Source organism: Microbacterium bandirmense, assembly GCF_037204185.1.
Taxonomy (GTDB): domain Bacteria; phylum Actinomycetota; class Actinomycetes; order Actinomycetales; family Microbacteriaceae; genus Microbacterium; species Microbacterium bandirmense.
In genome coordinates this window covers 338,020-388,964 of the sequence record NZ_JBBDGM010000001.1, presented here as the reverse complement: position 1 = coordinate 388,964, position 50,945 = coordinate 338,020, and the positions used below count along the sequence as shown (strand labels likewise).

Here is a 50,945-nt window from a genome sequence, read left to right as displayed (position 1 = left end):
TTGCCGAGCGGTGCGAGGCCTATCGGCACACGGACAGGATGCCGGCCGCGAGCGCTCAGCCGGCGAGGGGTCCGTCGCAGAGGAGAGCGACGTCGGTGTCGGGCAGAGCCGTGAGGCCAGCGCATCGCGCGACCACCAGAACCGAACAGCCCCTGACCTGCGTTTCCGCAGGTCAGGGGCGGTTCGCCGGAGCCGCCTGTCGGAATCGAACCGACGACCTCATCATGTCGGCTTTGCGTCTATCGCTTGATGCGCCCACTGGGCGAACGAGCCGCTGACCTGCGCAAACGCCGAGCGTGGGGGACGCCGCCATCCGGTGGTGACCGACGACGACCGACCAGTACCGGCCGCGGCAGCGGCCAGTTCCATGTTCAGCATCGTTCTTCCCCGGATTTCCGGGGGACAGAGTCTCTCTCAAGTACCACCAGTTGTCAGGCTCTCAAGCACGAGCTGTACTACGGCGTCTGATCGCCCCCTCCGGCGCCCTGTGCGTACTCAGCAGAGCACGCGCAGGGCGCCCGGCTGTACGCGCACATCCAGGCGCGACACCTCACCGGCTTCCTCGCCGTCGATCTCGAACGCGACGGCTGTCGGGAGCGAGACGCGGATGGTCGCGCCGGTCAGGTTCATGGCGGCATCCGTGCTCACCGTGTCGTCGGTGCCGCCGAGCAGACGTCGGATGCCGTTGTCCCAGACGATCGTACGCAGCGTCTGCGCCCACTGGCCGACGTTCTCGGCGCTCACCAGCAGCAGGTCCAGCCGGCCGTCATCGGGCACGGCGTCGGGCAGCAGGGTCACACCGCCCTGGATCGCGCCGCAGTTGCCGATCAGCAGGGTGTGCCCGGGGAGCACCTGCTGCTCGCCGTCGTCGAGCGTGATCGTGAACTCGACGGTCTCGGCCGCGGAGACCGCCCGGCCCATCGCCTCGACGTAGGCCAGCCATCCGGCCTTGTCCTTCAGGTCGTCGTCGGTCTCGGCGAGCATGTGCGCATCGAGACCGAACCCCACCATGACAAGGAATCCGGTCTCGTCCTGCTCGTCGTCGGCCCGGCTCCAGCCCATGTCGATGCGTCGCACTCGCCCGGTCGCGATGACGTCGAGCGCTTTCGGGATGCTGCCGAGCGGCACCCCCAGGTTGCGGGCCAGCAGGTTGCCGGTGCCCTGCGGCACGATGCCGAGAGCGGGGGCGTCCTCCCCTGCCTGGGCGAGGATCTCTGCGACCGTGCGGACGGTGCCGTCGCCGCCGACAGCGATGACGACGTCGCTGCCCGCGTCGACCGCCTCGGATGCCATCGCACGCCCCGGATCGTCGGCGCTGGTCTCCCACCACAGCGCCTCCGCATCCGCCGGCAGCGCGGCCGCCACTGCGGCGCGCAGCGCGTCTTCGTCAACCTTGGTCGGATTCCAGACGATGCCCCAACGCTGTGCCATGTACTCCCCCTGCGATCGGTGCTCAGCCGTAGAACTGCTTCTCGAAGACGCGCCTCGCCCTCCGCGTGACCCTGAGGTAGTCCTCATCCAGCAGGGTCGCGGCGCGATCAGGATATCCCAGCAGCCGGCCGACCCCGTCGAGCTCGCGCATCTCGCTGGGCAGCACGTCCCTGGTCTGACCGGTGAGCAGTGTCATCGCGGAGCGAAGCCGGCTGGCCAGCACCCAAGCCTCCCGCAGCCGCTCGGCGTCGGATGCGGGGAACAGATCGGCCAGCACAGCCGCATCGAGCGCCTGCATGGTCGAGGTGGTGCGCAGATCGGGTACCCGGTGCCCGTGCTGCAGCTGCAGCAGCTGCACCATCCACTCCACGTCGCTGAGCGTGCCCGGGCCGAGCTTGAGATGCCGTCGGGGGTCGGCGCCCTGCGGCAGCCGCTCCCCCTCGACCCGTGCCTTGATCCGCTTGATCTCGCGGATGCCCTGCTCGGAGACGGTCTCGGGGTATCGGATGCTGTCGGCGAGCTCGGTGAATTTCGCGATGAGCTTCAGACTGCCGGCGATCCCCCGCGCACGCAGCAGGGCCTGGGCCTCCCACGACAGCGACCAGCGGCGGTAGTACTGCGTGTAGGCGTCGATCGTCCGCACGATCGGACCGTTGCGGCCCTCCGGCCGCAGATCAGCGTCGAGGTCGAGCGGCAGCCGATGATCGGTGAGGTGCTCGCGCAGTCCGGCGACGATCTTCGCCGCATGCTGCTGTGCCCGCTGCGGTTCGACGCCGTTCGGGTCGTAGATGAACAGCACGTCGGCATCCGATCCGAAGCCGAGCTCGGCGCCCCCGAAGCGACCCATCGCGATGATCGAGAAGTCCATCGCGTCGTCCTCGGGCGGGACGATCTCGCGGCGCACGGCGCGCAGCGCCGCCTGGATCGTCGCCTCGGTGATCTCGGTGAGCGCCTTCGCCATCTCGTCGACGCCGAGATGGTCGAGCACGGCGCCGATCGCGGTGCGCAGCATTTCGCGGCGTCGCAGCGCCCGCACCGACGTCATCGCCGACTGGATCGTGCTGTGCCGGGTCTGGATCGCCCGCGCCTCTTCGTCGAGCGCCGTCCAGCCGCGAGGGCGCAGACTCGCGGGACTGTCGAGCCATGCGACCGACTCGGGGATCCACTCCATCAGCTCACCGACGTAGCGCGATTGCGAGAGCACCGCGGTGAGTCGCTGCGCGGCGCCCGAGGAGTCGCGCAGCATGCGCAGGAACCAGTGGGTGTCACCGAGCCGCTCACTGATCCGCCGGAAGGCGAGCAGGCCGTAGTCCGGGTCCGTGCCATCGGCGAACCAGCGGAGCATGACCGGCATCAGGTGCTTCTGGATGGCGGCCTTGCGGCTCAGCCCCGACGTCAGGGCGGCGATGTGCCTCAGCGCGCCCGCAGGGTCGCGGAATCCGATGGCGGCCAGGCGCGAACCGGCCTGCTCGGGCGACAGCATCCGCTCCTCGGCCGGCAGCGCCGCCACCGCCGCGAGCAGCGGACGGTAGAACAGGCGCGTGTGCTGCTCGCGCACATCCCGCCGCAGGTCGTCCCAGACACGCCGCAGCCCCGAGGCGCTGTCGGCGAGCCCCGTGGCACGGGCGAGTCGGCGCATGCCCTCGTCATCCTCGGGCAGCAGATGGGTGCGGGTGAGCTCCCGCAGCTGCAGGCGGTGCTCGAGCAGGCGCAGCACCCGGTACTGCTCACCGAACGAGCCGGCCTCGGCGCGACCGATGTAGCCGCCCTCGACCAGGGCATCCAGCGACTCGAGGGTGCCGCGAGTGCGCAGGCTCTCATCACTGAGCCCGTGCACCAGCTGCAGCAGCTGCACGGTGAACTCGATGTCGCGCAACCCGCCCGGCCCGAGCTTCAGCTGGTAGGGCAGCTCTTCGGCCGGGATGTGCTCGGTGACCCGCTCGCGCATGTTCTGCACGCTCTCGACGAAGTCGGCCCGTTCCGCGCTCGCCCACACCTTCGGCTGCACGCCGTCGATGTACGCGGCACCCAGTTCGGCGTCGCCGGCGATCGCCCTGGCCTTCAGCAGCGCCTGGAACTCCCAGCTCTTCGCCCACCGGTCGTAATAGGCCATGTGCGAGCCGAGCGAGCGCACCAGGGCGCCCTGCTTGCCCTCCGGGCGCAGCGCGGCATCGACCTCCCACAGTGGCGGCTCGACGCCGTACGCCGACAGCGCGCGCATGGCCTCCTGGGCGAGCCGGGTGGCGATGTCGACGGCACGGGCCTCGGAGACGACCGACTCATCGGCTGTCCCACCGACGAAGATCACGTCGACGTCGCTGAGGTAGTTCAGCTCGAGCGCGCCGGCCTTGCCCATCCCGATGATCGCGAGCCGCGTCGCCGCGATCTCTTCGGCAGTGCCGGTGCGACCGGACTCCCGCAGGGCCGTGCGCGCGATCGCGAGTGCGGCCTCCAGCGCTGCGCCCGCCGCATCGGCGAGAGCGGTGGAGACATCTGCGATCACCTCGAGAGGGGCATCGGATGCCACGTCGGCCGCAGCGATCTCGGCGAGGCACCGCCGATACTCGATCCGCAGTGCCGAGGTCGGGTCGACGGCGCGTGCGAAACCATCCGCGGCGTCGACGGCGGACAGCATGCGCTGGGTCAGCTCTGTGACATCGGGAAGCTCGGTGCGCAGCAGGATCGCCGCGGCGAAGTGCTCGGGATGGCGTTCGAAGAAGCCCGCCAGCCCCGAGGACGCTCCGAACAGCCGCCACGCGGCCGCCCGGGAATCCGGTGCTGACAGCACGTCGCGCACGCGACCGGCGTCCCGGCGCGCCACGCACACCAAGCCGTGGACGGCGCCGTCCGGATCAGCCGCCGACATCCCGTCGGCGAGCTCGGTGCGCTCCAGCCCCGTCAGCTCGGCGAGCTCCGTGAGATCGGCCGAGGCGCCGGTGAGCTGCACGAAGCCGAGCCTCGCCAGCGCCGACAGCGAGACGGACGCATCGGGGCGCGTCATGACCGCATTCAGAGCAGCCCGAGGTTGCTCTTGAGCTCGAACGGCGTGACCTGACCGCGGTACGCCTCCCATTCCTTGCGCTTGTTGAGCAGCACGTAGTTGAACACCTGCTCCCCCAGGGTCTCGGCGACGAGCTCGGAGTCCTGCATCAGCTCGAGCGCGTGGTCGAGGCTCGCCGGCAGCGGGGTGTACCCGAGGGCCCGCCGCTCGGCGTCGCTCAGCGACCACACGTTGTCCTCGGCCTCGGGCGGGAGCTCGTACTCCTCTTCGATGCCCTTGAGCCCGGCCGCGAGGATGAGAGCGTAGGCCAGGTAGGGGTTGGCGGCGGAGTCCAATCCGCGGTACTCGACGCGCGTGGACTGCGCCTTGTTGGGCTTGTACATCGGCACCCGCACGAGCGCCGAGCGGTTGGCGTGGCCCCAGGTCACGAAGCTCGGCGCCTCGTCACCGCCCCACAGACGCTTGTACGAGTTGACGAACTGGTTCGTGACGGCGGCGATCTCATTCGCGTGACGCAGCAGGCCGGCGATGAACCGGCGCCCGGTGAGCGAGAGCTGATACTCGGCACCGGGCTCATAGAACGCGTTCGCGTCGCCCTCGAACAGCGACAGGTGGGTGTGCATGCCGCTGCCGGGGTGGTCGTTCAGCGGCTTCGGCATGAAGGTCGCGTAGACGCCCTGCTCGATCGCCACCTCCTTGACGACGGTGCGGAAGGTCATGATGTTGTCGGCCGTGGTGAGCGCGTCGGCGTAGCGCAGGTCGATCTCGTTCTGCCCCGGGCCGCCCTCGTGGTGGCTGTACTCCACCGAGATCCCGAGGTCTTCGAGCATCCGCACCGCACTGCGGCGGAAGTCGTGCGCCGTGCCCCCCGGCACGTTGTCGAAGTAGCCGGCGCTGTCGACCGGCACCGGCCCGTCCGGTCCCAGCTGCGAGGACTTGAGCAGATAGAACTCGATCTCGGGGTGGGTGTAGAACGTGAAGCCGGCGTCGGCTGCCTTCGCGAGTGCGCGGCGCAGCACATGACGCGGGTCGGAGACGGCGGGACGCCCGTCGGGGGTCGTCAGATCGCAGAACATCCGGGCCGTGGGATCCACGTCACCGCGCCAGGGCAGGGTCTGGAAGGTCGACGGATCCGGCTGCGCGAGCAGGTCGGACTCGAAGGTGCGCGTGAGTCCTTCGATGGCCGACCCGTCGAAGCCGATGCCCTCGGCGAATGCGCCCTCGACCTCAGCCGGGGCGATCGCCACCGACTTTAGGGTGCCGATGACGTCGGTGAACCACAGGCGCACGAATTTGACGCCCCGCTCCTCGATGGTGCGCAGCACGAAGTCCCGCTGCTTGTCCACCGTCACTCCTTCTCTGCGGAGCCGGCCGAGCCCCATCCTTCTTCGGCGGCCTCGTCCTCGGCCCAGGCCCGGGAGCGCTCCTTCATCAGCTCCGGTGCCTGCGCGGCCTCGCCCTCGGTGTCGAAGGGCCCGACGCGATCGACGGAGGCGGACTGCATTCCGAACTCGACCTCGCCGGTCCTCAGGTTGTACCAGTACTTCTCGTCGCCGTCGGACATGTCAGCTCCTTCGTCGGGATCCCGTCACGATCCTAATCGCTGAGCGACGGATGGATAGGCTATTCGACATGGCACAGGCAATCGGCGTAGACATCGGCGGCACAGGGATCAAGGCGGGAATCGTCAACCTCGACACCGGCACATTGGACTCGGACCGCGTACGCGTCCCCACCCCCGACGGCGCGCACCCCGCAGACGTCGTCGACACCGTGCGCGAAGTGCTCACCACGCTCGGCGTGGCGGAATCGACGCTGCCCCTCGGTGTCGCCTTCCCGGCGATCGTGAAGCACGGCAGAACGCTGTCGGCGGCGAACATCTCGAAGGAGTGGGTCGACTTCGAGGCGGAGAAGTTCTTCGAGGACGGCCTCGGCCGCGACATCACCTTCGTCAACGACGCCGACGCCGCCGGTGTCGCCGAGGCGCGCCACGGTGCCGCCCGCGATGCCAGGGGCCTGACCATCATGACCACCCTCGGCACAGGTATCGGGTCGGCGTTCCTGTACGACGGCATGCTTATCCCGAACACCGAGCTCGGCCACCTCGACCGCAAGGGCGAGTCCATCGAGCGCTGGACGGCGTACTCGGCGATGGAGCGCGAGAGCCTCTCGTGGGAGGACTGGTCCGCACGTCTGCAGGAGTTCTACCGCCACGTCGAGTTCCTGTTCAGCCCCGACCTGTTCGTCGTCGGCGGCGGCGTCTCGAAGCACCCGGAGAAGTTCCTGCCGCTGCTGGATCTTCGCACGCCGATCGTCGCCGCCGTGCACCGCAACGCATCGGGGATCATCGGCGCGGCTGCACTCGCCGGCTGAATCCCGTCACATGAAAGGCCCGGTCAGGTGACCGGGCCTTTCGAACGTGTGGGGCGAGCGGGCCGGCCTGTACGCCGGGTTCTGTTCAGGAGTTCTTCGCTCCCTTGACGGCCATCTCTCTCGACGACACGTTGCCGTGCCGTTCCAGCGACCTACCCGAGGACTCGGCGGGCCGCGTCGACGTCCTCTGTCTGGTCTTGCTCCGGGCGAGGTTTACCTGGCAGGACATGTCACCATGTCCCCCGGTGGTCTCTTACACCACCCTTTCACCCTTACCGCCTCCCCGAGGGGCGACGGCGGTCTTCTCTCTGTGGCACTGTCTCGCGGATCTCTCCGGGTGGGTGTTACCCACCGCCCTGCCCTGCGGAGCCCGGACGTTCCTCGGTGCGCTCTCGCGCCACGCGACCGTCCGGCCGACCCGCTCGCCCGCCCAGTCTACGCGCCCTCGCCCGCGTCCTCACTGACATGCAGATCGAGCGGCACGTCGATCGCGAAGCCGGGGAACAGCCGCTGAGTGGCCGCTGCGGCGGCGCCGCGCAGGGCGTCGGCGACAGCATCCGCCTGCTCGGATGGCGCGTGCACAATCACCTCGTCGTGCAGGAAGAAGGCGAGGTGCGCGCGCGAGGCGAAGACGGGACCCGACGCGACGGCGGGAGCGGATGCCGTCGGCAGCGCCATCAGACGATGACGGATCTCGGCCAGCCACAGCAGCGCCCACTCGGCGGCCGTTCCCTGCACCACGAAGTTCCTTGTGAACCGTCCCCGCTCACGGGCGCTGCCGCGCGCTCTGGCCTCGGCCGCGCTGCCCGCATCGGGATTCCCCGCCTGCGACTGCACCAACCGCCAGTCGTCGCCCGGTCTCGGCGAGCCGCGCCCGAGCAGCGTGCTGACGACTCCGCCCTGCTCACCGGTGCGAGCCGCGGCGTCGACCAGGCCCATCGCGCGGGGGAACACGGTGCGCAGACGCGGCACGAGCCTGCCGCTCTCGCCCGAGGTCGCACCGTACATCGCCCCGAGCACGGCGTACTTCGCCTCTTCGCGCGAGCCGACCGCGCCCGAGCGCACCACACCCTCGTACAGGTCGCGACCGCGCGCGGCGTCGGCCATCGCATGATCCTGCGCCATCGCGGCGAGCACGCGCGGCTCCAGCTGCGCGACATCGGCGCTCACGAGGGTCCACCCGGGATCGGCGCGCACGGCGCGACGGAGCTGCCGCGGGATCTGCAGCGCTCCCCCACCGGACGAAGCCCATCGGCCGGTGACCACCCCGCCGGTGACATAGACCGGTCGGAAGCGTCCATCGCGCACCCACTCGTCGAGCCAGGTCCAGCCGTTGGCGGTGAACAGCCGCGCCAGACGCTTGTACTCCAGCAGAGGTTCGACGACGGGGTGGTCGATCTCGGAGAGCTGCCACTTCGACGTCGACTCGACGAACACGCCGGCGCGGTGCAGTGCTCTCAGCAGCCGCGGAGGGCTGTCGGGGTTCAGGGTCGTGTCATCGAGCAGTTCGCCGATGCGCGCGGCGAGCTGTGCCATGAGCCGTGGTCGCCCGATGCCCTGCGGTCGCGGGCCGAGTTGCTCGCGCAGGATGCCCTCGTGCACGTCGACGCTCCACGGCAGACCGGCGGCGGTCATCTCCTCGGCGATCAGTGCACCGGCGGACTCCGCGGCGCACAGCAGTGTCAGTCGACCGTCGCGCGCGCGATCCAGGACAGCTATCTGCGCCTGCCACTGCGCGAGCACCTCGTCGAAGCCGTCACCGCGCTCCGGTCCCCCGTCGATGTCGAACAGGCCCGGCTGCGGCTCGGCCACGACATCGAGGCGCGTCCACCGCTCAGAGGATGCCAGCGGAGGGTCGAGCGCGATCGTGTCGCGCAGGATGGCATGGCACAGCAGCAGGTCGTGCGCGCGGCGCACTCGGATGCCCTCCGCCAGCATCCGCGGTGCGAAGCCGCGCAGACTGCGCACGGTCCACCGGGGCGCGCAGTCCTCTTCGATCGCCCGCACCCTCGCAGCCAGTTCGACGTCGGAGACGTGCTCGACTTCCAGCGGCCGCGCCGGTCCGCTGCACAGCGCGATCAGCCAGCCGCCATCGGGGCCCCGCCCCACGATCGCATGCAGGGGCGCCGCCGTCGCGCTCACGGCGTCTCGGCCGCCCGCGGGCTCATGCCCGCAGGGCGGCGCTCGCGTCGCGTCGCCGGGTCACAGCCCCGACTCGTCAGTGCGCACGAGGATAGCGCCGCACTCGGGGCACGAGACGACGTCGTCGGAGGCGGCACGGCGCACCTCGTTGAGATCGGTGCCGGCCAGCACCATCTGGCAGCCTTCACAGATGCCGCGACGCAGCAGCCCGACGCCGACGCCGCGGGCGGCCCGCCGCTCGTAGTCGGCGAGCAGATCGGCGGCGATGGATGCGGCCAGGGCAGAACGGTCGCGGCCGAGGTGCTCGCCCTCTGTGGCCGCTGCAGCCATGCCGGCCTTGGCCTCGGCGGTCAGCCTCCCGCCCTCGGCCTGCGTCTGATCGATGAGAGCCTGCTGCGCGTCCACCGCGGACTGCGCCTCTTCGACGCGCCCCATGACGTCGAGCTGCTCGTCCTCGAGCATGCTGATACGTCGCCCGAGGCTCTCGATCTCATTCTCGAGGGCCTGCGCCTGCTTGGGATCCGTCGCAGCCGCGAGCCGCTCGGCGTCGCGATCGCGACGCTGGGTCGCCAGCGACACGTCCGACTCCAGCCTGCTCAGCTCGGCCCTGGCGTCATCGAGGACCCCGGTGAGTGAGGTCAGCTCGCCGAGCTGCTGCTGGCGGACCGCGGCGAGCTCGTTGATGCGCGCGCCCTGAGCGGGCGTGGTGCGCGCCCGCTCGGCCTGAGCGATCCGACGGTCGAGGTCGGCGATGTCGAGCAGGGTGCGCTGGTTCTCGGGGGTGGCCTTCACAGTTCAAACCTAGTCGGTGCCGACGACGCCGTCGACGTAGAACCAGACACGGTCGTCGCGCACGAACCGGCTGCGCTCGCGCAGCGATCCGCGTCCGTCGGCGTGCCGGTAGAACGCCTCGAACTCGACGACCCCGTCGTCGTCGAACGGGCCGCCGCGCAGCTGATCGAGGATGTCGAGTCTCAGCCACCGCATCCCGTCATCGAGGTCCAGACGCGCCGGGCGGGTGGTCGGATGCCACGTGCGCAGCAGATGACCGGCGTCTCCGAGGGCGAACGCCGTGAAACGCGACCGCATGAGCCGCACAGCACCGGGTGCGCGCCCGGAGTCGATGACGGGACCGCAGCAGGATGCGTAGAGGTCACCACTCGTGCATGGGCACCGGTGGCCCTTCGGATGCGGTTCGGATGTCGCCATGCGTCCATCGTCGCACCGCCCGACGGGGGTGTCCGCGTAGGCTGGCCGGACATCACCCCGAGGAGCAGCCATGACCGAGACGCCGTCGTTCACCGCCCACAACGGATTCCGCCTGCCCGCGATCGGGCTCGGCACCTATCGCATGGACGGCGAGGCGGGCGCCGCAGCGGTCACGGCGGGAATCGACCTCGGCTACCGGCTGATCGACTCCGCGTTCAACTACGGGAACGAGGGTGCCGTCGGGGCCGGCGTCGCGGCATCCCCTGTCGATCGCGACGACCTCATCGTCACCACCAAGCTCCCCGGCCGCCATCATGCGGCGGCGAAGGCGCGCACGAGCATCGAGGAGAGCCGGTTCCGACTCGGGCTGGACGCGACCGACCTGCATCTCATCCACTGGCCGAACCCGCGCGTCGATCTGTACGCCGAAGCCTGGCAGGCGCTCGTCGAGGCCCAGTCCCGGGGCACGGTGCGGCAGATCGGCGTATCGAACTTCCTGCCGGCGCACCTCGACCGCATCGAGAGCGAGACGGGTGTGCGCCCGGTCGTGAACCAGATCGAAGTGCATCCGTACTTCCCGCAGACGGACGCGCTGCAGCTGCACGCCGAGCAAGGCATCCTCACGGTCGCATGGAGCCCGCTCGGCCGTGCCCGCGAGCTGCTGCAGGAGCCCGTGATCATCGAGGTCGCCGAAGCGCACGGCATCAGCCCGGCGCAGACGGTGCTCGCCTGGCACGTCGCGCGCGGCACCGTGTCGATCCCGAAGGCGTCATCACCCGAGCACCAGCGTGCGAACCTGGCGGCCGGGTCCGTGCAGCTCTCCCCTGCCGAGGTCGATGCGATCACCGGTCTCGGGCGTCCAGACGGTCGGCTCTTCGAGGGCGACCCGGCGACGCACGAGGAGATGTGACGGCGGCAGTCAGTCCCAGACCTGCAGCGCCTTGATCAGTTGGAGCACGCCCACGAGCAGCAGGATCCCCGCGCTGAGGTAGCCGTTGTGCTTCAGCATCCATCGCCGCAGCCCGCGCAGCATCGGCTCAGCGCGCTCCCGTCGCACGAGCACGATCAGCACCGGGATGGCGACGGGCAGCGCGGCGGCGCAGACGAATCCGATGCTCAGCAGCGTGCGCGTCACCGGTGCGAACGCCCCGTGCGTGATCGCCAGCCCCGCGGCGGCGACGAGCGAGACGTTCATGGGATTGAGGAAGATGCCCATGCCGAGGATGAAGGAGCGACCCGGGATGTAGTCCGCTGGCCTCGATCAGAGCGCCGCGGATGCGGCATCCGACCTGCTCGACCCGGCCACGCTGCTGAGCATCGCCGGCGGTGTCTGGTCGACTCTGCTCGGCATCGCGACCGCCCTGTTCTTCGTGTGCGCCTACGTCATCATGATGGCCGTCGACGCGGCACGCTACCGCGACGCCCCGAGGCTGTTCGGTGCGGTCAAGCGCGACACGATGCGCCGCATCTCGAACCTCACCTCGGGCATCCGCCGCTACTACGTCGTCAACGCGGCTTTCGGCGCCATCGTCGCGATCATCGACGGGCTGGCGCTGTGGTGGCTGGGAGTGCCCGCGCCCGTGGTGTGGGCCGTGCTCGCCTTCGTGACGAACCTCATCCCGAACATCGGCTTCGTGATCGGGTTGATCCCGCCGGCGATCCTTGCGTTCCTGGTGGGCGGCTGGCCGCTGCTGCTGGGCGTGGTGGCGATCTACTGCGTCGTCAACGTCACCCTGCAGGTGCTGATCCAGCCGAAGTTCGTCAGCGACGCGGTGGGCCTGAGCCTGACGATCACCTTCTTCTCGGTGGTGTTCTGGACCTTCATCATCGGTCCGCTCGGGGCGATCCTGTCGATCCCGCTCACGCTGTTCACGCGAATGCTGCTGTTCGAGGCCGACCCCGGTTCGACCTGGCTGCGATGGCTTTCCGGCGACCGCGACGCGGTACCGCCGCGGAGCGACGGGGGCGATGATCCTGATGTGGGCCCTGCCGGGATCGAACCGACGACATCCACGGTGAAGTCACGGCACTTCGAGCGCCCGATCGTGTCATTGGCCGACGAACGCCGGCGGCGGCTCAAGCAGACGGCGGTGACCGCATGAACCGCGGTAAGCAGTGCCCCGCTCGCGCGGTGATCTTCATCGACGACGAGAAGGCCAATGCCCGCTGCATCCACTTCGTCGAGTACCACCACGACCAGGCGATCGAGGATGAGGTCGTGTACCTGTCGCACCGCGTGCGGTTCGCGGACGGCACGAGCGTGACGTGGCAGCGGGACGGGGAGATCATCCACGCCAGCTCCTGGCCGGCGGTCATGCACGAATAGTCCCAGACAGTGCGCTCTGTTCTGTCGTGCTAGATCGTCGCGACCGATCTACCCGCGTCAATAGCCTCGGCAGTAGAACCACTTCTTCACCCAGGGGGACCCATGCTCTCACTCGATCTCGACGCACTCGCGATGTTCGACGACTACCAGCGCGCCCAGCGGCTCGCGGCCACGACGATCCGCAATCGGCGCAGCATCCTCACCGCACTCGCACGGCGCTCCGGTCGCCTGGTCGAGCTCGACGTGTTCACGCTGCGCCGGCACTTCGCACGAGACGACGTGAAAGCATCGACCATGCGCACCGAACGCGGCGCGATCCTCGCCTTCTTCACCTTCCTGCAGTCCGAAGGGCTGCGCGAGGACAACCCCGCCCTGCGTCTACCCAAGGTCGAGGTGCCGAAGGGTGAGCCGCGGCCGTTCACCGCCGAGCAGGTCGACGCGATGCTCACCAGCGGCGCCTACCAGCGCACCAGGGCGATGATCCTCGTCGGCTACTACCAGGGCTTCCGGGTCTCGTCGATCGCGCGAGTGCACGGACAGGACATCGACCTGCTGTCGAACACGATCCGGACCGTGGGCAAGGGCGGGAAGGAACGCCGGCTGCCGCTGCATCCCGTCATCGCCGAGCTCGCCGAGCGGATGCCGAAGGACGGCTACTGGTTCCCGGCACGCAAGGACCCGAGCCGGCCGATGCGTTCGTCGTCGGTTACCGATCTGATCACGAAGGCCAAGCTGCGCGCCGGCATCCTCGATCCCTTGCTCACGCCCCACTCACTGCGGCACGCATTCGGCACTGACCTCGTCGAGGCCGAAGTCGACATCCGCATCGTGCAGGAGCTGATGATGCACGAGTCGCTCTCGACCACGCAGATCTACACGCGAGTGAGCGAGCGCCTGAAGCAGGCCAGCATCGTGCAACTCGAGCCGCGGCCGATCCCCGCCCGGTCGGGTCGACCGGCGGCCGGACGGCACGCGGTGGCGGCGTAGTAAGCTCGCGAGTGGCCGGTTGGCGCAGCGGTAGCGCAGCTCCTTTACACGGAGAAGGTCACCGGTTCGATCCCGGTACCGGCCACAGGAAAGAAAAGCGCCCCATCTAGTACCCCCACGGCACCGAGGGGGTTTCTTCTGCTGCCGAAGCCAACAACACGTCGGCGCGACGCAGAAGCGCCCCCCGTTGGGCTACTGGTAACTCTGATACGGCACGAGGTCTGCGAAGGTGTTGACGTACACAGCGAAGTAGACGGCCGTACCTACCAGTACCCCGGACCGGAGGATCGTTCCATGCTTATGTGCGAGCAACGAGTTAGGCAACGCCAGGAGCACGAATAGTCCGAAGTAGTTGAATGCGCGAAGTGCAACTGGGGACTGCGTCGAGACGATCAGCAACGCGATCCCGATGAGGATCATAGCCAGCCAATCTGGACGCTCGTTCTCGCGAGATGTCGCGATCAGAATCGCCAGCAGAAGAAACAGGGCCATCATGATGTAGACCGTGATTCCGCTCTCCTGCGCGGAGTCGATGTACTCGAGATAGCGTTCATTCAGACTCTCAAGCAATGCCCGCACCGGCGGCACCGTCCATATCGCTCCTGCTACAGCCCCCATGCCCGCGAAGAGAACAACGGTGCTCCACAACCGCGGTTTCCAGAGGCGCCCGAGGAACATGATCGCCGCGACAATAATCGCGGTGGAGTGGAGAGAAGCAGCGATGAGCGCGATCACGATGAACGCGGTCTTGCTCCGCTTGATGAACGAGTACCCCCAGAACACCAACCCGAACGCCATCCCCTGACGGATGATGTTGAACGGAGCGACGTAGAAGCACAGCAAAAGGTAGAGCAGGACGGCGAACGGCAGGTCTTTCGATTGTTTCCTCAGCGTCGCATAGACCGGGACGATGGCTATGGCTGACGTCACCCAGAAGATCGCGTGAGGACTATCGGTCATCGCCCGTGTAGCTAGCGCCAGCAACGTGTACCCGAGATCCTGCTGGTACATCTGCGCTTGCGCCCACCAGTCCTGAGCCGGGTCGAGCCTGTCATACGCGACCTGATAGGCAAGATAGTCGGTGCCAACTTCGAACCTCATGGCTGAAAAACTGACAAGGAGCGCCACGCACGCCACGTCCGCAAGGTTCCACCGGGGTGCTGCAAACCGAGCCGACCACAGCTTGGATACGAAGGCCAGCACAAAAGCACCGGCGGCCAGCAGCACGTATGGCAGCAAGTTGAGTTCCCTCCAAAACGGGCTCCAGGCATTCCTCTTAGAATCAGTTGCGTGAAGCCCCTACGAATCCTAGCGAGCTTGTGTGCTTTGTTCGTGCTCCTCGCAGGATGCTCGTCCCCCGAACGAGGGCTTGCATTGCAGGCTTGCGTCGACAGCCTGGTGTCGTCCGGCGATCTTCCACCCGCCGACGACGTAACTCTCGACCTCACTGTCGAAGCGACTGCGGACGGGTTCCGTGTCTCAGGAATCGCTCACGTTCGCCCCCTGAACCGCGACCTCACGGCATACGAACTGACGTGCGAGGTCTATGCCGACGGGTCGGTTACCAACGCGGCGGCGAATCGTTCTGAACAGTGATCTCGAGGAATCGACGAAACGCCCCCCGCTCTCCAAGAAGGAGAGCGGGGGGCGTTTCGTCTCACGCGAGCATCTCGGTGATCGCAGTCTGGATGTCTGCTTCGTTCAGCGGTTCAGCGTAGATCCGAAGCTCAGCGACGTCAATCGCCGCATACCTGCCTGCGCCGCCAGAGAAGGCATAGCCGACTCGGAGGCTGTTCAGGCCAAGCTCGCCCACCGTCCCCGACACCGCTGCGTTCGTGCCGACGCTGACACGTGACGCCGTGTTGTTGAACCGCACCGCGACCACAGTATCGGTGGCGTTGACCAACTGCCCTGCTGGGGTCGCCAGGTTCGTCCCTCCATTCGCTGTGACGACGCCATTCGAGTCAGCAAGCACGGTGAATCCCGCGCCATCCGGTGCGATCAGTCCGACAGTCTGTGACTGATGGTCACGCAACCGCACTCGCATCAGGATTGTGGCCGGCTGCGTCAGCCCGATCCCCGTCGCCTGCAGAAAGTCGTTGATTCCATCGAACCGGACCCACTTCTTTCCACCGTCGGTGATGACCGACGGTCTCGCCGTGCTGCTTGACTGGGCAAGCGCGGTTCCTCCGGTGGCATTCGCCCAAGATGTGAGCGGGCCGTCCGCGAGTCCGTCCGCGATCCACTGGTGAGCGAGCGCGTTCGGCTCCGGGACAACCGGGGGGCTTGGCACGGGTGCGGGCTGGAGCAATGCCTGTCCCGCGAACACGGGTCGCTTGATCCTTTGCGAGCCGAACCATACGTAGTCCCCGTCCAGGACGCTGTCTCCTGCCGAAGCGAACAGGTTGGAGGTTGCAGGGATCGCCTCCGCGACCACGGCTTTTGAGAAATGCGGCCCCTTGGCGATCATGATGCAATCGAAGTCGCCGATGTCGCCAACCTCGCCGGTCTGCAACCAGATGAGGTTCCCTTCCGGGGTGAGCGTGAGATGCCGCATCGATCCGAAGTACGGCGGTGGAACCTGGCAGACAGGCACGAGGGGTCGCACGCCTACCAGTCCCTGCGTTGAGAACAGTAGAGGACCGACGAGGTGCCGAGAGTCGGATTCCGCGACGATCATCGGGGCTCCCCCGACTTCCATCGGGATGAAGTTGATCGGGTATAGGTCGTTGCCTGCCCACCCCGCGTTCGTCTCCGGAGATAGCGAACGCTTCGTCCATGCTGCGCCAGTGCGAGTGTGCGCGGAATGCAGGCCGCGATCGGTCCACCCGTTGCCTGCGTCGCCGAGGCTCACCCATGGCACGTCGCTGATCACCGCAACAGCATGGATGTGCCGCGCGGTGAACGTCTTCGCTTTCGCCCAGGTGCGCCCGTTGTTGCGCGAGTGATAGATCGACGGCCCTGGCGAGACGTTTCCGGCCGGGCTGTACTCCACGACATAGACGTCGGCTCCGTCGACTGCAAGGCAGTCCGATCTCAGCGTGGAGTTCCCACCGGTCACCAAACCTTCCGGTGGCGTAGCCAGGTCGAAAACCTTGCTCCACACGATCCCGTCGCCATTGGCATCGGGATACGGCGAACGCCACACCTGCCCTGACGGGGTGGCGCCGGCAGGCACCTGCAGCAGGTACAGGTATCCGTTGCCGAAGCGGATCGACGAGGCGCCCGCCTGATACCCCGCCGGCGGCGCACTCTTCGGCACGAACGTCGCACCATGGTCATCGGTGTATCCGATCATGCGGGTCGTCCCCGTGAGGTGCTGGCCCCAGATGCGACCGGCGACGGTCGGGTCGCGCATCAGCATGCGGATGCCACCTGATGCGTCGACGGGCGCTGGCCGGGTCCGTTCGTAGCCCGAAAGTGCAGCCTGGGAGGTGATCGGTTCAGCCTGAGCCCCGCCAATCACCGGCAGGAGTTGCTGGTGAGTCGCGGACGTCGGCGTCGCCACGTAGGCGGCGACCGCTGCATCGTTCTCGATGGCATTGCCGCCGGGAAGGCCAGGTTCGCCGCGTGGTACTCGAAAGTGCGCCCCGCGGTTGGACTCGGGACCGACCATCTCAGCAGTTGCCTGCTGATCGAATGGGATGCTTTCGGCTGTCGCATATGCGATCGTGCCGGTGTTGCCCTTGTCGCCCTGGAACGTGCCCAGCTTTGCGACGCCTACGGGAAGGACCATGGTCAGTTCTCCTCTGCGTTCACGTGACGATGCCGTACTCGTTCGGTGGCATCTGATCGATATACAGACCCGGGGAAAGGATGGTCGGCCACGGCGGACCGATCCACACGGCCAGCAGCGACGCACCGTTCATCTCACCGATGTTCCCGCCACCAGCTGCAGCGGTGAACCGCCACGAGTCCGTACCCGTCCAAGTGGTCGTGTTGTCGTCGCCGAGCTCGAACCGCCCGACGCTGATGATGTAATCCACCCCCGGTGACCCGCCCCCGGTTGGGGTGAGTTCACCAGACGGGATCAGCTGCACGCTGAACGCGCCCGCCGCGTCGATCGTGATCGGCACCGGCACCGCGGACACCAGCCCGTCCGGCCCGTACGCCTCGACGACAGGACGGATCGCCATCTGCGGCAACCATCCGCCGATCGGCACCTTCGCGACATCGGTCAACAGACCGGTGTACGTGTACACGCTCATGCCCGCTCCCTCTCAGCTCAGCGGGTAACGCCGCTGCGCAGACAGATCCGCGACCTGCTCGACGTCGACCGCGCCGGGAATGCCGCTGCGCGATCGGGGCACGTTCACGACGACGGTGGTCGGTGCCGGCGCGGTCGGGTCAGCAGGCAGGGTCGCGAGCACCAGACGCAGCAGCGAGATGAACGCTGCGAGCGCGGCCGCCTGCAGCACGAGCAGCCAGTCGATCTCGTGCAGGAACGTCGCGCCGGCCAGACCGCCGGCGAGCGACTGCCCGAACGTCTTCGCCGTGCGCTCGAGCGCGGCCAGCCACCACGGCAGCTTCACACCTTCGGACTCGGGCAGGCCGAACAGTGACGTCGCCAGCGATGTGATCGCTCCGACCGCGGCCGCGGAGGCAGCCATCAGCCAGGGGACGTCGGCGAAGCGGACGGCGCCGATGTACGGGATGCCGATCGCGATCGCGGTGTAGAGGGCGCGCAGCAGCGCGGCCTTCCACCAGGTGCGGGAGGTGAGTTTGCTCATGGTTCCTTCTTTCACGGGATGAGGGTCGTGACGACCAGGGAGACGATGGTGTAGAGCACGCCGGCGCCTGCCACGGAGAGGCCGATCGCCCACCGGGTGGTGACCCGGAAGCCGTCGAGCTCGGTGCGCAGCTCGGCCCGCACTGCCTGGTCGTCGGCGCGGGCCTGCGTGGCCCGGGTGGCTGCCTCGGTGTCGTGCGCGGAGAAGTCGCGACGGAGGGTCTCGTGCTGGGCGTCGAGGCGGGCGACCGTCGCGGTGAACTCGCCCTTGGTGACCATGTTGTCGATGCGTTCGTTGACGCCCTTGAACCCGTCGCGGACGTCGGTCTTGATGTCGCTGAGCGCTTCGCGAATGTCGGGCTCCATCAGATCACCGCACCGAACAGCATGGTCAGCTCCCAGATGAGAGCGCCGATGAGCGCGACAAGCACGAGGACGGGCCAGACCACGCTGTGCGGGAGGCGCCGCGCCCGCCCGTGCTGGATGTTCCGCCGGCGGGTCACGTCACCGGCTCCGTCCATGCGGCTGCCCAGGTGGACGCGCCGATGAGGCCGTCGACGCGGAGGCGCTTCTCCTTCTGGAACGCGACCGCGATGCTCCGGGTTTGCGGGCCGTAGAGGCCGTCCGGATTGATGTCCCAACCCCTGTCCTTCATCCGCTGCTGCCAGCGCCGCAGGTCGCTGCGGTGGCTGTAGTAGCCGGACACGGACTGCTTGGGGCCGGACTTCGGGCCGAAGTACCAGTCGTCGTTCGGCAGCGGGAACGCGGGCGCCTTGAGGCCGGTCGGCTTCGCAGTGCCCGGCTTGGCACTCAGGCGACCCCACGTGTCCGGGCCGACGATGCCGTCCACGTCGATCCCCTGGTCGTCCTGGAACGAACGGATAGCGCTGATCGTGTCGGTGCCCATGTCGTTGTCGATGCCGTGCGGGCCGACGTTGTAACCGTGCGCGACGAGGCGCTCCTGCACCTGCTTGACGCTGACGCCGACTGTGATGTCGCCGGGGCGGAACCGCGGCCCGCCCGTCGAGCCGCCGCCTGCCGGTACGGTGCCGCCCGAGAGCCCACCAGCGTGCACCCATGCGGCGATGTCGTCGCCGGGGCATCCGGTGCGGTTCACGTCACGGTGCGCGAGCTGCCGCAGCTGACGGCCGGTGTGCTTGCACGCGAGCGCATACGCATCCCGCAGGCCCTGCTGGCCCTTCTCCGTGAGGTTGCCCGGCCCGCCGATCAGGATCACGCCGATGTTCGGGGTGTTCGCGCCGCCGGCGTGCGCCCCCACGACATCCAGGCCGCGGCCCTCGTAGATGTTGCCGGTGATCGGGCCGACGGCGAGGTTGTAGTCGAACCCGCCGGTCTTGGTCGTGTGGAGGTGGTAGCGGTGGTAGGCGAGCAACAGACGGATCTCGTCGGCCGCGTCGTCTGGGTTGGGGCCGCCGTCCCAGTGCACGACAAAGCCCGTGCGGCGCGACGGATCGACCCGGCGGTTCGGCCAGGTGGCGGGCAGGCCCCATTCGGAGCGCGGGATGAAGGCCATGGTCGGTCCTTTCCTGAAGGGGGCTTGAATGTGTTTACGTTTGTATGTACGCTTCTGGCATGGTCAAGAAGCCGATGGTCGCCAGGCAGATCCGAGTCCCCGCCAAGCTCTGGGACGAGGCGAAGGGCGCGGCGGCCGCGAACGACGAGACCATCAGCGACGTCATCCGGCGAGCGCTCGTGGAGTACGTGAAGGAGAACCAGTCGTGAAGACCCGCATCGCCGCCATCGCGGCCGCCGCTGTTCTCGTCGTCGGCGGAGGCACCGCCTACGCGCTCAGCACGACCGGGCAGGAGCCGGCTCCCGTCGAGACGACCGCCGCCAGCACGCCGACGCCGGCCGCGTCAGAGCCGGCGGATGCTGCACCCGCAGCGCCCTCGGCCGACACGACGCCTACGCCGGAGCCGACGGCCGACTACATCACCACGAACGACGACGCCGGATACCTCGCCGAGGTCGAGAAGCGGACGCCTCCGCAGACGGTTCTCGATCAGTTCACGGATGCTGAGCTCATCGCGCTCGGGCACGAGGGATGCAAGCAGATCGACGCCGGCGTGAAGTTCGAGGACCTCCGCCTCGTCGAGGGTGAGACGCCGAGTGCCGGCGGCTACTACCTCGACACCTCGGCCGTCTTCAACAGTGCGTTGCTGAACTACTGCCAGCAGCTGATGACCATCCCGCCGGCTAAGTAACCCTGTAGAAGTAGCCCAGCGCGTTGCACCAGACCGTGCCCGGGACGGCACCGCCGGCGGATGCTGAGTCGATGGTCGGAAGGTAGGCGATGCGGACGCCGGCCGAGCTGCTGATAATCGACGGGCCGCTGCCGGGGTAGATGCCGACGCCACCGTCGCCGCCGCGGATCTCGGAGCCGCCCATCAGGATGTGCGCGGTGCCGCCGGACTGCTCGAGGACGATCGGGTTACCGCCCTCGACGACGATCCGCCCGCCCGCCTTGACCAGCAGGTCGGACAGCAGGCTCAGGATGCCCTCGAGGTCGACATTCCCGGTGATGCTGCCCGCGCCGACCAGGGTCCACGGCCCATTCACCGTCATCTGCCCGGTGAACGTCGTCGGGCCGGTGACGTTCTGGTCGCCCTGCAGGTTCATCCCGCCCGTCCATGAGAACGTGCCCGACCCTGACAGCGTGCCGTCGACCCGCGCTGAGCCGACGACGATCAGCCCCTCTGCGGAACGGATCTCCAATGCACCTTCGGAGATCGACGAGTAGCCGAGTGGGGAGGCTGACTCGAGCACCCGGATGCGGCGCTTCAGCTCCCGGATCTCCTGCCCGAGATCGCCGTGGAAGTCGACCATCACTGCACCTCCGGTTTCAAGGTCCGCGACATGTCACCGCTGATCCCGACGAGCCGTAGCGGGTGCACGCCGTCGGTGATGTACTCATCGCCGCTGGACAGCATCCGCATCGTCGCGCCGGGGATCAACGCCGCGACGTCCAGCTGCTCGACTCCGTCCTCGTCGACCTCGGCGACGAGGGAGAAGTCCCACTGCTCCGACGGATGCCGACGCTGGGTGAGCTCAGCGGTCGCCATCTCGTTCAGACGGCTCACGTTGGCGACGTCCTTCATCGAGACGACCGCGTCACGCACGGGGATGACCGGGCCGTCCATGAATCCGGCTCCACCCTTGAGCATCTTGTCCTCTGACCCCTTGCCCAGGGTGAACACACCAGAGAGCTGCTTCGAACCATCTCGGCTCACGCTCAACTCGGTCACGGGGGTGCGTTCCGCAGTCACCGCGAACTCGAGCAGGCCGGCGGTGATCTTCGACGCTACGACCGTCTGATAGCGGAGCGCCCCCGCCGCAGTGAGATACGGGCGGAAGTCGATCTCATACCCGAGGTCCTCGATCTGTCCGAGCAGGTCGTCGATCATGTGGAAGTCCCACCGGCGCCAGGTGAAGCTGATCGGCCCGGCACCGTCCGCAGGAAGGTCGATGGGCAGATCCCACGTGCCTCCCCAGTACCCGCCGGCACCACGGTGCAAGATGGCCCGCACAGCCCCGGATGCCGACCGGCCCGAGACGACCAGGTCACCGCCCGCGTACCCAGCGCCGATACCCGACTCCGCACCGACTCCGAACGTCGACCGGTTCCGCAGAATCTCCCGCAGCCCCTCGTTGTGCCGAACTGTCAGCGCACCGGTGGACCGCTTGTAGTCCGCCTTGATGATCGCCCCCGCGTAGAGCACCACGTCTCCCCAGCACACCACCAGGCTCGCTTGGTTCGGCTCAGACAGCTGGCGGGCGGTCGCCGGAGAGATCTCCTCACCGACGGCGCGCAGCTGCAACGTGTGCTGACCTGATCCACCTCCGCCCAGCGCCCGCCGCCACGAGCCCGCCGACGGCTGCACGTCCAGCAGCTTCGTCCCCGAGATCGTGGTGTGAATCGAGAACGACCACATCGCGAGGCCCCCTCTCAGACGAACGTGTCCGTCACCACTGTCACTAGCGATCCGGCGCTGATCGTGTGCGTCACGCCCGGCAAGCCCGTCGGGATCGTCCAGAGATCCGCACTGGTGACGATGCCGAGCTGCAGCACGCCGTTGCGGTACACCCGGCCGTTGGCCATGTCGATCCGATCGGTCCCCGATCCGGGCCCAGACGAAACAGCGAAGGTACGCCCGGTCGGGCCGCTGATCGTGTACGCGGCACTGGTGCCCGTCACTTCGTGCACCGGTGTCGCGTCGAAGTTGCCGCGGTGGAATGCCACCTCGCCGCCGGTGAAGCGGTGAACCTCGCCGTATCGGCGAGGATCGACCGCCCAGAGCTGGACCATGTACGTCGCGAGCAGCCCCCAACGGTCGCGGGTGATCGTCGGGGCACCGTTGCGCTGCACCGTCGCCCACGTCGAAAGCCCGCCCGACTCGATGACCAGTGCGCCCATGCGACCGGCCGCGAGGATCCCGCTCAGCGCGAGCACCGCATGATCCTGCTCCTGCGGCGAGTGCGTGTAGATCTCGCCTTCGATGGTGATGGGTCTGCCGGTGAGGTAGCCGGGTAGTCCGAGCTGGCCGTGGGCGGCGGGTCGGTCGATTGCTTCGCGGCGGGTGCCGACGCCGTCGTCCCAGCCGGTGATCTTGGTGATCGTGTAGGGGCTGCTGGTGCTGTCGGTGCCGTCGAGGGTGAGGCCTTGGATGTGTGCCTTCATCAGCTGCTCCTGAGCGCTGTGGCGAGGCGGGCGGCTGCGGTGTCGGCGAGCTGCTCTTCGTCCATGCCTGGCAGGGCGTTGACCTCCTGGTGGATGGTGATCCCCTCCCCCGTTCCTGCGCCGCGCAGTTCGAGCACCGCGGCGCGGACCGCTGAGCGGATGTCGGCCTGCCGGTCGGCGCGGAGTGAAGCGAGGGGCTGGACGACCTCACGGCCGCCGGGGTTGTCGCCGATCATCGCGACCATCGGCCCGCTGGTCACGCCACCTGTCGCCAGTCGTGGCAGGGATACGTGGCCGATGTGCTCGATGCTCACGCCGAAGGCGCCGCCGACCAGGTTGACCCCGTCGATCATCCCGTTGATCAGGTCGATCGCACCGTTGATGCCGGACTCGATCCAGCCGATGATGCCGTTCCAGATGTCCTTGACGATCTGCTCGATGCCGGCCCAGAAGTCCGACCAGGCCTGCGAGATGCCCGCCCAGGTGTCGTTCCACCAGGCGACGAACCCGTCGATGACCTCACCGATCCAGGCCATGAATCCGCCCCAGATCTCGGTGATCCAGGCGACGACCGTGTCCCAGTTCGCGACGAGCCAGATGATCGCCGCGACCAGGGCGACGATCCCGACGATGATCCACGTGATCGGCGACGCGAACATGGCCGCGTTGGCGGCCAGCTGTGCCACCGTCCACGCGCCGGTCGCGAACTGCCACGTCGTGTACGCGGCCGCGATCGCGAGCACACCGCCCGCCACGACCCCGTACACCCACTGGTTCTCCGCCAGCCAGCCGATCACCGCCGACAGGGCCGGCAGCACCGAGCTGAGCAGGAACCCCTGCAGCGCCGTCCACGCCGGCAGCAGCTGCTGCCCCAGCTCAGCCTGCTGCTCCTCGAGCGTGGCCGTCATGATCTTCTGCTGGTTCGCGGCCGAGTCCGACGTGCGAGCGAAGTCGCCCATCGCCGCCGCGCCATCCTTGTTGATGATCGCCAGCGTCGCCGCCGCCTTCTCCTGCGCCGTGAGCTCCTTCGCGCTCTCCTTGCCGGTCGCGGCGAGCGCCTCCTGCTCGACGCGGGCGGCGTTGATGTTGGGGATCAGTGCCTGCAGGGAGTCGTACTCGCCGCGCATGGCTCCGGAGATCTTGTCGAGGACGTCGCCGGTTTCGAGGTTGCGGAAGGAGCCGAGGTCGGCGGCCATCTGCAGCACGTCCTGGGACATGCCTGCTGCCTGGTCGCCGGCGAAGCCGAGCTGGGTGAACATGTCGCCGAACCCGGTTGCGGCGTCGAGGGCTGCGCCCTGGGAGAGGCCGAGGTTCTGCGCGGCGTTCTGGGACCACTTGTCCATCGCTGCGGTCTGCTCGCCGAAGATCGCCTCGGCGGCCGAGAGCGTCTCGTTGAGGTCGGAGGCCTTGTCGATCGATCCGCTGATGAAGTCGCCGGCGGCGGCCGCGGCATCCTGGAAGAGGTCGGCGGCGAGGTTGCCGGCGAAGGAGTCGAAGAAGCCCTTGAGCTTGCCCTCGCCCTCCTCGAGCTTCTTGTTGAACTGGTCGACGGCCTTGTTCGCGTTGTCGCTGTCGCCGAGGATGCGGATCAGGAAGTCGCGCGAGTTGCTCGCCATGCCTCTCCCCTCTCTGCTTTCAGCGGCGCCGGCTGTGGCGGCGCTGCGCCTTGCGCTTGGCCTGCTGCTTCTTCTGCTCCGCGACGTGGTCGTCGACGGCGGTGGCGAGCGCGAGCCAGTCGCCGTAGGTGATGTCCCAGATGCCGGGGGCGGTGTGGCCGGGGAAGAGGGTCAGGAAGTTCGCGAGCCTCTTGCGGACTTGGCCGGTGATCCACGGTTCGGTTTCTTCGAGCGGGTGGCCTCCGGCTGGGGCTCTTCGGGCTCGGCGTCCGGACTCGAAGCCGGGGATGCTGGGTCCGAGGCATCCCCCTCCCCTGCGTCGGCGAGGGCCTGCTCGGCGGCGGCGCGGTCGCCGGGTTCCTCGATGAACTCGAGGTCGTCGGTGGAGAGGTTGGCTGCCTGGTCCCAGGTGATGGTGGTGAAGCCGGCGTTGTGGAGGGTGAGCCAGGCGGCCATGGCGATGCTGTACATCGTGGCCTGTGCCTCGCGGAACGTCTTCAGGTCCCATCCGGTCTCCATCTGCAGCTCGGCGAGGAGACGGATCGGGGCGTTCTTCTGGTTCATCGCGCGGAGCGGTTCGCGGGTGACGCCGCCGGTGAGGTGGTCGGGGAACTTGATCTTCACGGATCAGCCTTTCGAGAGGGTCGCGACGGCGTTGTCGAGGATCTTCTGCACCTTGCGCTGCATGTCCTCGACGCCGTCATAAGCGGGGCCCCAGAAGTAGGGCATGCCCTGCTGGTCCATCCAGCCGAGGTGCCCGAAGATGGGGTGTCGGAAGCGGCGGGCCTGCCACACCTTCGCCATGTTGTAGCCGTCATTGCGGGGGCCGGTCGTCTTGATCTGGACCGACGAGCGGGTCTTGCCGGAGGTGACGGAGGTCTTGAGGCCGGCGCGGATCTTCGAGCGCAGGTCATCGACGCCGCCGTCGGATCCTTCGCCGGTCTCATAGACGTTGCGGATCGCGAGATAGGGTTTGCGGCCCTTGGGGTACACCATCCGGAGCTCGGAGCCGGTCTTGCGGATCGGGCCGGGCAGCCGGCCGGTGAGAATGGCGCGCTGCTTCGCGATGATGTCGTCACCGGAGCGGCGCAGATCCCGGCGTACGTCGGTCGCGAGCTTCGGCTGGAACGCCTTCAGGTCGGCGAACAGGCTGCGCAGATCCGGCAGGACGAACTCGAACTCCGGATCCGTCTTCCCTGCCATCAGAGCACCAGGTCAGCCGACCTGTAGACAAGGTAGATCGGCTCCTGACCGGCGACGAGCGGGTCGAGGCCGACGAAGTCCGACGAGTGGGTGATCACGTCGCCGCCGTTCGACTTCGGCAGGTCGCCCTCAAGCTTGATCTCGGGCACCACGATCTGCACGACGGGGCGCAGCCCCGAGATGCCGATCTCGGTCGGGCCCTCGAAGGTGAGCACGAGCGCCAGGCCCTGCTGCTCGAGCACGGCCTCGGTGATCAGCGTCGTGTCGTACTCGACGGTGAGGCTGCCGGTGATCTCTGCCAGGCCCACCGCGCCGGGACGGGAGCGGGCGCCGCCGCCGCCCATGTTGCGGCCGTTGTCGTCGAGGGCCTGGTCGACCGACAGCGAGCACTCCCGGATGTTGCCGGCCACCGTGCCGCCCGTCGACAGCGACGTCGACGTCGGCATCGTGATCGTGCCGCCGAGCACCAGGCTCGCGTCGACGAAGCTGAACAGCTCGCACCCCTCGGGGTACTTCCCCGCCGACGGGACGTACGGGGTGAGGGTGTCGACGGCGCGGCCGCCGATCCACGAGGTCGTCATGGTGAGCACACCCTCGGACGACATCTCGAACTCGATCGACGAGACCTGGCATCCGGCGAACGTGAACGCATCCACCCCGCCGGGGGTCGTCGCGGTCGGCAGCCGCGGCACACCCTTCTGGATCGTCGCGGAGGGCAGAAAGTCGTCCTTCGCGAGGGTGAAGACGCTCTGGAAGACGCCGGCGTCGACGGCGATCTCCGTCCACGCCGAGGCGACACCGAACGCGAGCTCGAACAGGGCGCCGAAGCCCTTGGTCTGCACCTCCTGCGTGATGTCGCCGGCGGCGCCCTCACGGGTCAGGATGCGCTTCTGCGAGCGCGCGACCCTGGTGCCGGGGCGCATGTTCTCGCCCTGGTGGTATGCGCGGTCGAGGTCGAGGGTCTCCGAGGTGAACTCGAGGAACCGGTCCACCGCGACGGCGGTGCCGTAGGCGGCTTCCTTCTTGAACGCGATCGAGCAGTCGGCCTGAGTGACCATGGTGTTGCCCTCCTGAGGGGGTGAAGAGTGTGTGCGGGTCCCGGTCAGGCCGGGCGGGTGATCATGGCGCGGGAGACGAACGTGACGGACAGGGCGCAGATGCGACCCCAGCCCGCGTCGGATTCGTCGGTGATGCCGTCGGATGCGACCTCGTCGGAGTAGCACCAGAGGACGGCGCCGCCGAGGGTCGGGTCGGTGCGGATCGCGGCGTCGATGACGTCGAGCAGGTGGTAGGCGCGGTCGTGTACTTCTTCCTCGCTGCCGGTCTCGCGTTGCACGGTGATCGCGACGTCCTGGCGGATGTCGACGTGCTGGCGGCGCTGCATGCCGATCGTGCCGTCCGTCGGCGACTCACGCACCGCGCCGACCGACACGGAGTCCTGCCACTTGGGCGGCCATACGAACCCCATGCCGATATCGACCTCGGACTCGCCCGCCGCGGTGAGCGCGGCCGCCGCGGTGTCGAGGATCGTCCTCTTCACCGTGGCGACGGCCGCGCCGGCCGAGGGGTAGAAGCTGCTCATGCGAAGCTCCCCGGGGGTACGTAGTCGGCGATGAGCTCGGACACGGCGCGCGGCAGCGCGAAGCCCTGCTGCACATCGAGGTCCTTGTCTGGGCCGCCGGCGAATCCCGGTTGGCGTGGGCCGACGAGCTCCTGCTTCGCCAGGTGTGCGCCGAGCTTGCGGGCTGCGAGCGCCACGTCAGGTGGGCAGGACGCGGTCGACCTAGCCGTCGCGGAGACGACGTAGCTGCCCGGCGGGAAGGTGCCGTAGACGACGCCGGCGCCGATGTCGACCATGTCGTACTCTGCGGAGGCCCCGTCGCGGGTGATCGCGGTGACGAGAGCAACCGGCCAGGGCAGCACGAGCCGGGTCAGGTCACGACGGGTCGTGATGGCGTGGGCGAGGTCCTGGCCGTGCCAGGGGCCGACCTTCTCCTCGATCTTCGACACCGCGACGGCGGCGTAGTCCTCCAGCTCGGCAGCGCGATCCGCGGCCCACCGGAGCGACGTCGCGATGGCCGCGCCTGTCGTGGGCCACGGGATCGCCATGCGTCAGTCCTTCGCCGCTGCGGCGGCCTTCGCACGGCCGCGGCTCTTCGGCTCGGGCGTCGACTCGGCGTCTGCGTCGGTGCTCTCGCCACCGGTGGACTCACCGTTGGTGGACTCACCGCCGGTGGACTCACCGTCGGTGGACTCGTCGCCGGTGGACTCACCGCCGGACTCGACGGGGATGCCGGCGATGCGGGACCAGTGGGCGATCTCGTCGTCGACGGCTTCGATCCCCTTCTCGTCGCCGCGCTGCACGTAGCCGCGACGCTCCACCTCGAGGGCGGAGAGGCGGTCGGCCGCGTCGGCCTTCTGTGCGGCCGCGGCGCGTGCAGCGGCGGCGGCCTGCTTGGTGATGCTCATGATGATCTGCTCTCCCTGCTGTTCGTGTCTGCTGGGATGCTGGGGCCCACCGTGGCGGGCCCCAGCATCAGTTCAGTCAGAAGGTCGGCGCGACGAGGCCGGTGCCGGTGATCTTCTGGTGCACAGCCTTGGGCGTGCCCTGCGCGTCGACGACGCGGTCGAAGCACGCCGCGAAGAAGCCGAACACGACCAGGTCGATGCCGAGCTTCTTCGCCTGCGTCTGCTCGGCGCGGATGAAGTACGGCGCGGACGGGTCCTCCCACAGGTGCGCCTCGTGCTGCGCGACCACGACGAGGGTGTCCTCGTTCGTGCCGACACCGCCGTTGGCGGGGAGGTTGTTGTCCTTGACGACGCGGCCACCGTTGGGCAGGAACCCGGCGACCGCCGAGGCGTAGCCGCCGGGCTCGTCCGCCGCGAAGGTGTTCGTCGGAACACCGATCTGCTGCACGAACGGCTTCTGGTCGGTGGTCTCACCGTTGAACCAGGCCCAGCGGCGTCCACGCATCAGCGTGAACAGGTCGTCCTCGTCGAGGTCGAGCAGGGTGTCCTCGATGGTCGCCGAAGCGCCGAGGATCTTGCGGTACAGCTCCGCGGCGGTCGGGGCGCCCGAGGTGTACGTCACCGGGTTCGCGACCGCCAGCAGACCCCACGTCGCGGAGTTGATGAGCATGTCGTCGAGCTTGGTGTTGTACGACTTGAACAGGTCCTGCAGCACGATGTCCTCGGTGCCGAGGCCACGCATCGACGCCTGCGCCGAGATCGTCTGGGAAGCTGCGGCGGTGCGCACCTTCACCGGGATCATCTCGTCGTCGTAGTCGTTCTCGGTCACCGGGTCGAGCTCGTTGACCTGCTCGCCGGCGGCCGTCCGCGCGGTCTGCCGGGGGATGTACACGGTCATGCCCGTGTCCGGCAGGTCGTGGTGACGGCACATGTCGGCGAACTTGCGGCCGGGGTTGCCCTTCGGCGCGTAGAGGTCGACGAGGTACTGCGGGATGATCGTGCCTGTCGCGCCGGTCGTGGTCACCGCGCGCTCGACGGTCTCGCCGCGCACCGCCCGCTCCTCGCGGAGGTGAGCGGACAGGCGGCTGCCGGCCTCGCGGTCGCCGCGGAAGTCGGCGAGCACGTCGCCGAGGAAGCGGAGGCCGCGCGGGTCGGTCTCGCGCGAGTAGGTGCGCGGCTCGTTGACGCTTGCCGGCGCGCCGCGCTCCTCGCTCTCGCCTGCGCCGGTGCCGGCCCCGGTCGGGGTGTGGCGCTCGGCCATGCGGGCGATCGCGTCGTCGGCCTTCTTCTCGGCCTCGAGCTGACGCATCTCCTCGTCGAGGGACACGAGCTCAGCGTCGAGCTTGGCCTTGCCGGCGCGGAGCTCCTCGACCCGGGCCTGGTCGGCCTCGGTGGGGGTGTCCTTGCCGCGGAGAGTCTCGAGCTCGCCCGAGTACTCGTTGCGCATCGAGATGCGCGCGTTCATCTTCTCGCGCAGCTGCGCGATCAGCTTGTCGAAGTCCATGACCTGTGGTCCTTTCGATGGTGCCCCTCAGGGGCGGATGAGTGTGTGTGAGGGGTGCCAGTCGACGGAGTCCAGTCGGCCGCCTCGGGCACGTGGCGCGGGCGGGCTCGAGCAGCTCGTGCGAGCAGCAGGGGCGCTCACCGGAAGGTGAGCAGTCGCGTGTCGTCGGCGCGGATGCCGAGATCGAGACGCGGGGTCTGGGTGCCGGCCTGCTCGCGCAGGTCGGTGTATGCCCCGGTGTGCGGGTTGGCGCCGTAGCCGACGATCGCGACGTCTCCGCGGTGGATGTCGTACCGCTCGATGCGGTACTCACTCCAGTCGGGCGACCAGCGGCCGACCTCGATGCGGAACATGAACGACATCTCGTCGATCAGCTCGGCGCGGATCTTCGGGGCGATGTAGGCGACGTCGCTGTCTCGAGGGTCCAGCTGCGGGGCGTCGACGTGCAAGCCGGTGTCGTCCTCGGAGAGGGTCAGCGAGCCATTCGTGGTGCGCGCCATCCGTCGGAGCGACTGGTGCTGCAGCACGAGCGGCACGTCGAGGTCGGCGCGGTTCAGCGAGAGCTCGCCGGCGCCGGCCGAGACGACCTCCATGTACGGGCCGGCCCAGTCCCACATCTCGTAAGCGCGCTCGTAGACGGAAGCGTATCCGGTGAAGTGCAGCGGGCTGTCGTCACCGTCGCCGGTGGCTCGCAGCTGCATCTGCACGCCGGGCACCAGCACCGAGGCGCGGGTGCCCTGCGGTTCCGCGCTGCGGCGCTGACGGGGACGGTCTGCCCGGCGCACGTCACCCTGTGCGCGGGCGTGCGCGGCTCGTTCGAGCAGCTCAGGGTTCATGATCACTCCATGGGTGTGAAGGTGCCGGAGAGGTCTGCTCCAGCGCGGTTGGCGATCGCGCGTGCTTCGTCGGCCGTGATGACCTTGCCGACGCCGAGATAGATCTTCTGGATCAGCTCGGCCACCGCTCGGGCTTCCTCAGGACTGCCCGACGGGGGGGGTATTCGATGGGTTCGATGTGCGGGATCCGAAGAGCCGGTCGAACTCGGCGTACTGCTCTTCGGTGAACGGCACCCGGTCCTCGAGCTCGCGAGCTTCCGAGGGCGCGATCTGCCGGGACTCGATCTGGATCTTGAATAGCTCCGCGCGTGTGGCGGGATCCATCGCGAGCACCGCGGAGCGGTTCAGCTTCGCGAAGCGTGCGGACGGCAGGATGCGGGTGGAGATCGCGTCCTCTCGACGCTTCACCGCGCCGCCCATGTTCATCACCAGCAGCTGCATGTTCCGCTGGGTGATGTTCGCGTACGTCACGCTGCCGGTCGACGTCTGGACGTCGACCATGTCGCCGGGGACTCCGAAGAAGCGCGTGAGCGCGGCATCGGTGTACTGCATCTGCTCGATGAAGCCCGACTCCGCGGCCTTCGCCGTGAGCGGCTTGTACTCCCAGTCCTTCCCCGACACGAACGGCTCACCGGCCGTGGTCGACTCGAGGAAGTGCTGCTTGATCATCAGCGCCTTAGTCGGGTCGGGGATCGCCTGGTCGACGTTGCGCAGATGGGCCGACGGCATCGCTCCGCTCGCGAACCAGTCCGTCGCGAACTTCTGCGCGCCCGCGGAACCGGCGATCGACAGTGCGGCGTGCGCGATCGGCGACAGCCCGAGCGGGAATCCCGGGATCGTGAACTGCCGCTCGTGCCACACGAACCGCGGATCGGTCTTCTCGCCACCGATCCGGTAGCTCACGATGCGGTTGTCGCGGACCGTGCAGGAGACCGTGTCGATCTTGACCAGGTCGATCAGTGCGGGCTTGCCGAGCCCGTCGACCTGCCGGATGACGCCGAATGCGTTGCCGTGGGCGTCGAGGTCCATCTGCGAGGTACTCAGCCACTCGCCGATCGTCATCGGCTGCCCGTCAGCCCACATGGACGGCGTCTGCAGGACCTGCGGCGTCGGCACGGCCACGTTGATGCGTCCGACCTTGCGGAACACATCCACGGGCATCAGGGAGAGCAGGTCGGCTCGCAGCCGCTGCGCGGCCCACACCACCGACTGCTGCCGTGCGGCCGTCGCGGTCACCTCCGCACCACGTGCTCGAGCGCGACGGCCGGGGAGCATCAGTTGCTGCGCACTCGATCGGGTCCGATACAGGCTCACCTCTGCTCCCTCCCTCGACCGGCAGCCTGCCGATCGATCAACCACGACAGGGCCAGAAGGCCCACCCCGGCGACGGCGAGGCCGCCAGCGAGCGTGAACATGGCCACGAATACGGCGAGCGCGGCGATGACGAGCAGCGATCCGACGAGGTCGAGGAGGGTCGTGAGGTTCACCGGTCCTCCTCTGATTCGATCTGAGAGCCGATCACTGACTCGGTCGGGTCGTACTCGGCGGGTGCGCGGGTGACGAGCCCGTGGCGGGCGAGGGCGGCCGCGTAGAGCGCGGTGATGTCGTCGAGGGACTTCCCCCGGCCGAAGCGGCGGGAGTCGCCGGAGTTGACCCACACGGCGCTCTTGGCGGCATCCAGGAGTTCAGTGTCGCCGCCGTGGCGGATGTTGGTCTGCACGACGTCGTCGTACAGACCGCCGCACGCGGCGTTGACCTCGCGCATGGAGAGCAGGACGACCTCGAAGCCGGCCTTCTCCAGGTCGGCTTGCAGTGATGCTGCGGGGCCGGCGCCGTCGAGCATGACCAGGCGGCCGCCGAACGCTTCGCGCAGGGCGAGCATGGCGTCCAGAATCCACGCTGTGCCGCCGGACTGCCGTGCGACTTCGAGCCACGCTCTGGCGCCGGGGGTTAGGCCGGCGAGCGCGATGGATGCGAGCGCACGATCCGGTGACACGTCGATGCCGTAGACGGGGCTGCCGGTCCAGTCGATCGCGTCGGCGTCGAGCTCCTGCGTGTCGATCCAGGACTGCTGCGGGATGATCCACTCGCGACGCTTGGCCTGCGGCCACCAGCCGAGGTAAGCGCGGTCGAAGTTCTCTGGTTCCGCCTCGAATCCCTCGAGCGCGGCCTGCACGTCTTCCTCGTCGATGAGCCCGCCGTTGAGGCCCGGGTGGTAGGTCCACCAGGTGAGCGGGTCGGCGCGGTCGGCGTCGCGGGGTGCTGCGAACTCGACGAACATCGTGCGGGAGCGGGTCGGGCCGAGGTATCCGTACTGCTCGGTGAGCGACCGGAACCGGGCGTGCTCGCTCTCGCGCTTCTGCGCCAGGTACAGCGACGACTCGTCGCCGGCCGCCGACGCGACGAGCAGCTGACCCTTCTTGGTCTGCAGCGCCGGCCGCATGGCCTGCTCGACGCGGGCGTCCTCGTGAGCGAACGCCTCGTCGATCGCGCCCTTGTCGAGCGGCGGACCGTGGCCGGAGTCGGCCTTGACGGCATCCGTCTCCCAGCGCGACTTCGTGACGAAGCGGATGTGCTCGGAGCCGGAGCGCGCCGACCAACCCGGCGTGCCGCGCTTCGCACTGCCGACGCGATGGTCGAGCAGCGGATTGAGCGCAGAGTCGCGGATGGGCTGGTAGAAGTCGAACTCGAGGCGCTGCAGCCCCATCTTCTGGTTCTGCGCGGTGTAGCGCACCAGGGCGCTCTCGGTGAACAGGCACGTCTCGGCGAGGTCGGCGCGAACGAAGGTGGTCTTGCCGATCTGCCGCAGCCCGATCAGCACGAGCGTGCGGTACCAGTAGCCGCCGGTCTTCGGGTCGATCTCTCCCCACACCTCGGCGAGGGCGCGCTGCCACGGGATGTACGGTGCGCCGAGCGCCTTGGCGACGTTCAGCTTGCGGCGAGCGCGGGTCTCGCGGTTCGGGTTGCGGGGCGTGTGGAAGAGCGGGATCAGGTCGGGCTTAGTCGTCGCCATCGCCGGACGCTCCGAGCGCGTTCAGCAGCGCCTCGGCGCCGCCGGCGACCGTGCCGTCGGTCGGGCCGACCGAGCGCAGCAGCTTCATCCATTCCTGGGCGCGCAGCTGCATCGGCGAGAGCAGGTCGAGACGGTCGACTGCCGGGGCCTGGTCGATCACCCTGGCGTTGAGGCGCAGGATCGCCGCGGCGGTGCGCTTCCACGGTGGCTCGCCGACGAGGTCCTTCAGATCCTTGCGGACGGCCTTCTCGACGCGGCCGGCCGGCGCCTGCATGTCGATCGTCGGGGCAGGGGCGTCGGGGTCGATGTTGACCGCGATCGTCGCGACCTGCTCCCGCTCGCTGTCGACAGCGGCCAGGCGGGCGCGGTGGTTGCGCACCCGGTCGCGGTTCGATGCCCGGCAGGGCTCGCACTTGCATCCGCGGCGGTAGCGGGCGAGGGTGCCGTGCTCGAGCTGCTCGAGCGGAGTGCGGGGACGGCCCATGTCGAACCTCCCTCGATATCGGTCACTCCCGTGCCCGGTTACTCGGGGGATTCGGTGCGTGAGAAAAAATGAACATGCGCGGGTCTTGTCGCAACCGCGTTCCTAAAAAACCGCGCTGACCTGGGCCTCTCAGCGAGGCGGGCTGTCAGTGGTCGAGCGCTGATGCGGTCCTCTTCGCTCTTGATGGGGCCGCTGCCGCCTTCGCTCTGCCCGCGCGGGCGACGAGGCGCAGCAGTCCTGCCCGGTGTTCCTTGCGGAGGCGGTTGGACTTGCGGACGTTACATCCGAGGTGGGCCGGCCTCAGGTTGTGAGGGTCATAGGGTGCGCCGCCGTACTGCAGCTCGATGATGTGGTCGAGGCTGGGGCCGAGCGGATGCCGATGGCGCAGGCCGAAGATGATCTCGCGGGATGGTGCCGCGCACTCCTCGATCTCGCACAGCGCACCTGGTCTGACGAGCAGCTTGACCAGCTGGCGCCACCGGTGAGTGTTGTAGATCTCGGCGGACATCACAGCCTCCGACCGGGTGGAAGGGTCGGGCTCGAGCGCCTCGCATCGCCGAGCCCGACCGCACTTTCCCCCGATACGACGAGAGCCCCACCCGCATGGGTGAGGCTCTTCCGTCAGTTCTCGTGCAAGCACAGCGTAGCACCGACCGCGCTACTCCCGGGAGGGTGAGAGTTCCGGCGTGTTCGTCTTCGCCCCGAATCGGGTGGCCTCCCCACGGGCGGCCATATCCCTCGCGACGCGGTCGACCTGCGAGGCGTAGAGCATCAGCATCACCGATCCGCGCGGGCCGCGGGCTCGCATCGCGACGGGCAGATCCCCGGATGCCACCCACTTGCGAACCGTCACCGGCTTCACCCCGACACGGGCGGCCGCGTCCTTCACGCTCAGCGTCGGGTCGTACCACTCACGCACCGGCTGCGCGGAGATCTCCCGATCCGGCTCGGCGTCGACGTCGGGATGCACGTGACGGTCGCGACGCTCGACACCCCACCGATACGCGGCATCCGCGATCGACCAGGCCGGCCGCTCTCCCCCGTCCTCCGGATGCACGACGATGACAGCCTCAGCCAGATCGACCACCCGGGCCGGGTCAGCGGTGAGCTGCTCGAGCTGGTCGATGATCGCACCGGCGTACTCCTTGGCCAGCAGGTACGCCGATACGGCCGACATCCCCGAGAACCGGGCATGCCACGGCAGCGGCCACGGACTCGGCACCGCATGCGCCCAGTCGCGCAGGTTCGCCAGGATCGCGTCGGCCGCGTCGAGCAGATCCGGACCGACCGGAGCGACCGCCTCGACCGGACGAGACGAGACCTTCACCGGCGCGACCTGCATCGCCTTCGTCGGGTCAGACAGCGACCGCAACCGGCCGACCATATCGGGCGCATCACGCAGCATCCCCCGCATCCGTCCGAAACAGCGCGAGCAGATCACCGACCCGGTGTGCGCCGGCGAGGGCGCGCACCCGCGGCACCGGGCCGGGGCGTTCGGCAGCGCGGCCACGGCCGGGGCGACGTTGTCGTCGACGCCGTACCAGGCGCAGGTCGCGAAGTGGACCCCACGCAACGTGCAGCCGAGCACGCACACACCATCGCGCACCCGCTCAGCGATCATCGTCGAGTCAGAATGTGTCACGGCCGAGGTCCTCCCACTGCGTCGCCTGCGATTCTTCGAAGAGCACCAGCTCGTCGAGGTACTTCTCGTTTGCCAGCCAGGTCTTGCGGATGTCGGCCGCGGTGCCACACGGCCCGCACTCCTCGTCGACCGTGCCGTTGGGATGATCTGCGCAACCCCGCGGCGGAGCATCCAGAATCCGAGGTCGCTTGGGTGGTTTCCGAGGCCGACGTTCCGCAGCTCCCAGCGCCCACCGGTCCGAGGACTCGCGGTTCTCCGCCTGCACACGCGCCAGCGCCCGCTCTCGTGCGCTCTCGCGTTCCTTCTCTCTTTCTCTCTCTCCCAAGCCGATGAAAATGGGCCGCGTCGAGGGCGGCTCGCAGGAGGCCCCGCGCGGGCTCGGAGCATGCCGGGCGGCGGCGGGCCCAGATCGGGGCAGGGCGAGCCATTCGCGGCCGTCCTGCGCCCACGTGACGACGTGTCCGGCGTCTTCCAGCACGAGCACGTCGCGCTCGATGCGGTCGGTCGCCCAGCTCAGCGGCATCCCGTCGAACAGCTGCTTCGCGATCCACCCCGGGTCGAGCGGGATCCGCGACTCCGACCCGATCAGCGCCTGCAGCCCGAGCAGGGTCTGCGCAGCCGACGCGGGCACGGCGGCGAGCGCTCTGGATGCGTGTGAGGTCTCGGAGCCATGTGGGGGTTGCGGGTGGGTTCTCTCCAAGGGAGTTACCTTCTCTCAGGCAGGCTTCGAAGACCTCGCTACGGGCGAGGATGAGGTCTTCGGGGTCGACGGTGTAGCAGTCGGTCCATCCGGCGCCGCGGGGTATGACGTGGGATGCGTCGCGGCGGCTGGTGAATGCGGGGGCGAAGATGCGGTCTAGGGTGTGTCGGCCGGCGGTCTCCCATGACTTGTCGACGTCGCGGAACTCTTCGATGTGGATGCCGCCGGCGTCGAGCAGTTCGCGGAGGCGTGTGCTGCTGGTGTGGAAGCCGATCTTGAGGACGCGGTGTTCTGGGTAGTAGATGAGGTATACGCGGCCGTAGCGGAGGGTGCGGGATGGGTCGCGGACGCATTCGCGGCAGGAGAGGGCGCGGCCGTAGCGGAGGGCGCGGCCTTCTTCGATGGTTCGTCGGCCGCAGTCGCAGATGCACCCCCAGCGGGGCTGGCGGGCGCCGCTGGGGGTGATCCGGTCGGCGAGGCGGAGGGCGACGCGCAGGCGGCCGTACTGGCGGCCGGTGAGGTCGATAAGCGCCGGCACGATCAGCTCCCAACCTCGCGGTCTGTGCGCTTGGCGCGGCGGTGATCCTGTAACGCCTTATCCCCATCCGCTGCGCCCCGATCGGTGAGGGTGCGACCCACGACGATGCCCAGATCATCGCCGCACGAGCAGGCGGCTCGACCACGGCGGTTCCACCAGTAGGCGTGCTTATCCATCGTTTCGACTCCCGTTCTCGCGATCCGTGATACCCGTGCATCGCGCGTAGGCGTCGGGCTGGTGGATGTCGCACGGCTCCGACTCGACCGGCACGCCGCACGCCGAGCAGACGTACCCGCCCATGCCGTTGATGACGATCAGCTCGTCGGGTGCGTCAGGCATCCCGGCCCCCGTTCTCGCGGTCTGTGCGGAACGGCCCGAACGGCATCCGCTCCTGATCGACGTGGTAACCGTTATGCCGTTCTTCGAGCTGACAGTGCAGGTCGTAGGCCGGATTGCCTTGCGCTCGATCCCATGGGCTCAGGTAGCCAACGATCCGGCCTTCACACTTCGGCATGCTTACTCCCGTCCTCGCGGTCTGTGCCGCGTCCCATCTCGCCCAGGAACTCGCACTGGCTGAACTCGGCTTCAGCCTCGTCCGCGATCAGGCGGAGCATCGTCGCCACCTGGCGCGGGTTCTGGTTCGTCCAGATGCCAAAGTTTCCGGCCTCGTCCACGGCTACTTGGATCGCGGACGGGCCGCGCCCTGGCGACGACTCGAACCGTGTGCCGGCGACGTGTGCGGTCATTGTTCGTCCCCCGCGGCGAGCGCTGCGGTGAGGATCGCGCGGGCCATGGTTCGCTCGAAGCGTCCGATGCGTGGTTCGCCGGTGACTTCGGCGACGACTGCTGCGGCGCGCTCTTCCATGTCGACGGTGATGTTGGGCTGACGGGTTGCGTCGTCCCACTTCTGCAGTACGAGCTCGAGCGCCCGTTCGGTCGTGTGGAGTGCGGTGGATGCCGCGGCGAGCGCGTTCTGGAGGTGCTCGATGGTGCGGTGGTCCTTGAGGAGTTCCTGGGCGCGGATGAGGCGTTCGTGTTCGCGTTGTTCTTCGCTGCGGGCGAGTTCTTCTCCGAGGCGGGCGGCGAGGTCGCGGGCGCGGTCGCGTTCTGCGATGGTCTCGGTGAGGTCGTGCTCGAGGTTCATGGTGCCGTAGTCGGGGCGGTCGTCGGCCTGGGTCTTCTCGGCCTCTGGTGTGGTTGCGGGTGCGTCGAGTTCGGCGATCCAGGCGGGCAGGCCGGCTCGCTCTCGCAGTGTTGCTTCCTGGGCGACGCGGCTGGTGTTCAGTGATCCGTCGTCGTTGCGCAGTGGTCCGACGAATGCCCTGATCTTGTGGGGGTCTGTGAGATCGATGGTGGTCTTCGGGGTCTGGTCCGTCGGCTGTTCGGTGTCGGCGGTGTCGTCGAGGAGGCCGTGGGCTTCCCAGTAGTGGTCGACGATCTCCTGGCGGATGATGCCGCGGTCGCTGACGTCGTAGCCCTTCTGGCGGGCCCAGGCGCGGACGTCGCGGGTGGTGTGCTTCGGGGTGGTGGTCTGGTCGGTGGCGTCCTCTGCCGGCGCTTCTGCCGGTGCTGGTGGCTCGTCGCTGTCGACGTCCGCGGTTGCCGTGGCCGGCTGGTCGAGCTCGTCGGCGACCTTCGGTGCGGTCTTCGACTTCCGGGCCGGCTTCTTGGGTGCGGCGGTGGGTGCGTGGCCGATGAGACCGAGGGCGTCGGCGATCTCGGCGACGGTCGCGCCGGAGCGGGCGAGCTGCTGGTACTGGTAGTCGTTGCGGGAGCGCATCTTCGCGGTCTTGCACGACAGGCCGTACTCGGCGCCGGTCGGGCAGCCGCCGGCGCTGTGGCATCCCTGGTCGTAGCCCTGGGGTGTGCCGTGGGGGAAGCCGTCCTCGAGGAGGTCAGCGCTGCTCATCATGGTGTCGTCTCCTTCATGCGGGTGGGGAGGTTGTCGAGGGTTGTGGTCCAGACGATCCCTGCGGGGGCGCTGGATGCTTCGAGGACGACCTGGTCGCCGTCGAGGTGGCGGATGATCCACCGGGTGCCGCCGACCTGCACGAGGTCGTCGACCTGGTAGGCGACCTCGACCGTGATCGGGCGGGGTGCGGTGCTGCGGCGGTTCATCGCTTCGCCCACATCTGCAGGACCACGACGGCCAGACCGACGAGGACGAGGATCACCGCGGCGACCGCGGCGAGGATGTCGGGGATGCTCATGCCGCGGCCTCGCTGTCGTCTTCCTCGTCGACGTCGACGCCTTCGATCTCGGCGACGCCGGCGACCGCTTCGCCGTGGATCTCGGTGTCGAGGTCGCTGAACGTGTAGCCCCAGCTCTTCAGGTGGTCGAAGTACTTCGCGACCAGGTGCGGGGCGTAGCCGCGTGCCTGACCGGGCCGAGTGGCGTACTCGTCGCAGGCGGCGAGTGCGATCGCGACGAGGGCGCGGAGTGCGGTGACTCGCCCGTCGGCGAGCATGTCGGCGAGCGGTGTGTCGGAGTAGCTGTAGGTGTGCTTCTCTCCGGTGAGGATGAAGACCGCGGTCGAGAGCGTGGTCGGTTCGACGGGCTGCACCTGGTCGACCTCGGCGGCGCCGACCACGGCGTCGGCGATCAGGTCGAAGATCCCGGCGGTCTGGTTCAGCCGGCCGGTGATGAACCCGCGCAGCCACTCGCGGCGCGCGGTCGCGTTCGCGTCGTACGCCTCCTGCTTCTTGCGGGCCTCCTCCTGCTGGCGGGCGCGCTCCTCCTGCTGCGCGAGCTGCTCTGCGGTGAGGCCGGGTTCCTGATCGTGGCCGTTGCCGTGGTAGTCGGTGCAGACGTACACGATGGCGGCGTAGTTCGAGCTGCTGGCGTTGTGGATGATCGCGGCGTGACCCGGGCAGCTGGTGTGGTCGCGGCGGTTGATGCCCATGCGGTCAAGTGCCCGGCCCTGACCGTTCGGGACGGTCTTGCCGTCGCCGTTCCAGTAGCTGTCGTTCCAGCGGACCGTCTGGATCAGCGGGCATCCGTCGATGCGGAGCTGCTCCTCGAGCTCGGCGACCTTCACCGCGGCCGCGGCATCCGCCTGCGCTTCCTGTGCCTTGTAGGCGAAGTTGCCGGGGTTGTTGATCGCGACGTCCGCGAGACGCTTCTGGATGTCGGGGTGGTCGTCGAAGTCGGCGATGATCGCTGCCTGCTCGAAGTCGATGCCCTTCACCATGGCCTCGGATGCCTTCGTGCTCTTCGTCGCCTTCAGCGCTGCGGTGACCCGCTCGGGGCGCTCGGCGACCGCCGCGGCGATGTCCTCGGGCCGCAGGCCGAACATCTCCATGTCCTTGTAGCCGCGGGCGACGTCGGCCGGCGTCAGCTGCTCGCGGCGCTCGTTCTCGACGAGCTGCTGCTCGAGGCGCAGCGCGCCCTTCGCCTCCTCCGCGTCGCGGACGAGGACCTGGATCGTGGGAAGCTTCGCGGCGATCGACGCGCCGACGCGGCGGTGCCCGATGACGACGATGTGCTTCTCACGGTCGGCGTCCCAGTACACGGTCGGCGGCTGCAGCACGCCGAAGCGCTTGACCGACGCGACCAGGTCGTCGTCAGGGGTCGCATCGGCGCGCACCTGGTCGTCGACGCCGATGGTCGTCGGGTCGATGTCGATGATGGTCAGCCCGGACGCGGCGAGCGCGGTCGGGGTCTTGGTGGTCTTGGCCATGGCGAGGGTTCCTTTCAGGAGTGGCCGAGGCGGGCCGCGCGGGTGCGGGCCTGCTGCTCTGCCTGGCGGCGGAGCCGGTAGGTGGTCTGGGGGTCGTGCTCGAGCGCCGCGGTGGTCTTGATCGCGCGGGACAGGAGCTGGAAGTAGCGGGCCGGGGTGATGCCGAGTTCGGTGCGGATCGCTTCGTCGACGGTGCCGTTGAACGGGCCGGGGTGGGCGGCGGCGAAGTCGATCAGGGTCGCGACGGTGGGCGCCTGGTGGGTGGTGGTCATCCGCCGGCCCTCGCAGCGGCGTGGCAGTCCGGGCAGGTGACCTTGTCCCAAGGGCCGGTCTTGGCCTGTGCCGTCAGGCGGCGGCCGCACACGGCGCGGCCGGCGCCCATGTTCGGGGCACAGACGCGGTCCTTGCCGGCGATGCGCATCGGGGTGTTCACAGCAGCCCCGCCTCTCGGAGCTTCGCCTCGGCGAGCGACACCCGCTGGAACGTGGCGGCATCACCGCCGAGATCGGGGTGGGTGCGGCGCTGTGCACGTTGCAGAAGGATCCGTGCAACGTTGGGCCCGATGGGGATCACGAGCTCGTCGTCGGTGAGGCGTGCGAGGAACTCAGCGGCGGTCTGCGCAGTGTCGAATCCGGCGGACGCCGCGGTCGCTTCGATCGCGAGGAACCCGCGGTACTGCTCACCGCGCTTCGTGACTCCGTATCGGTCGACCTTGCGCAGCGCCTCGAGGGCGAGGGCGATCGCGCGGAGGTTGTCCTGCCAGGTCGTGAACGTGTCACACGGGTACGACAGGTGCCCGTGCTTCGACTCGATCGAGAAGATCACACCGGGGTGCTCGGCGATCGCGTTCGCACGAGGTCGACCGTCGAGCCGCCACATCGCGCCGATAGGGACCGCGATCAGCATCTGAGCGCTCTTCCTCTGAGCGTAGGTATCCGTCAGCTGGTAAATCTCCCGCTCGAGCACGTCGAGGGTGTCGTCCAGGCCGGCCCGAAACGGCGAGCGCTGCCGCACTCGTGTGAGCTCTCCCGGCCACTCGCGGATCGGTGCGACCGTCAGGTCGTCAGGCCAGGCACTCATCGCCGCCACCAGGTGGACCGGCCCGATGCGTGCTTCTCGATCTGGGCTTTGAGGTTGTCGATCTCTTCGGCCTGTCGCATCACCGTTGAGGCGAGCTGGCCGGCCCGGCTGAGGAGCATCGTGGCTATCGCGTACTGATCCTGACGGGTGGATGCGAAGTGGGCGCGGATCGCTCGCGCTGCGGCGATCGCCTGATCAGGGGACCTCGTCTCCGTGAGCACGATGGCGTGCTCGAGCAGGTGGTCGACTTCGGCCTTGGCCTGGTCGAGGACGGCGCCCGCACGGGTGATGTCGTCGTCGTCGATCCCCTGGTCGTGCAGGTAGTCGCGGATCGTCTTGTGCGCCATGGTCATGCCCCTGCCTTCAGAGGGATGAGGTTCGTCGGCAGCAGGTGAGCGACGACGACTCCGTCGGTCAGGTCGACGGATGCGGGGAACAGCGGCACGTCGGCGGCGTTGTTGCCGAGCACCGCCTCGATCGCGATCGGCAGCAGCCCGGTCAGGTGCTCAATCGTGTGCACCGTCGTCTCGACGTGGCCGCTCTCGTCGGCGAGTGCGGCGAGTGCGAGGTGGACGAGGCGTGCGATGGGGCTGTTGGGTTCGGTGGTGAAGACAGCGGCGATGACGAGGGGCGAGGGGTTCACTGGTGGGCCTTTCGGTTGCGAGGTGTGCCGTAGGTGAGGCGTGCTTGGCGGTGTGCGTAGGCGAGTGCCTTGGTGCGGCTGGTGAAGTAGGAGGGGCCGCCGATAATGCGGCGGTCGGCGCCGTTGCCGATGGTGGGGCGGACGGCCCAGACGACGCCGGCGATGGCGGGTTCGCCGAAGCGGGTGGGGCGGAGGTGTTCGCGGGCGACGTACCAGCGGTGCTGGCCGTGCGCGGTACCGGTCGGTGCTGTGGTGGTCATGCGGCGTCCTTGGTGACTTCGAGCTCGTCCATCTGCCAGGCGGTGAGGTCGAGTTCGTTGCGGATGCGTTCGACGGTGCGGTCGGCGCAGCGGAGCCGTTCGGCGATCGCCTGGTCGGACCAGCGGAGAGAGTGCAGCTTGCGGACGCAGACGCGTCGCTCCCCTGGGGTGAGGCGGACGCCGTTGCCTGCGAGGGCGAGTTCGATGGCGATCTCGTCGAGCGGGTTGCCGGTGGACTGTTCGACGGCCGGCGGGGTGGGGTCGGTGTCGATGTCGTCCCAGGCGAGGGCCGGCGCCCACCGGCGGCGCATCGCGAGACGGCGAGCGCGCTGCGCCCATGCTCGTTCCTGTGCGGTGGTGTGCGGTGGTGTGGCCAGCTCGAGGCGGTCGAAGATGGTGATGATCGTGCGGGCGTTCGCTGCGGTGATGAGGTTCGCGTGGATCCACCGGGAGAGGCGGAACTCGGAGACCTCCCCGTTGGTGGTGCGGGCGATCGCGGGGAGGGTCCAGCCGTGGGCGACGAGCGCCTGCAGTCGGCGGCGGTACCCGGTTGCGTCGATGAACGCGCCGTCGGCGAGGAGGTTCAGGTCGGGGCGGACAGCGAGGAGGCGTGCGGCGGTGTCGCTGCGGATCCTCTTGCGGTGGGTGAGCTCGCCGGTGTTGCGGTCACGAGAGCGCCAGATGATGCCGGTGATGACCGTGAAGGAGACGCCGGATGCGGCGGCGATGTACTTGGCGCCCATGCCGTGCTCGCGCAGCCACGCCAGGTGCTGGCGGACCGGGCCGGCGTCGACGAGCGCCCGCGTGTAGGTGCCGTACGCCTTCTCGCGGCGGCGGAGCCGCTCGCCCTCAGCGCGGCGGGCCTTGCACACGTGGTCGCGGCATCCGTGACGCAGGTAACAGGTGTTGTTGTGCGGGTGGTCCGGTGGGCAGACGTGCTGCGAGGTGGTGGCCATGATGCTTCCTTCAAAGGGGGGCGAGGGTCAGGACCACGACACGGTCAGCAGTCCGACGGTGAGGACGGCGAGCGCGGCCGCCGCCGTGGTGCCGGCGATGATGAAGCCGGCCTGCGCGAGGACCCGGTCCCGCAGCGGCGGGATGCCACGGCCGGTCACGACGCACGCCTCGCGAGGCGGCGCTCGAGCACGAGCAGCGCGACAGCGACCATGAGCGCGGCCGGGACGGCGGCCGCGGCGGGGGCGGCTTCGAGGGCCGCGGTGGCGACGATGACGGCCGCGACGGCGAGGGTTGCGAGGAAGGTGAACACGGGTGGGCTCCTAGATCGGGAGGGTCTCGGGCGTCGGCGGCGTTGCCGGCGCGTCGGGGTGGAGGGCGTGAAGAGTGCGGCGCAGCTCGGCGAGGCCTGCCGGGGTGATGTACAGCTGCGGGTACGGGTGGGAGTTCTTCCCGGCGCGGACGGTGACCCGGCGGACGGTCACCCAGTCGTCGCGGATCGCGGCCGGCATCGGCAGCCAGACGCCGTTGAGGCCGCGGGCGGCCCACCCGATCAGCTCGAGGTGCTCGAACAGTGCCCGCCGGCCGACGGAGACGGCCGGGTCGCGGTCGAGGATCGCCGCGGCCTGCTGCACGGTGAACGCCGTCAGGAACGACTCCATCCGCGTCGCACGGTCATGCTCCTGAAGGGTGAGCACCTCGGGGATCTCGACCAGCATCCACTCGAGCAGGTCAGCCGCCTGCTGCGTCGATGCAGCCTCGAGCAGCGCGACGGCATCCGCCAGGGTGTAGTACTCGACGACGTCGGCATCCGGGTTCTTCGCCCACCGCACGGTCGAGCAGAGGATCGCGGGGTGCCCGGTGGTGTCGAACTCGGCGAGCGCGTGCAGGTCCGTGGCGGCGACGAACACGTCGCCGGCGTCGGTGAGGATCCGCAGGTCGCCGTGGTGAGGCCAGCGGATCGGTGTGCGGTGCCCGCCGGTGCGGTCCGGGGTCGGGGCGGTCGGGATCGGCGCGACGGGCCAGTCGGTCGTCTGGTGGTGTGCCGAGGCGGGGCGAGGGGAAGACCCCGCCTCGGCACTGTGGGCCCCGGCGCCCGAGGGGACGACGCCGGGGGTCTCCGCTACGGTCGGGTCAGGCGCGGCTGAGGTGACCACCTCAGCCGCCTGCAGCGTAGGGAGAGGGCAACATCACGCGCTCCGGGGGTTCTGGCGCGGGTCGCGGCGGACGTACTTCGCTGGCGGGTTGTCGCGGAGGTCTTCGACGTCGCCGCGGCGGAATCGCCGGTCGCCGCCGACTGTCCGCGTCGAGGCGATGACGCCGCGTGCTTCGTAGTCGCGCAACGTCTGCACGTGCACTCCGAGGATCGCGGCGGCTTCGCCGATGCGGATGCGCTCGTCCGCGTTCTGAGTCTGCTTAGGTTGCATGCGGTACACCTAAGCACACTCAGAAAGAAAAAGCCAAGCACGATTAGCGCGTGTCGTGGTAAAGTCCTGAGGTATACGCAGGTACGCATAGCAGAACGGGGAGAAGGACATGAACGCACAGATCGCGCTCGAACCGTCAGGCCCGGTGATCCCTCAGTGGACGTTCGCCGACAGGCTCCGCAAGGCACGCCAGCAGACCGGTTTCGGGCAGAAGGAGTTCGCCGAGCACATCGGCGCGAAGGCCAGCGCTTACGCACAGTGGGAGGCCGGCAACAACCAGCCGCGGAACATCGTCAGCGTCGCGAAGAGCATCGAGCTGCTCACGCGCATCCCTGCAGCGTGGCTGCTCGGCATCGGCGACGCTCCGCGTGCCCCCGAAGCGCCGTCACTGACGGTGTAAACGTGGCGCTCTACCAGCTGAGCTAAAGGCCCTGACCGCCCCATTCTAACGGGCTCACGATGCGGCATCCGACCCCCGAACGGATATAGGCTGAGGACAGCGCGCGTTGTGCCGAGCCGACAAGGCTCCCCGCGTCGCATCCCGTTTCCTTGGCACGACCTGCCAGATCGACGAAAGGCTCCACGGTGACCGTCCACGATCAGGATCCGTACTCACAGGCACCATTGGACAGCGACCCGGAGGAGACCGGCGAGTGGCAGCAGTCACTCGACGAGCTGGTGGACGCGAAGGGCCACGGCCGCGGGCGCGAGATCATGCTCAGCCTGCTCAAGCGCTCCAAGGAGCTGCACCTGGGTGTGCCGATGGTTCCGACCACCGACTACATCAACACCATCGCCCCCGAGAACGAGCCCAGCTTCCCCGGCGATGAAGAGCTCGAGCGCCGCTACCGCAGCTGGATCCGGTGGAACGCGGCGGTCACCGTGCACCGCGCGCAGCGCCCCGGCATCGGCGTCGGCGGTCACATCTCGACCTACGCGTCATCGGCCTCTCTGTACGAGGTGGGCTTCAACCACTTCTTCCGTGGCGCCGACGCCCCCGGCGGCGGCGACCAGATCTTCATCCAGGGCCACGCCTCCCCCGGCATCTACGCACGCTCGTTCCTCGAGGGACGCCTCAGCGAGGACCAGATGGACGGCTTCCGCCAGGAGAAGTCGCGTGCTCCGCACGCGCTGCCGTCGTACCCGCACCCGCGCCTGATGCCCGAGTACTGGCAGTTCCCGACGGTCTCGATGGGTCTCGGACCGATCAACGCCATCTACCAGGCCATGTCGAACAGGTACCTCGAGAACCGCGGCATCAAGGACACCTCGGCCTCGCACGTGTGGGCCTTCCTCGGCGACGGCGAGATGGACGAGATCGAGAGCCGCGGTCAGCTGCAGGTCGCCGCCAACGAGGGGCTCGACAACCTCACCTTCGTGATCAACTGCAACCTGCAGCGTCTCGACGGCCCTGTGCGCGGCAACGGCAAGATCATCCAGGAGCTCGAGTCGTTCTTCCGCGGTGCCGGCTGGAACGTCATCAAGGTCGTCTGGGGCCGTGAGTGGGACGACCTGCTCGCCCGCGACTCGGAGGGCGCGCTGCTGAACATCATGAACTCCACGCCCGACGGCGACTACCAGACCTACAAGGCCGAGTCCGGAGCCTACGTGCGCGAGCACTTCTTCGGCCAGGACGAGCGTGCCGCCGCCCTCGTCAAGGACTTCACCGACGACCAGATCTGGCAGCTGCGCCGCGGTGGTCATGACTACCGCAAGGTGTTCGCCGCGTACAAGGCCGCGCTGGAGCACAAGGGCCAGCCCACCGTCATCCTCGCCAAGACCGTCAAGGGCTACGGCCTCGGTCCGCACTTCGAGGGCCGCAACGCGACCCACCAGATGAAGAAGATGACGCTGGAGAACCTCAAGACCTTCCGCGACACCATGCACATCCCGATCACGGATGCGCAGCTCGAGGAGAACCCCTACCTGCCGCCGTACTACAACCCCGGTGCGCAGGACGAGACGATCCAGTACATGCTCGAGCGCCGCAAGAACCTGGGCGGCTTCCTGCCCGAGCGTCGCGCCACGCACGTGCCGATCAGCCTGCCGGGCGATGCCGCCTACGCGCTGCCGAAGAAGGGCTCGGGCACACAGGAGATCGCCACCACCATGGCGTTCGTGCGGCTCTTGAAGGATCTGCTGCGCTCGAAGGACTTCGGGCACCGCATCGTGCCGATCATCCCCGACGAGGCGCGCACCTTCGGCATCGACGCGTACTTCCCCACGGCGAAGATCTACAACCCGAACGGCCAGCACTACACCTCGGTCGACCGGGAGCTGCTGCTCGCCTACAAGGAGAGCCCGCAGGGCCAGATCATGCACGTCGGCATCAACGAGGCCGGTGCTGTCGCGGCCTTCACTGCCGCGGGCACCTCGTACGCCACGCACGGCGAGCCGCTGATCCCGATCTACATCTTCTACTCGATGTTCGGCTTCCAGCGCACGGGTGACGCGCAGTGGGCAGCGGGCGACCAGATGGCGAGGGGCTTCATCATCGGCGCCACCGCAGGGCGCACCACGCTCGCCGGCGAGGGCCTGCAGCACGCCGACGGCCACTCGCTGCTGCTGGCGTCGACGAACCCCGCGACGGTGTCGTACGACCCCGCCTACGGCTACGAGATCGCCCACATCGTCCGCTCGGGTCTCGACCGCATGTACGGCGGCGAGCACGAGGACCCGAACGTCATGTACTACATGACGGTCTACAACGAGCCGCTCGTGCAGCCGGCCGAGCCCGAGGATGTCGACGTGGACGGCATCGTCCGCGGAATCCACCGCGTCTCGGTGGGCGAGGGCGATGGCCCGCGCACCCAGCTGTTCGCATCGGGCGTCGGCGTGCCCTGGGCGCTCGAGGCGCAGCAGCTGCTGAAGCAGGACTGGGGCGTCGTCGCCGATGTCTGGTCGGTCACCTCGTGGGGCGAGCTGCGCCGCGACGGTCTGGCCGCAGACGAGCACAACTTCCTGAACCCCGACGCCGAGCCGCGCACCGCGTACCTGACGCAGAAGCTGCAGGGCGCCGAGGGTCCGGTGATCGCGGTCAGCGACTTCATGCACGCCGTGCAGGATCAGATCCGTCCGTGGGTGCCGAACCGGTACTACACGCTGGGCGCCGACGACTTCGGCTTCTCGGACACGCGCGCCGCTGCTCGCCGCTACTTCAAGATCGACGGCCCGTCGATGGTGGTGCGCGCGCTGCAGGCGCTGGCCGACGACGGCAAGATCGACCGCGCACAGGTCGGGCAGGCGATCCAGAAGTACAGCCTCTCCGACGTGAATGCGGGCACCAGCGGGAACGCGGGCGGCGAGAGCTGAGCCTGTGACCGGATCCTCGAAGCCGGCCATGGACAAGGCCGCCACGCTCGCCTGGTTGCGCAAGATCTCAGGCGATATCGCCACGGTCACCATCAAGCGGCTCGAGGACACGCTTCCCTGGTACGCCGACATGCCACCGGCCCGCCGCTCTGCGGTCGGGCTGGTGGCGCAGGCCGGCATCACCTCGTTCATCCAGTGGTACGAGGACCCGACGTCGACCCCGTGGATCGCCGCCGACATCTTCGCCGCCGCACCGCGTGAGCTGCTGCGCAGCGTCAGCCTGCAGCAGACGCTGCAGCTGATCCGGGTGACGGTCGAGGTCACCGAGGAGCGCGTCGCGGGCCGCGGTGAGGACCTGCGCGAGGCGATCCTGCTGTACTCGCGCGACGTGGCCTTCGCCTCGGCGGATGTGTACGCGCGCGCCGCCGAGGCCCGCGGACTGTGGGATGCCCGCCTGGAGGCACTCGTCGTCGACTCGATCCTCACGGGCGAGGCCGATGAGGAGCTGCCCAGCCGCATCGCCGCGCTCGGCTGGCACGGGCACGGCGAGGTCTGCGTCATCGTGGGCACGACGCCCCCGCAATTCGACGTCGACCTGGTGCGCCGCACGGCGCGTCGCCTGTCGGTCGACGTGCTGATCGGCGTGCAGGGGTCTCGTCTGGTGCTCGTGATCGGCCGGGCGCGTGTGCCCGGCAAGGAGGTCATCGAGGACGAGCTGCCGTTCAGCGAGATCGCGCAGCGTCTGGAGCCGTCGTTCGGGCCGGGATACGTCGTGCTCGGCCCGCCGGTGGCGGCGCTGGTCGATGCCGGACAGAGTGCGCGCGCGGCGCTGGCGGGATTCGCGGTGGCACGCGCATGGCGGGGCGCTCCGCGGCCGGTCGAGGCCGATGATCTGCTGCCCGAGCGGGCACTCGCGGGCGACACGCTGGCGAAGCAGACGCTGATCGAGCGGATCTTCCGTCCGCTGCAGGCGCACTCCCCCGATCTGGTGACCACGCTGTGGAGCTATCTCGACAACGGACGTTCGCTCGAGGCGACGGCCCGCGAGCTGTTCGTGCATCCGAACACGGTCCGGTATCGCCTCAAGCGCGTGACCGAGGTGATCGGCTGGGATGCCACGGGGCCGCGCGAGGCGCTGATCCTGCAGACCGCGCTGATCCTGGGCTCGATAGGCGCCGTCGATCCCGCGCGTCGGCGCCCGGCTGCCCGGCGTCGCTGACGACGCATCCCCGCCACCCCGCTGTACGCCACGCACAATCGATGCGTCGATTCTTGTGATGGTTCATCCACCGCATTGCGGGATTCGTTGGCAGACTGGACAGGTGATTGTCGTCGCCTGCCCTGGACAGGGCTCACAGACCCCTGGCTTCCTCGCACCCTGGCTCGAGCTCGACGGTGTCGCCGACGAGCTCGCCGCATACTCGGAGGCCGCCGAGGTCGATCTGATCGCGCACGGCACCGAGTCGGATGCTGACACGATCCGCGACACCCGCATCGCCCAGCCGCTGATCGTCGCGGCGTCGCTGGTCGCCGCCGGCCAGCTGACACTGCGGGCGCGTCGTCCGGACGGCGTCGCAGGCCACTCGGTCGGCGAGCTGGCCGCCCTCGTCGGCGCCGAGGTGCTTGCCGCCGTCGATGCGATGCGCCTGGTCGGCGTCCGTGGTCGTGCGATGGCGGATGCTGCCGCGCAGACGGCCACCGGCATGAGCGCCGTGCTCGGTGGCGACCCCGAGCAGGTGCTCGGCCTCCTGGCGGACCTCGAGCTCACCCCCGCGAACTACAACGTCGCCGGTCAGATCGTCGCCGCCGGAGCCCTCCCGGCCCTCGCAGCGCTCGCGGAGAGCGCGCCCCGCGGAGTGCGGGTCATGCCTCTTCAGGTCGCGGGGGCGTTCCACACCTCGTACATGGCATCGGCCGTGGACACCCTGCGCACCGCAGTGGCAGAAGTCACCCCGAGCGATGCGAGCATCCCACTGTGGTCGAACCGCGACGGCGCGACCGTCACGTCCGGGCAGGACGCCCTCGACCGCATCGTCACGCAGGTGTCCTCCCCGGTGCGCTGGGACCTCTGCATGGAATCGTTCACCACCGCCGGAATCGCGGGCTTCATCGAGGTCGCCCCCGCCGGCGCGCTCGTCGGACTGGCGAAGCGCGGACTCCGCGGCGTGCCGAACGTGGCAGTGAAGACCCCCGACGACCTCGACGCAGCCGTGGAGCTGCTGAACGGAGCAGCCGCATGAGCCAGTTGAAGCAGGCCTCGGGTCCCGCGTACACCCGCATCTACTCGGTGGGTGCGGCGCGCGGCGAGAACGCCGTGCCCAACGACGACCTCGTCGGCCCGATCGATTCCAGCGACGAGTGGATCCGCCAGCGCACGGGCATCGTCACCCGCGCGCGCGCGGTTCCCGAGACGACGGCCATCGAGCTGTCGACGGCGGCCGCCGCTGAGGCGATCGAGCGCTCCGGGGTCGCCCCCGAGGAGATCGATCTGGTCATCGTGGCCACGATCAGCAACCCGAAGCAGACGCCGTCTGTCGCGGCCATCGTCGCCGACCGGGTCGGCGCGAACCCGGCCGCCGCCTATGACATGAATGCGGCATGCGCCGGATATGCCTACGCCGTGGCGCAGGCGGATGCCCTCATCCGGGCCGGCGCTGCGCGCCATGCCGTCGTGATCGGCGCCGAGAA

General features: G+C 68.7%; 63 protein-coding genes, 1 tRNA gene and 1 other RNA gene (1 of these 65 running past the window's edge). 13 read left to right on the top strand and 52 right to left on the bottom strand.

Annotated features, from left to right (window positions below; translation table 11 throughout):
- Nucleotides 1–495 precede the first annotated feature (495 nt).
- From WDU99_RS01985 to WDU99_RS01970, 4 genes are read right to left on the bottom strand one after another with little or no spacing between them, the layout of a single operon-like run.
- Nucleotides 496–1,431, bottom strand: a complete 936-nt coding sequence (locus tag WDU99_RS01985; RefSeq protein ID WP_337330753.1) for a diacylglycerol/lipid kinase family protein — start codon at nucleotides 1,429–1,431, stop codon at nucleotides 496–498.
- Nucleotides 1,432–1,453: 22 nt separating this feature from the next.
- Complete coding sequence (locus WDU99_RS01980) at nucleotides 1,454–4,432, bottom strand: bifunctional [glutamine synthetase] adenylyltransferase/[glutamine synthetase]-adenylyl-L-tyrosine phosphorylase (RefSeq protein WP_337330752.1); 2,979 nt, start codon at nucleotides 4,430–4,432, stop codon at nucleotides 1,454–1,456.
- An 8-nt stretch (nucleotides 4,433–4,440) separates the two neighbouring features.
- On the bottom strand, nucleotides 4,441–5,778 hold the full coding sequence (locus WDU99_RS01975) for a glutamine synthetase family protein (protein WP_337330751.1): 1,338 nt from the start codon (nucleotides 5,776–5,778) through the stop codon (nucleotides 4,441–4,443).
- A gap of 2 nt (nucleotides 5,779–5,780) precedes the next feature.
- The gene (locus WDU99_RS01970) at nucleotides 5,781–5,996 is read right to left on the bottom strand and encodes an SPOR domain-containing protein (protein WP_337330750.1); all 216 of its coding nucleotides are present in this window, start codon (nucleotides 5,994–5,996) and stop codon (nucleotides 5,781–5,783) included.
- A 68-nt stretch (nucleotides 5,997–6,064) separates the two neighbouring features.
- Between WDU99_RS01970 and ppgK the strand changes: the two genes are divergently transcribed.
- The gene (gene ppgK / locus WDU99_RS01965; RefSeq protein ID WP_337330749.1) at nucleotides 6,065–6,805 is read left to right on the top strand and encodes a polyphosphate--glucose phosphotransferase; all 741 of its coding nucleotides are present in this window, start codon (nucleotides 6,065–6,067) and stop codon (nucleotides 6,803–6,805) included.
- Between the two features lie 54 nt (nucleotides 6,806–6,859).
- On the opposite strand, the gene rnpB is transcribed toward ppgK, so the two are convergent.
- From rnpB to WDU99_RS01945, 4 genes are all read right to left on the bottom strand, one after another.
- Nucleotides 6,860–7,226: RNase P RNA component class A (rnpB, locus tag WDU99_RS01960), an RNA gene on the bottom strand.
- A gap of 14 nt (nucleotides 7,227–7,240) precedes the next feature.
- Nucleotides 7,241–8,947 carry a bifunctional 3'-5' exonuclease/DNA polymerase gene (locus WDU99_RS01955; protein WP_337330748.1) on the bottom strand — a complete coding sequence of 569 codons (1,707 nt, stop codon included), beginning with the start codon at nucleotides 8,945–8,947 and terminating at the stop codon, nucleotides 7,241–7,243.
- Between the two features lie 60 nt (nucleotides 8,948–9,007).
- Nucleotides 9,008–9,739, bottom strand: a complete 732-nt coding sequence (locus WDU99_RS01950; RefSeq protein ID WP_337330747.1) for a zinc ribbon domain-containing protein — start codon at nucleotides 9,737–9,739, stop codon at nucleotides 9,008–9,010.
- Between the two features lie 9 nt (nucleotides 9,740–9,748).
- Nucleotides 9,749–10,156, bottom strand: a complete 408-nt coding sequence (locus WDU99_RS01945) for a YchJ family protein (RefSeq protein WP_337330746.1) — start codon at nucleotides 10,154–10,156, stop codon at nucleotides 9,749–9,751.
- Nucleotides 10,157–10,226: 70 nt separating this feature from the next.
- Here WDU99_RS01945 and WDU99_RS01940 point away from each other — a divergent pair, with 70 nt between their 5' ends.
- On the top strand, nucleotides 10,227–11,066 hold the full coding sequence (locus tag WDU99_RS01940) for an aldo/keto reductase (protein ID WP_337330745.1): 840 nt from the start codon (nucleotides 10,227–10,229) through the stop codon (nucleotides 11,064–11,066).
- A 9-nt stretch (nucleotides 11,067–11,075) separates the two neighbouring features.
- Here the strand turns inward: WDU99_RS01940 and WDU99_RS01935 are convergent, their stop codons facing one another.
- A complete protein-coding gene (locus tag WDU99_RS01935) occupies nucleotides 11,076–11,399 on the bottom strand; it encodes a GAP family protein (RefSeq protein ID WP_420063971.1) in 324 nt (107 codons plus the stop codon).
- Nucleotides 11,400–11,466: 67 nt separating this feature from the next.
- Here WDU99_RS01935 and WDU99_RS01930 point away from each other — a divergent pair, with 67 nt between their 5' ends.
- From WDU99_RS01930 to WDU99_RS01915, 4 genes are all read left to right on the top strand, one after another.
- Nucleotides 11,467–12,258 carry an AI-2E family transporter gene (locus tag WDU99_RS01930; RefSeq protein WP_337330764.1) on the top strand — a complete coding sequence of 264 codons (792 nt, stop codon included), beginning with the start codon at nucleotides 11,467–11,469 and terminating at the stop codon, nucleotides 12,256–12,258.
- Nucleotides 12,255–12,482: a hypothetical protein gene (locus WDU99_RS01925; RefSeq protein ID WP_337330743.1), complete on the top strand. Its 228-nt coding sequence runs from the start codon at nucleotides 12,255–12,257 to the stop codon at nucleotides 12,480–12,482. Before WDU99_RS01930 ends, WDU99_RS01925 begins: the two co-directional genes overlap by 4 nt.
- Nucleotides 12,483–12,584: 102 nt before the next feature.
- Complete coding sequence (locus WDU99_RS01920; RefSeq protein WP_337330742.1) at nucleotides 12,585–13,469, top strand: tyrosine-type recombinase/integrase; 885 nt, start codon at nucleotides 12,585–12,587, stop codon at nucleotides 13,467–13,469.
- A gap of 13 nt (nucleotides 13,470–13,482) precedes the next feature.
- Nucleotides 13,483–13,554: transfer RNA gene (locus tag WDU99_RS01915), tRNA-Val, on the top strand.
- A 107-nt stretch (nucleotides 13,555–13,661) separates the two neighbouring features.
- On the opposite strand, the gene WDU99_RS01910 is transcribed toward WDU99_RS01915, so the two are convergent.
- From WDU99_RS01910 to WDU99_RS01880, 7 genes are all read right to left on the bottom strand, one after another.
- Nucleotides 13,662–14,696: an EpsG family protein gene (locus WDU99_RS01910; RefSeq protein WP_337330741.1), complete on the bottom strand. Its 1,035-nt coding sequence runs from the start codon at nucleotides 14,694–14,696 to the stop codon at nucleotides 13,662–13,664.
- 430 nt (nucleotides 14,697–15,126) lie between these two features.
- Nucleotides 15,127–17,205, bottom strand: coding sequence for a hypothetical protein (locus WDU99_RS01905; protein WP_337330740.1), 2,079 nt, complete (start codon nucleotides 17,203–17,205; stop codon nucleotides 15,127–15,129).
- A 19-nt stretch (nucleotides 17,206–17,224) separates the two neighbouring features.
- Nucleotides 17,225–17,677: a hypothetical protein gene (locus tag WDU99_RS01900; RefSeq protein ID WP_337330739.1), complete on the bottom strand. Its 453-nt coding sequence runs from the start codon at nucleotides 17,675–17,677 to the stop codon at nucleotides 17,225–17,227.
- Nucleotides 17,678–17,689: 12 nt separating this feature from the next.
- The gene (locus tag WDU99_RS01895) at nucleotides 17,690–18,199 is read right to left on the bottom strand and encodes a holin (RefSeq protein ID WP_337330738.1); all 510 of its coding nucleotides are present in this window, start codon (nucleotides 18,197–18,199) and stop codon (nucleotides 17,690–17,692) included.
- 11 nt (nucleotides 18,200–18,210) lie between these two features.
- Nucleotides 18,211–18,564 (bottom strand): hypothetical protein, encoded by a 354-nt coding sequence (locus tag WDU99_RS01890; RefSeq protein ID WP_337330737.1) that lies wholly within the window; start codon nucleotides 18,562–18,564, stop codon nucleotides 18,211–18,213.
- On the bottom strand, nucleotides 18,564–18,701 hold the full coding sequence (locus WDU99_RS01885; RefSeq protein WP_337330736.1) for a hypothetical protein: 138 nt from the start codon (nucleotides 18,699–18,701) through the stop codon (nucleotides 18,564–18,566). Before WDU99_RS01885 ends, WDU99_RS01890 begins: the two co-directional genes overlap by 1 nt.
- The gene (locus WDU99_RS01880) at nucleotides 18,698–19,732 is read right to left on the bottom strand and encodes a peptidoglycan recognition protein family protein (protein WP_337330735.1); all 1,035 of its coding nucleotides are present in this window, start codon (nucleotides 19,730–19,732) and stop codon (nucleotides 18,698–18,700) included. Before WDU99_RS01880 ends, WDU99_RS01885 begins: the two co-directional genes overlap by 4 nt.
- A 59-nt stretch (nucleotides 19,733–19,791) precedes the next feature.
- Here WDU99_RS01880 and WDU99_RS01875 point away from each other — a divergent pair, with 59 nt between their 5' ends.
- A complete protein-coding gene (locus tag WDU99_RS01875; RefSeq protein ID WP_337330734.1) occupies nucleotides 19,792–19,941 on the top strand; it encodes a hypothetical protein in 150 nt (49 codons plus the stop codon).
- A complete protein-coding gene (locus WDU99_RS01870) occupies nucleotides 19,938–20,423 on the top strand; it encodes a hypothetical protein (RefSeq protein WP_337330733.1) in 486 nt (161 codons plus the stop codon). The genes WDU99_RS01875 and WDU99_RS01870 overlap by 4 nt, the downstream gene beginning before the upstream one ends.
- On the opposite strand, the gene WDU99_RS01865 is transcribed toward WDU99_RS01870, so the two are convergent.
- From WDU99_RS01865 to WDU99_RS01690, 36 genes are all read right to left on the bottom strand, one after another.
- Nucleotides 20,416–21,045 (bottom strand): hypothetical protein, encoded by a 630-nt coding sequence (locus WDU99_RS01865; RefSeq protein ID WP_337330732.1) that lies wholly within the window; start codon nucleotides 21,043–21,045, stop codon nucleotides 20,416–20,418. The genes WDU99_RS01870 and WDU99_RS01865 overlap by 8 nt on opposite strands.
- On the bottom strand, nucleotides 21,045–22,151 hold the full coding sequence (locus WDU99_RS01860; protein ID WP_337330731.1) for a hypothetical protein: 1,107 nt from the start codon (nucleotides 22,149–22,151) through the stop codon (nucleotides 21,045–21,047). Before WDU99_RS01860 ends, WDU99_RS01865 begins: the two co-directional genes overlap by 1 nt.
- A gap of 14 nt (nucleotides 22,152–22,165) precedes the next feature.
- A complete protein-coding gene (locus tag WDU99_RS01855; protein WP_337330730.1) occupies nucleotides 22,166–22,897 on the bottom strand; it encodes a hypothetical protein in 732 nt (243 codons plus the stop codon).
- A complete protein-coding gene (locus tag WDU99_RS01850) occupies nucleotides 22,897–24,513 on the bottom strand; it encodes a phage tail tape measure protein (RefSeq protein ID WP_337330729.1) in 1,617 nt (538 codons plus the stop codon). The genes WDU99_RS01855 and WDU99_RS01850 overlap by 1 nt, the downstream gene beginning before the upstream one ends.
- A 171-nt stretch (nucleotides 24,514–24,684) precedes the next feature.
- On the bottom strand, nucleotides 24,685–25,137 hold the full coding sequence (locus WDU99_RS01845; RefSeq protein ID WP_337330728.1) for a hypothetical protein: 453 nt from the start codon (nucleotides 25,135–25,137) through the stop codon (nucleotides 24,685–24,687).
- Between the two features lie 3 nt (nucleotides 25,138–25,140).
- Nucleotides 25,141–25,716 carry a hypothetical protein gene (locus WDU99_RS01840; protein WP_337330727.1) on the bottom strand — a complete coding sequence of 192 codons (576 nt, stop codon included), beginning with the start codon at nucleotides 25,714–25,716 and terminating at the stop codon, nucleotides 25,141–25,143.
- Nucleotides 25,716–26,774, bottom strand: a complete 1,059-nt coding sequence (locus WDU99_RS01835; protein ID WP_337330726.1) for a phage tail tube protein — start codon at nucleotides 26,772–26,774, stop codon at nucleotides 25,716–25,718. The genes WDU99_RS01840 and WDU99_RS01835 overlap by 1 nt, the downstream gene beginning before the upstream one ends.
- A 44-nt stretch (nucleotides 26,775–26,818) precedes the next feature.
- Complete coding sequence (locus WDU99_RS01830; RefSeq protein ID WP_337330725.1) at nucleotides 26,819–27,298, bottom strand: hypothetical protein; 480 nt, start codon at nucleotides 27,296–27,298, stop codon at nucleotides 26,819–26,821.
- Complete coding sequence (locus WDU99_RS01825; RefSeq protein WP_337330724.1) at nucleotides 27,295–27,825, bottom strand: hypothetical protein; 531 nt, start codon at nucleotides 27,823–27,825, stop codon at nucleotides 27,295–27,297. The genes WDU99_RS01830 and WDU99_RS01825 overlap by 4 nt, the downstream gene beginning before the upstream one ends.
- 3 nt (nucleotides 27,826–27,828) lie before the next feature.
- Nucleotides 27,829–28,185 (bottom strand): hypothetical protein, encoded by a 357-nt coding sequence (locus tag WDU99_RS01820; RefSeq protein ID WP_337330723.1) that lies wholly within the window; start codon nucleotides 28,183–28,185, stop codon nucleotides 27,829–27,831.
- Between the two features lie 76 nt (nucleotides 28,186–28,261).
- Complete coding sequence (locus WDU99_RS01815) at nucleotides 28,262–29,689, bottom strand: hypothetical protein (protein ID WP_337330722.1); 1,428 nt, start codon at nucleotides 29,687–29,689, stop codon at nucleotides 28,262–28,264.
- Nucleotides 29,690–29,826: 137 nt separating this feature from the next.
- Nucleotides 29,827–30,525 carry an HK97 family phage prohead protease gene (locus WDU99_RS01810; RefSeq protein WP_337330721.1) on the bottom strand — a complete coding sequence of 233 codons (699 nt, stop codon included), beginning with the start codon at nucleotides 30,523–30,525 and terminating at the stop codon, nucleotides 29,827–29,829.
- Nucleotides 30,526–30,527: 2 nt separating this feature from the next.
- Entirely contained in the window at nucleotides 30,528–30,650 is a 123-nt protein-coding gene (locus WDU99_RS01805; protein ID WP_337330720.1) for a hypothetical protein, read from the bottom strand.
- Nucleotides 30,651–30,663: 13 nt separating this feature from the next.
- On the bottom strand, nucleotides 30,664–31,839 hold the full coding sequence (locus WDU99_RS01800) for a phage portal protein (protein WP_337330719.1): 1,176 nt from the start codon (nucleotides 31,837–31,839) through the stop codon (nucleotides 30,664–30,666).
- On the bottom strand, nucleotides 31,836–32,012 hold the full coding sequence (locus WDU99_RS01795) for a hypothetical protein (protein WP_337330718.1): 177 nt from the start codon (nucleotides 32,010–32,012) through the stop codon (nucleotides 31,836–31,838). The genes WDU99_RS01800 and WDU99_RS01795 overlap by 4 nt, the downstream gene beginning before the upstream one ends.
- Nucleotides 32,009–33,538 (bottom strand): hypothetical protein, encoded by a 1,530-nt coding sequence (locus tag WDU99_RS01790; protein ID WP_337330717.1) that lies wholly within the window; start codon nucleotides 33,536–33,538, stop codon nucleotides 32,009–32,011. The genes WDU99_RS01795 and WDU99_RS01790 overlap by 4 nt, the downstream gene beginning before the upstream one ends.
- Nucleotides 33,525–34,022, bottom strand: coding sequence for a hypothetical protein (locus tag WDU99_RS01785; protein ID WP_337330716.1), 498 nt, complete (start codon nucleotides 34,020–34,022; stop codon nucleotides 33,525–33,527). The genes WDU99_RS01790 and WDU99_RS01785 overlap by 14 nt, the downstream gene beginning before the upstream one ends.
- 145 nt (nucleotides 34,023–34,167) lie before the next feature.
- A complete protein-coding gene (locus WDU99_RS01780) occupies nucleotides 34,168–34,530 on the bottom strand; it encodes an HNH endonuclease (protein ID WP_337330715.1) in 363 nt (120 codons plus the stop codon).
- A gap of 150 nt (nucleotides 34,531–34,680) precedes the next feature.
- A complete protein-coding gene (locus WDU99_RS01775; RefSeq protein WP_337330714.1) occupies nucleotides 34,681–35,664 on the bottom strand; it encodes a helix-turn-helix domain-containing protein in 984 nt (327 codons plus the stop codon).
- On the bottom strand, nucleotides 35,651–36,295 hold the full coding sequence (locus tag WDU99_RS01770; RefSeq protein WP_337330713.1) for a hypothetical protein: 645 nt from the start codon (nucleotides 36,293–36,295) through the stop codon (nucleotides 35,651–35,653). Before WDU99_RS01770 ends, WDU99_RS01775 begins: the two co-directional genes overlap by 14 nt.
- 775 nt (nucleotides 36,296–37,070) lie before the next feature.
- Complete coding sequence (locus WDU99_RS01765; RefSeq protein ID WP_337330712.1) at nucleotides 37,071–37,241, bottom strand: hypothetical protein; 171 nt, start codon at nucleotides 37,239–37,241, stop codon at nucleotides 37,071–37,073.
- A gap of 161 nt (nucleotides 37,242–37,402) precedes the next feature.
- Nucleotides 37,403–37,648, bottom strand: a complete 246-nt coding sequence (locus WDU99_RS01760) for a hypothetical protein (protein WP_337330711.1) — start codon at nucleotides 37,646–37,648, stop codon at nucleotides 37,403–37,405.
- A complete protein-coding gene (locus WDU99_RS01755; RefSeq protein WP_337330710.1) occupies nucleotides 37,645–38,814 on the bottom strand; it encodes an Lsr2 family DNA-binding protein in 1,170 nt (389 codons plus the stop codon). The genes WDU99_RS01760 and WDU99_RS01755 overlap by 4 nt, the downstream gene beginning before the upstream one ends.
- Nucleotides 38,811–39,020 (bottom strand): hypothetical protein, encoded by a 210-nt coding sequence (locus WDU99_RS01750; protein WP_337330709.1) that lies wholly within the window; start codon nucleotides 39,018–39,020, stop codon nucleotides 38,811–38,813. The genes WDU99_RS01755 and WDU99_RS01750 overlap by 4 nt, the downstream gene beginning before the upstream one ends.
- Before the next feature lie 88 nt (nucleotides 39,021–39,108).
- The gene (locus WDU99_RS01745) at nucleotides 39,109–40,581 is read right to left on the bottom strand and encodes a ParB/RepB/Spo0J family partition protein (protein ID WP_337330708.1); all 1,473 of its coding nucleotides are present in this window, start codon (nucleotides 40,579–40,581) and stop codon (nucleotides 39,109–39,111) included.
- A 14-nt stretch (nucleotides 40,582–40,595) separates the two neighbouring features.
- Nucleotides 40,596–40,853 (bottom strand): DUF3263 domain-containing protein, encoded by a 258-nt coding sequence (locus WDU99_RS01740; RefSeq protein ID WP_337330707.1) that lies wholly within the window; start codon nucleotides 40,851–40,853, stop codon nucleotides 40,596–40,598.
- The gene (locus WDU99_RS01735; protein ID WP_337330706.1) at nucleotides 40,850–41,014 is read right to left on the bottom strand and encodes a hypothetical protein; all 165 of its coding nucleotides are present in this window, start codon (nucleotides 41,012–41,014) and stop codon (nucleotides 40,850–40,852) included. Before WDU99_RS01735 ends, WDU99_RS01740 begins: the two co-directional genes overlap by 4 nt.
- Nucleotides 41,011–41,661, bottom strand: coding sequence for a hypothetical protein (locus WDU99_RS01730; RefSeq protein ID WP_337330705.1), 651 nt, complete (start codon nucleotides 41,659–41,661; stop codon nucleotides 41,011–41,013). The genes WDU99_RS01735 and WDU99_RS01730 overlap by 4 nt, the downstream gene beginning before the upstream one ends.
- A complete protein-coding gene (locus tag WDU99_RS01725; RefSeq protein ID WP_337330704.1) occupies nucleotides 41,658–42,014 on the bottom strand; it encodes a hypothetical protein in 357 nt (118 codons plus the stop codon). The genes WDU99_RS01730 and WDU99_RS01725 overlap by 4 nt, the downstream gene beginning before the upstream one ends.
- A complete protein-coding gene (locus tag WDU99_RS01720) occupies nucleotides 42,011–42,304 on the bottom strand; it encodes a hypothetical protein (RefSeq protein ID WP_337330703.1) in 294 nt (97 codons plus the stop codon). The genes WDU99_RS01725 and WDU99_RS01720 overlap by 4 nt, the downstream gene beginning before the upstream one ends.
- Nucleotides 42,301–42,564, bottom strand: coding sequence for a hypothetical protein (locus WDU99_RS01715; protein WP_337330702.1), 264 nt, complete (start codon nucleotides 42,562–42,564; stop codon nucleotides 42,301–42,303). Before WDU99_RS01715 ends, WDU99_RS01720 begins: the two co-directional genes overlap by 4 nt.
- Nucleotides 42,561–43,520, bottom strand: coding sequence for a hypothetical protein (locus WDU99_RS01710; protein WP_337330701.1), 960 nt, complete (start codon nucleotides 43,518–43,520; stop codon nucleotides 42,561–42,563). The genes WDU99_RS01715 and WDU99_RS01710 overlap by 4 nt, the downstream gene beginning before the upstream one ends.
- A 27-nt stretch (nucleotides 43,521–43,547) precedes the next feature.
- Nucleotides 43,548–43,679 (bottom strand): hypothetical protein, encoded by a 132-nt coding sequence (locus WDU99_RS01705; protein ID WP_337330700.1) that lies wholly within the window; start codon nucleotides 43,677–43,679, stop codon nucleotides 43,548–43,550.
- Complete coding sequence (locus WDU99_RS01700; protein WP_337330699.1) at nucleotides 43,676–43,831, bottom strand: hypothetical protein; 156 nt, start codon at nucleotides 43,829–43,831, stop codon at nucleotides 43,676–43,678. Before WDU99_RS01700 ends, WDU99_RS01705 begins: the two co-directional genes overlap by 4 nt.
- A gap of 10 nt (nucleotides 43,832–43,841) precedes the next feature.
- On the bottom strand, nucleotides 43,842–44,675 hold the full coding sequence (locus WDU99_RS01695) for a phage antirepressor KilAC domain-containing protein (protein ID WP_337330698.1): 834 nt from the start codon (nucleotides 44,673–44,675) through the stop codon (nucleotides 43,842–43,844).
- A 33-nt stretch (nucleotides 44,676–44,708) separates the two neighbouring features.
- Nucleotides 44,709–44,945 carry a MerR family transcriptional regulator gene (locus tag WDU99_RS01690; RefSeq protein WP_337330697.1) on the bottom strand — a complete coding sequence of 79 codons (237 nt, stop codon included), beginning with the start codon at nucleotides 44,943–44,945 and terminating at the stop codon, nucleotides 44,709–44,711.
- Nucleotides 44,946–45,054: 109 nt separating this feature from the next.
- On the opposite strand from WDU99_RS01690, the gene WDU99_RS01685 reads away from it, so the two are divergent.
- The 5 genes from WDU99_RS01685 to WDU99_RS01665 form a co-directional block, all read left to right on the top strand.
- Nucleotides 45,055–45,345, top strand: coding sequence for a helix-turn-helix domain-containing protein (locus WDU99_RS01685; protein WP_337330696.1), 291 nt, complete (start codon nucleotides 45,055–45,057; stop codon nucleotides 45,343–45,345).
- 185 nt (nucleotides 45,346–45,530) lie between these two features.
- The gene (gene aceE / locus WDU99_RS01680) at nucleotides 45,531–48,257 is read left to right on the top strand and encodes a pyruvate dehydrogenase (acetyl-transferring), homodimeric type (protein WP_337330695.1); all 2,727 of its coding nucleotides are present in this window, start codon (nucleotides 45,531–45,533) and stop codon (nucleotides 48,255–48,257) included.
- 28 nt (nucleotides 48,258–48,285) lie between these two features.
- A complete protein-coding gene (locus WDU99_RS01675) occupies nucleotides 48,286–49,476 on the top strand; it encodes a PucR family transcriptional regulator (protein WP_337330763.1) in 1,191 nt (396 codons plus the stop codon).
- 103 nt (nucleotides 49,477–49,579) lie between these two features.
- Nucleotides 49,580–50,497, top strand: coding sequence for an ACP S-malonyltransferase (locus WDU99_RS01670; protein ID WP_337330694.1), 918 nt, complete (start codon nucleotides 49,580–49,582; stop codon nucleotides 50,495–50,497).
- On the top strand, nucleotides 50,494–50,945 hold the start of the coding sequence (locus WDU99_RS01665; protein WP_337330693.1) for a beta-ketoacyl-ACP synthase III. Its footprint extends 547 nt past the window's final position; only the first 452 of its 999 coding nucleotides appear in the window; the start codon lies at nucleotides 50,494–50,496; its stop codon lies off the right edge, out of view. The genes WDU99_RS01670 and WDU99_RS01665 overlap by 4 nt, the downstream gene beginning before the upstream one ends.

What these genes read in the sequence shown, in the direction of transcription:
- WDU99_RS01725 (WP_337330704.1), bottom strand. Translation starts at nt 42,014, where the DNA reads ATGACCATGGCGCACAAGACGATCCGCGACTACCTGCACGACCAGGGG.
- WDU99_RS01780 (WP_337330715.1), bottom strand. Translation starts at nt 34,530, where the DNA reads ATGTCCGCCGAGATCTACAACACTCACCGGTGGCGCCAGCTGGTCAAG.
- WDU99_RS01790 (WP_337330717.1), bottom strand. Translation starts at nt 33,538, where the DNA reads ATGGCGACGACTAAGCCCGACCTGATCCCGCTCTTCCACACGCCCCGC.
- WDU99_RS01840 (WP_337330727.1), bottom strand. Translation starts at nt 25,716, where the DNA reads ATGGCAGGGAAGACGGATCCGGAGTTCGAGTTCGTCCTGCCGGATCTG.
- WDU99_RS01830 (WP_337330725.1), bottom strand. Translation starts at nt 27,298, where the DNA reads ATGAGCAGCTTCTACCCCTCGGCCGGCGCGGCCGTCGCCACGGTGAAG.
- WDU99_RS01890 (WP_337330737.1), bottom strand. Translation starts at nt 18,564, where the DNA reads ATGGAGCCCGACATTCGCGAAGCGCTCAGCGACATCAAGACCGACGTC.
- WDU99_RS01710 (WP_337330701.1), bottom strand. Translation starts at nt 43,520, where the DNA reads ATGGCCACCACCTCGCAGCACGTCTGCCCACCGGACCACCCGCACAAC.
- WDU99_RS01745 (WP_337330708.1), bottom strand. Translation starts at nt 40,581, where the DNA reads ATGGCCAAGACCACCAAGACCCCGACCGCGCTCGCCGCGTCCGGGCTG.
- WDU99_RS01835 (WP_337330726.1), bottom strand. Translation starts at nt 26,774, where the DNA reads ATGGTCACTCAGGCCGACTGCTCGATCGCGTTCAAGAAGGAAGCCGCC.
- WDU99_RS01920 (WP_337330742.1), top strand. Translation starts at nt 12,585, where the DNA reads ATGCTCTCACTCGATCTCGACGCACTCGCGATGTTCGACGACTACCAG.
- WDU99_RS01820 (WP_337330723.1), bottom strand. Translation starts at nt 28,185, where the DNA reads ATGAGCATCACCAAGCAGGCCGCCGCCGCTGCACGCGCCGCGGCCGCA.
- WDU99_RS01815 (WP_337330722.1), bottom strand. Translation starts at nt 29,689, where the DNA reads ATGGACTTCGACAAGCTGATCGCGCAGCTGCGCGAGAAGATGAACGCG.
- WDU99_RS01785 (WP_337330716.1), bottom strand. Translation starts at nt 34,022, where the DNA reads ATGGGCCGTCCCCGCACTCCGCTCGAGCAGCTCGAGCACGGCACCCTC.
- WDU99_RS01855 (WP_337330730.1), bottom strand. Translation starts at nt 22,897, where the DNA reads ATGAAGGCACACATCCAAGGCCTCACCCTCGACGGCACCGACAGCACC.
- WDU99_RS01860 (WP_337330731.1), bottom strand. Translation starts at nt 22,151, where the DNA reads ATGTGGTCGTTCTCGATTCACACCACGATCTCGGGGACGAAGCTGCTG.
- WDU99_RS01755 (WP_337330710.1), bottom strand. Translation starts at nt 38,814, where the DNA reads ATGATGAGCAGCGCTGACCTCCTCGAGGACGGCTTCCCCCACGGCACA.
- WDU99_RS01675 (WP_337330763.1), top strand. Translation starts at nt 48,286, where the DNA reads ATGGACAAGGCCGCCACGCTCGCCTGGTTGCGCAAGATCTCAGGCGAT.
- WDU99_RS01880 (WP_337330735.1), bottom strand. Translation starts at nt 19,732, where the DNA reads ATGGCCTTCATCCCGCGCTCCGAATGGGGCCTGCCCGCCACCTGGCCG.
- WDU99_RS01900 (WP_337330739.1), bottom strand. Translation starts at nt 17,677, where the DNA reads ATGAGCGTGTACACGTACACCGGTCTGTTGACCGATGTCGCGAAGGTG.
- WDU99_RS01740 (WP_337330707.1), bottom strand. Translation starts at nt 40,853, where the DNA reads ATGACCACCACCCACCAGGCGCCCACCGTCGCGACCCTGATCGACTTC.
- WDU99_RS01970 (WP_337330750.1), bottom strand. Translation starts at nt 5,996, where the DNA reads ATGTCCGACGGCGACGAGAAGTACTGGTACAACCTGAGGACCGGCGAG.
- WDU99_RS01685 (WP_337330696.1), top strand. Translation starts at nt 45,055, where the DNA reads ATGAACGCACAGATCGCGCTCGAACCGTCAGGCCCGGTGATCCCTCAG.
- WDU99_RS01730 (WP_337330705.1), bottom strand. Translation starts at nt 41,661, where the DNA reads ATGAGTGCCTGGCCTGACGACCTGACGGTCGCACCGATCCGCGAGTGG.
- WDU99_RS01750 (WP_337330709.1), bottom strand. Translation starts at nt 39,020, where the DNA reads ATGAACCGCCGCAGCACCGCACCCCGCCCGATCACGGTCGAGGTCGCC.
- WDU99_RS01925 (WP_337330743.1), top strand. Translation starts at nt 12,255, where the DNA reads ATGAACCGCGGTAAGCAGTGCCCCGCTCGCGCGGTGATCTTCATCGAC.
- WDU99_RS01850 (WP_337330729.1), bottom strand. Translation starts at nt 24,513, where the DNA reads ATGGCGAGCAACTCGCGCGACTTCCTGATCCGCATCCTCGGCGACAGC.
- WDU99_RS01760 (WP_337330711.1), bottom strand. Translation starts at nt 37,648, where the DNA reads ATGACCGCACACGTCGCCGGCACACGGTTCGAGTCGTCGCCAGGGCGC.
- WDU99_RS01895 (WP_337330738.1), bottom strand. Translation starts at nt 18,199, where the DNA reads ATGAGCAAACTCACCTCCCGCACCTGGTGGAAGGCCGCGCTGCTGCGC.
- WDU99_RS01940 (WP_337330745.1), top strand. Translation starts at nt 10,227, where the DNA reads ATGACCGAGACGCCGTCGTTCACCGCCCACAACGGATTCCGCCTGCCC.
- WDU99_RS01875 (WP_337330734.1), top strand. Translation starts at nt 19,792, where the DNA reads ATGGTCAAGAAGCCGATGGTCGCCAGGCAGATCCGAGTCCCCGCCAAG.
- WDU99_RS01945 (WP_337330746.1), bottom strand. Translation starts at nt 10,156, where the DNA reads ATGGCGACATCCGAACCGCATCCGAAGGGCCACCGGTGCCCATGCACG.
- WDU99_RS01825 (WP_337330724.1), bottom strand. Translation starts at nt 27,825, where the DNA reads ATGGCGATCCCGTGGCCCACGACAGGCGCGGCCATCGCGACGTCGCTC.
- WDU99_RS01765 (WP_337330712.1), bottom strand. Translation starts at nt 37,241, where the DNA reads ATGCCTGACGCACCCGACGAGCTGATCGTCATCAACGGCATGGGCGGG.
- WDU99_RS01715 (WP_337330702.1), bottom strand. Translation starts at nt 42,564, where the DNA reads ATGACCACCACAGCACCGACCGGTACCGCGCACGGCCAGCACCGCTGG.
- WDU99_RS01810 (WP_337330721.1), bottom strand. Translation starts at nt 30,525, where the DNA reads ATGAACCCTGAGCTGCTCGAACGAGCCGCGCACGCCCGCGCACAGGGT.
- WDU99_RS01865 (WP_337330732.1), bottom strand. Translation starts at nt 21,045, where the DNA reads ATGGTCGACTTCCACGGCGATCTCGGGCAGGAGATCCGGGAGCTGAAG.
- ppgK (WP_337330749.1), top strand. Translation starts at nt 6,065, where the DNA reads ATGGCACAGGCAATCGGCGTAGACATCGGCGGCACAGGGATCAAGGCG.
- WDU99_RS01690 (WP_337330697.1), bottom strand. Translation starts at nt 44,945, where the DNA reads ATGCAACCTAAGCAGACTCAGAACGCGGACGAGCGCATCCGCATCGGC.
- WDU99_RS01905 (WP_337330740.1), bottom strand. Translation starts at nt 17,205, where the DNA reads ATGGTCCTTCCCGTAGGCGTCGCAAAGCTGGGCACGTTCCAGGGCGAC.
- WDU99_RS01980 (WP_337330752.1), bottom strand. Translation starts at nt 4,432, where the DNA reads ATGACGCGCCCCGATGCGTCCGTCTCGCTGTCGGCGCTGGCGAGGCTC.
- WDU99_RS01985 (WP_337330753.1), bottom strand. Translation starts at nt 1,431, where the DNA reads ATGGCACAGCGTTGGGGCATCGTCTGGAATCCGACCAAGGTTGACGAA.